At 45.7% G+C, this 56,834-nt stretch carries 59 protein-coding genes and 1 pseudogene (1 of these 60 running past the window's edge); 29 read left to right on the top strand and 31 right to left on the bottom strand.

The window, feature by feature from the left end:
- Nucleotides 1–13, top strand: partial view of a hypothetical protein gene (locus QUA83_RS14320; RefSeq protein ID WP_333293765.1) — the 3' end only. The gene continues 128 nt to the left of window position 1, outside the view; only the last 13 of its 141 coding nucleotides appear in the window; the start codon falls outside the window, past its left edge; the stop codon is at nt 11–13.
- Here the strand turns inward: QUA83_RS14320 and QUA83_RS14315 are convergent.
- Entirely contained in the window at nt 4–195 is a 192-nt protein-coding gene (locus QUA83_RS14315; protein WP_333293764.1) for a hypothetical protein, read from the bottom strand. The genes QUA83_RS14320 and QUA83_RS14315 overlap by 10 nt on opposite strands.
- On the opposite strand from QUA83_RS14315, the gene QUA83_RS14310 reads away from it, so the two are divergent.
- From QUA83_RS14310 to QUA83_RS14300, 3 genes are all read left to right on the top strand, one after another.
- Nucleotides 194–1,099, top strand: coding sequence for a D-hexose-6-phosphate mutarotase (locus QUA83_RS14310; protein WP_333293763.1), 906 nt, complete (start codon nt 194–196; stop codon nt 1,097–1,099). The genes QUA83_RS14315 and QUA83_RS14310 overlap by 2 nt on opposite strands.
- Before the next feature lie 332 nt (nt 1,100–1,431).
- Nucleotides 1,432–2,958 (top strand): phosphomannomutase/phosphoglucomutase, encoded by a 1,527-nt coding sequence (locus QUA83_RS14305; RefSeq protein WP_333293762.1) that lies wholly within the window; start codon nt 1,432–1,434, stop codon nt 2,956–2,958.
- 52 nt (nt 2,959–3,010) lie between these two features.
- Nucleotides 3,011–3,238 carry a hypothetical protein gene (locus QUA83_RS14300; protein ID WP_333293761.1) on the top strand — a complete coding sequence of 76 codons (228 nt, stop codon included), beginning with the start codon at nt 3,011–3,013 and terminating at the stop codon, nt 3,236–3,238.
- Between the two features lie 328 nt (nt 3,239–3,566).
- Here QUA83_RS14300 and QUA83_RS14295 read toward each other — a convergent pair whose 3' ends face one another.
- On the bottom strand, nt 3,567–4,796 hold the full coding sequence (locus QUA83_RS14295; protein ID WP_333293760.1) for a transposase: 1,230 nt from the start codon (nt 4,794–4,796) through the stop codon (nt 3,567–3,569).
- An 80-nt stretch (nt 4,797–4,876) separates the two neighbouring features.
- Here QUA83_RS14295 and tnpA point away from each other — a divergent pair, with 80 nt between their 5' ends.
- The 3 genes from tnpA (at nt 4,877) to QUA83_RS14280 (ending at nt 7,433) form a co-directional block, all read left to right on the top strand.
- Nucleotides 4,877–5,290 (top strand): IS200/IS605 family transposase, encoded by a 414-nt coding sequence (tnpA, locus tag QUA83_RS14290; RefSeq protein WP_333293759.1) that lies wholly within the window; start codon nt 4,877–4,879, stop codon nt 5,288–5,290.
- 456 nt (nt 5,291–5,746) lie between these two features.
- Entirely contained in the window at nt 5,747–6,688 is a 942-nt protein-coding gene (locus tag QUA83_RS14285) for a M23 family metallopeptidase (RefSeq protein ID WP_333293758.1), read from the top strand.
- Nucleotides 6,689–6,896: 208 nt separating this feature from the next.
- On the top strand, nt 6,897–7,433 hold the full coding sequence (locus QUA83_RS14280; protein WP_006631395.1) for a late competence development ComFB family protein: 537 nt from the start codon (nt 6,897–6,899) through the stop codon (nt 7,431–7,433).
- Between the two features lie 300 nt (nt 7,434–7,733).
- On the opposite strand, the gene psb29 is transcribed toward QUA83_RS14280, so the two are convergent.
- Entirely contained in the window at nt 7,734–8,447 is a 714-nt protein-coding gene (gene psb29, locus QUA83_RS14275; RefSeq protein ID WP_333293776.1) for a photosystem II biogenesis protein Psp29, read from the bottom strand.
- A 339-nt stretch (nt 8,448–8,786) separates the two neighbouring features.
- Here psb29 and QUA83_RS14270 point away from each other — a divergent pair, with 339 nt between their 5' ends.
- A complete protein-coding gene (locus tag QUA83_RS14270) occupies nt 8,787–9,407 on the top strand; it encodes a chromophore lyase CpcT/CpeT (RefSeq protein WP_333293757.1) in 621 nt (206 codons plus the stop codon).
- Nucleotides 9,408–9,652: 245 nt separating this feature from the next.
- Here QUA83_RS14270 and QUA83_RS14265 read toward each other — a convergent pair whose 3' ends face one another.
- Nucleotides 9,653–10,015, bottom strand: coding sequence for an STAS domain-containing protein (locus QUA83_RS14265; RefSeq protein ID WP_006631392.1), 363 nt, complete (start codon nt 10,013–10,015; stop codon nt 9,653–9,655).
- A 57-nt stretch (nt 10,016–10,072) separates the two neighbouring features.
- Nucleotides 10,073–11,116, bottom strand: coding sequence for an oxygen-dependent coproporphyrinogen oxidase (hemF, locus tag QUA83_RS14260; RefSeq protein WP_333293756.1), 1,044 nt, complete (start codon nt 11,114–11,116; stop codon nt 10,073–10,075).
- A 281-nt stretch (nt 11,117–11,397) separates the two neighbouring features.
- Between hemF and QUA83_RS14255 the strand changes: the two genes are divergently transcribed.
- From QUA83_RS14255 to QUA83_RS14225, 7 genes are all read left to right on the top strand, one after another.
- Nucleotides 11,398–12,468, top strand: coding sequence for an Mrp/NBP35 family ATP-binding protein (locus QUA83_RS14255; RefSeq protein WP_333057242.1), 1,071 nt, complete (start codon nt 11,398–11,400; stop codon nt 12,466–12,468).
- A 131-nt stretch (nt 12,469–12,599) separates the two neighbouring features.
- Nucleotides 12,600–12,791: an NAD(P)H dehydrogenase subunit NdhS gene (locus QUA83_RS14250; protein WP_006631389.1), complete on the top strand. Its 192-nt coding sequence runs from the start codon at nt 12,600–12,602 to the stop codon at nt 12,789–12,791.
- A gap of 181 nt (nt 12,792–12,972) precedes the next feature.
- Nucleotides 12,973–13,641: an HAS-barrel domain-containing protein gene (locus QUA83_RS14245; protein WP_333293755.1), complete on the top strand. Its 669-nt coding sequence runs from the start codon at nt 12,973–12,975 to the stop codon at nt 13,639–13,641.
- A gap of 203 nt (nt 13,642–13,844) precedes the next feature.
- The gene (locus tag QUA83_RS14240) at nt 13,845–14,261 is read left to right on the top strand and encodes a XisH family protein (RefSeq protein ID WP_333293754.1); all 417 of its coding nucleotides are present in this window, start codon (nt 13,845–13,847) and stop codon (nt 14,259–14,261) included.
- Nucleotides 14,252–14,632, top strand: coding sequence for a XisI protein (locus QUA83_RS14235; protein WP_333293753.1), 381 nt, complete (start codon nt 14,252–14,254; stop codon nt 14,630–14,632). Before QUA83_RS14240 ends, QUA83_RS14235 begins: the two co-directional genes overlap by 10 nt.
- Before the next feature lie 103 nt (nt 14,633–14,735).
- On the top strand, nt 14,736–14,972 hold the full coding sequence (locus QUA83_RS14230; protein ID WP_015175931.1) for a helix-turn-helix domain-containing protein: 237 nt from the start codon (nt 14,736–14,738) through the stop codon (nt 14,970–14,972).
- Between the two features lie 100 nt (nt 14,973–15,072).
- Entirely contained in the window at nt 15,073–15,375 is a 303-nt protein-coding gene (locus tag QUA83_RS14225) for a Rieske (2Fe-2S) protein (protein WP_333150126.1), read from the top strand.
- Nucleotides 15,376–15,579: 204 nt separating this feature from the next.
- On the opposite strand, the gene QUA83_RS14220 is transcribed toward QUA83_RS14225, so the two are convergent.
- A complete protein-coding gene (locus QUA83_RS14220) occupies nt 15,580–18,480 on the bottom strand; it encodes a TIGR02921 family PEP-CTERM protein (RefSeq protein ID WP_333293752.1) in 2,901 nt (966 codons plus the stop codon).
- Nucleotides 18,458–20,026 carry an exosortase O gene (gene xrtO, locus QUA83_RS14215; protein ID WP_333293751.1) on the bottom strand — a complete coding sequence of 523 codons (1,569 nt, stop codon included), beginning with the start codon at nt 20,024–20,026 and terminating at the stop codon, nt 18,458–18,460. The genes QUA83_RS14220 and xrtO overlap by 23 nt, the downstream gene beginning before the upstream one ends.
- Before the next feature lie 127 nt (nt 20,027–20,153).
- On the opposite strand from xrtO, the gene smpB reads away from it, so the two are divergent.
- From smpB to QUA83_RS14200, 3 genes are all read left to right on the top strand, one after another.
- Nucleotides 20,154–20,621: an SsrA-binding protein SmpB gene (gene smpB, locus QUA83_RS14210; RefSeq protein ID WP_006631384.1), complete on the top strand. Its 468-nt coding sequence runs from the start codon at nt 20,154–20,156 to the stop codon at nt 20,619–20,621.
- Between the two features lie 698 nt (nt 20,622–21,319).
- A complete protein-coding gene (locus QUA83_RS14205; protein ID WP_333293750.1) occupies nt 21,320–22,036 on the top strand; it encodes a tetratricopeptide repeat protein in 717 nt (238 codons plus the stop codon).
- Nucleotides 22,033–22,263 carry an Osc7112_2153 family protein gene (locus QUA83_RS14200; protein ID WP_333293749.1) on the top strand — a complete coding sequence of 77 codons (231 nt, stop codon included), beginning with the start codon at nt 22,033–22,035 and terminating at the stop codon, nt 22,261–22,263. Before QUA83_RS14205 ends, QUA83_RS14200 begins: the two co-directional genes overlap by 4 nt.
- 279 nt (nt 22,264–22,542) lie before the next feature.
- On the opposite strand, the gene QUA83_RS14195 is transcribed toward QUA83_RS14200, so the two are convergent.
- The 12 genes from QUA83_RS14195 to QUA83_RS30565 all read right to left on the bottom strand — a co-directional run bounded on the left by QUA83_RS14195 (nt 22,543) and on the right by QUA83_RS30565 (nt 33,547).
- The gene (locus QUA83_RS14195; protein WP_333293748.1) at nt 22,543–24,003 is read right to left on the bottom strand and encodes an IctB family putative bicarbonate transporter; all 1,461 of its coding nucleotides are present in this window, start codon (nt 24,001–24,003) and stop codon (nt 22,543–22,545) included.
- Nucleotides 24,004–24,308: 305 nt separating this feature from the next.
- Complete coding sequence (locus QUA83_RS14190; RefSeq protein ID WP_333293747.1) at nt 24,309–25,193, bottom strand: histidine kinase dimerization/phospho-acceptor domain-containing protein; 885 nt, start codon at nt 25,191–25,193, stop codon at nt 24,309–24,311.
- Nucleotides 25,194–25,350: 157 nt separating this feature from the next.
- Entirely contained in the window at nt 25,351–26,793 is a 1,443-nt protein-coding gene (locus QUA83_RS14185; RefSeq protein ID WP_333293746.1) for a 1-acyl-sn-glycerol-3-phosphate acyltransferase, read from the bottom strand.
- Between the two features lie 455 nt (nt 26,794–27,248).
- Entirely contained in the window at nt 27,249–29,255 is a 2,007-nt protein-coding gene (locus QUA83_RS14180) for a ribonuclease R family protein (RefSeq protein ID WP_333293745.1), read from the bottom strand.
- Between the two features lie 313 nt (nt 29,256–29,568).
- Complete coding sequence (gene rpsR / locus QUA83_RS14175) at nt 29,569–29,784, bottom strand: 30S ribosomal protein S18 (RefSeq protein ID WP_006631377.1); 216 nt, start codon at nt 29,782–29,784, stop codon at nt 29,569–29,571.
- Between the two features lie 115 nt (nt 29,785–29,899).
- On the bottom strand, nt 29,900–30,088 hold the full coding sequence (gene rpmG, locus QUA83_RS14170) for a 50S ribosomal protein L33 (RefSeq protein WP_190658616.1): 189 nt from the start codon (nt 30,086–30,088) through the stop codon (nt 29,900–29,902).
- Nucleotides 30,089–30,126: 38 nt separating this feature from the next.
- Nucleotides 30,127–30,660, bottom strand: a complete 534-nt coding sequence (locus tag QUA83_RS14165; RefSeq protein ID WP_333293744.1) for an RDD family protein — start codon at nt 30,658–30,660, stop codon at nt 30,127–30,129.
- Nucleotides 30,661–30,767: 107 nt separating this feature from the next.
- On the bottom strand, nt 30,768–31,010 hold the full coding sequence (locus QUA83_RS14160; protein ID WP_190658612.1) for a DUF7219 family protein: 243 nt from the start codon (nt 31,008–31,010) through the stop codon (nt 30,768–30,770).
- A 403-nt stretch (nt 31,011–31,413) separates the two neighbouring features.
- Nucleotides 31,414–31,518, bottom strand: a complete 105-nt coding sequence (locus tag QUA83_RS30575) for a DUF4087 domain-containing protein (protein ID WP_445301778.1) — start codon at nt 31,516–31,518, stop codon at nt 31,414–31,416.
- 34 nt (nt 31,519–31,552) lie between these two features.
- Complete coding sequence (locus QUA83_RS14155) at nt 31,553–32,155, bottom strand: hypothetical protein (protein ID WP_333293743.1); 603 nt, start codon at nt 32,153–32,155, stop codon at nt 31,553–31,555.
- 112 nt (nt 32,156–32,267) lie between these two features.
- A complete protein-coding gene (locus QUA83_RS30570; protein ID WP_445301777.1) occupies nt 32,268–32,639 on the bottom strand; it encodes a transposase in 372 nt (123 codons plus the stop codon).
- 86 nt (nt 32,640–32,725) lie between these two features.
- Complete coding sequence (locus tag QUA83_RS30565; RefSeq protein ID WP_445301776.1) at nt 32,726–33,547, bottom strand: transposase; 822 nt, start codon at nt 33,545–33,547, stop codon at nt 32,726–32,728.
- 149 nt (nt 33,548–33,696) lie between these two features.
- Between QUA83_RS30565 and QUA83_RS14145 the strand changes: the two genes are divergently transcribed.
- The gene (locus tag QUA83_RS14145) at nt 33,697–33,831 is read left to right on the top strand and encodes a hypothetical protein (RefSeq protein WP_333293742.1); all 135 of its coding nucleotides are present in this window, start codon (nt 33,697–33,699) and stop codon (nt 33,829–33,831) included.
- Nucleotides 33,832–33,941: 110 nt separating this feature from the next.
- Here QUA83_RS14145 and QUA83_RS14140 read toward each other — a convergent pair.
- A pseudogene (locus tag QUA83_RS14140) lies at nt 33,942–34,221 on the bottom strand (hypothetical protein); the annotation flags it as partial.
- Between the two features lie 160 nt (nt 34,222–34,381).
- Nucleotides 34,382–34,993 carry a hypothetical protein gene (locus QUA83_RS14135; RefSeq protein ID WP_333293741.1) on the bottom strand — a complete coding sequence of 204 codons (612 nt, stop codon included), beginning with the start codon at nt 34,991–34,993 and terminating at the stop codon, nt 34,382–34,384.
- Nucleotides 34,994–35,095: 102 nt separating this feature from the next.
- Here QUA83_RS14135 and QUA83_RS14130 point away from each other — a divergent pair, with 102 nt between their 5' ends.
- Both QUA83_RS14130 and QUA83_RS14125 read left to right on the top strand, forming a co-directional pair.
- Nucleotides 35,096–35,803, top strand: coding sequence for a hypothetical protein (locus tag QUA83_RS14130; protein WP_333293740.1), 708 nt, complete (start codon nt 35,096–35,098; stop codon nt 35,801–35,803).
- Between the two features lie 215 nt (nt 35,804–36,018).
- Nucleotides 36,019–36,921, top strand: a complete 903-nt coding sequence (locus QUA83_RS14125; RefSeq protein WP_333293739.1) for an SGNH/GDSL hydrolase family protein — start codon at nt 36,019–36,021, stop codon at nt 36,919–36,921.
- 109 nt (nt 36,922–37,030) lie between these two features.
- Here the strand turns inward: QUA83_RS14125 and QUA83_RS14120 are convergent, their stop codons facing one another.
- The 3 genes from QUA83_RS14120 to QUA83_RS14110 form a co-directional block, all read right to left on the bottom strand.
- Nucleotides 37,031–37,930, bottom strand: a complete 900-nt coding sequence (locus QUA83_RS14120; protein ID WP_333293738.1) for a DUF4436 family protein — start codon at nt 37,928–37,930, stop codon at nt 37,031–37,033.
- Nucleotides 37,931–38,165: 235 nt separating this feature from the next.
- Nucleotides 38,166–39,680: a carotenoid oxygenase family protein gene (locus QUA83_RS14115; RefSeq protein WP_333293737.1), complete on the bottom strand. Its 1,515-nt coding sequence runs from the start codon at nt 39,678–39,680 to the stop codon at nt 38,166–38,168.
- Nucleotides 39,681–39,798: 118 nt separating this feature from the next.
- Nucleotides 39,799–41,253, bottom strand: coding sequence for a folate/biopterin family MFS transporter (locus QUA83_RS14110; RefSeq protein WP_333293736.1), 1,455 nt, complete (start codon nt 41,251–41,253; stop codon nt 39,799–39,801).
- A gap of 148 nt (nt 41,254–41,401) precedes the next feature.
- Here QUA83_RS14110 and QUA83_RS14105 point away from each other — a divergent pair, with 148 nt between their 5' ends.
- From QUA83_RS14105 to QUA83_RS14085, 5 genes are all read left to right on the top strand, one after another.
- Nucleotides 41,402–41,881, top strand: coding sequence for a hypothetical protein (locus QUA83_RS14105; protein WP_333293735.1), 480 nt, complete (start codon nt 41,402–41,404; stop codon nt 41,879–41,881).
- A 6-nt stretch (nt 41,882–41,887) separates the two neighbouring features.
- The gene (locus tag QUA83_RS14100; RefSeq protein WP_333293734.1) at nt 41,888–42,415 is read left to right on the top strand and encodes a hypothetical protein; all 528 of its coding nucleotides are present in this window, start codon (nt 41,888–41,890) and stop codon (nt 42,413–42,415) included.
- Between the two features lie 2 nt (nt 42,416–42,417).
- Nucleotides 42,418–42,795 (top strand): HEPN domain-containing protein, encoded by a 378-nt coding sequence (locus tag QUA83_RS14095; RefSeq protein WP_333293733.1) that lies wholly within the window; start codon nt 42,418–42,420, stop codon nt 42,793–42,795.
- A gap of 152 nt (nt 42,796–42,947) precedes the next feature.
- Complete coding sequence (locus QUA83_RS14090; RefSeq protein ID WP_333293732.1) at nt 42,948–43,409, top strand: cupin domain-containing protein; 462 nt, start codon at nt 42,948–42,950, stop codon at nt 43,407–43,409.
- A gap of 6 nt (nt 43,410–43,415) precedes the next feature.
- On the top strand, nt 43,416–44,051 hold the full coding sequence (locus QUA83_RS14085; RefSeq protein ID WP_333293731.1) for a class I SAM-dependent methyltransferase: 636 nt from the start codon (nt 43,416–43,418) through the stop codon (nt 44,049–44,051).
- A 128-nt stretch (nt 44,052–44,179) separates the two neighbouring features.
- Here the strand turns inward: QUA83_RS14085 and QUA83_RS14080 are convergent, their stop codons facing one another.
- From QUA83_RS14080 to kdpA, 7 genes are all read right to left on the bottom strand, one after another.
- Nucleotides 44,180–44,653 (bottom strand): hypothetical protein, encoded by a 474-nt coding sequence (locus tag QUA83_RS14080; protein ID WP_333293730.1) that lies wholly within the window; start codon nt 44,651–44,653, stop codon nt 44,180–44,182.
- Nucleotides 44,654–44,890: 237 nt separating this feature from the next.
- Nucleotides 44,891–46,174 carry a sodium:proton antiporter gene (locus QUA83_RS14075; RefSeq protein WP_333293729.1) on the bottom strand — a complete coding sequence of 428 codons (1,284 nt, stop codon included), beginning with the start codon at nt 46,172–46,174 and terminating at the stop codon, nt 44,891–44,893.
- Nucleotides 46,175–46,401: 227 nt separating this feature from the next.
- Complete coding sequence (locus QUA83_RS14070; protein ID WP_333293728.1) at nt 46,402–47,553, bottom strand: universal stress protein; 1,152 nt, start codon at nt 47,551–47,553, stop codon at nt 46,402–46,404.
- Nucleotides 47,554–47,720: 167 nt separating this feature from the next.
- The gene (kdpC, locus tag QUA83_RS14065) at nt 47,721–48,350 is read right to left on the bottom strand and encodes a K(+)-transporting ATPase subunit C (RefSeq protein WP_333293727.1); all 630 of its coding nucleotides are present in this window, start codon (nt 48,348–48,350) and stop codon (nt 47,721–47,723) included.
- A 41-nt stretch (nt 48,351–48,391) separates the two neighbouring features.
- Nucleotides 48,392–48,661: a K(+)-transporting ATPase subunit F gene (kdpF, locus tag QUA83_RS14060; protein WP_333057215.1), complete on the bottom strand. Its 270-nt coding sequence runs from the start codon at nt 48,659–48,661 to the stop codon at nt 48,392–48,394.
- A 157-nt stretch (nt 48,662–48,818) separates the two neighbouring features.
- Nucleotides 48,819–50,912, bottom strand: a complete 2,094-nt coding sequence (kdpB, locus tag QUA83_RS14055) for a potassium-transporting ATPase subunit KdpB (protein WP_333293726.1) — start codon at nt 50,910–50,912, stop codon at nt 48,819–48,821.
- A 79-nt stretch (nt 50,913–50,991) separates the two neighbouring features.
- Nucleotides 50,992–52,752: a potassium-transporting ATPase subunit KdpA gene (gene kdpA / locus QUA83_RS14050; protein WP_333293725.1), complete on the bottom strand. Its 1,761-nt coding sequence runs from the start codon at nt 52,750–52,752 to the stop codon at nt 50,992–50,994.
- 300 nt (nt 52,753–53,052) lie between these two features.
- Here kdpA and QUA83_RS14045 point away from each other — a divergent pair, with 300 nt between their 5' ends.
- From QUA83_RS14045 to QUA83_RS14035, 3 genes are all read left to right on the top strand, one after another.
- Nucleotides 53,053–54,153 carry a HAMP domain-containing sensor histidine kinase gene (locus tag QUA83_RS14045; RefSeq protein WP_333293724.1) on the top strand — a complete coding sequence of 367 codons (1,101 nt, stop codon included), beginning with the start codon at nt 53,053–53,055 and terminating at the stop codon, nt 54,151–54,153.
- A complete protein-coding gene (locus QUA83_RS14040; RefSeq protein ID WP_333293723.1) occupies nt 54,150–54,842 on the top strand; it encodes a response regulator transcription factor in 693 nt (230 codons plus the stop codon). Before QUA83_RS14045 ends, QUA83_RS14040 begins: the two co-directional genes overlap by 4 nt.
- Nucleotides 54,843–55,047: 205 nt before the next feature.
- On the top strand, nt 55,048–56,834 hold a 1,787-nt coding region (locus tag QUA83_RS14035; protein ID WP_333293722.1), incomplete at its 3' end, for a DUF4347 domain-containing protein.

The following is a 56,834-nucleotide window of genomic DNA, read 5'->3' as shown; positions in this document are numbered from 1 at the left end:
TGATTACGAATAACTCAGCAAGGTGTGTCGGTGGGTTCGATCGCACATCGCCTCGCGATCACTTGGCACTCCCAATTCGTTTCTGTGAGAGTATCGTGGTGTCGATCGCACCTTCCCCGTCCAACCCAACAATCTAATCAATCTAGCAACCATAATATCGGATAATTGTAAAGCAATTAACCAAGCTAACAGCATGAGTATTGACCAATTAAACACAGACTACGGCATTGCCGGCCACCTCACCTTCGCCACGGGAAACGGTGGTTTCCCGATGATTCACATCGACAACGGCCAAGCCAAAGCCTTAATTTCTGTGTATTCCGGTCAAGTTCTCTCCTTTCAACCCGCCGCCGAAACCACAGACTTGATGTTCGTCAGCGACAAAGCTTACTACGCCGAAGGGAAAGCCATCAAAGGCGGTATACCCATCTGTTGGCCCTGGTTTGGCCCAGATCCCGAAGCCTTGGGGCGTCCGAGTCATGGGTTTGTGCGGAATCGCCTCTGGAATGTGCTAGAAACCGCCACAACCCCCGACGGCGCCACCAAAGTCACTCTCGGACTCAAGGATAGCGATGAAACTAGAGCAATTTGGCCCCAAGCCTTTGAACTGGCGATCGCAATTACGATCGGCACCAGCCTCACTGTAGAATTAATCACCCGCAATCTAGGCGACAAAGCATTTCCCCTCACCCAAGCTTTCCACACCTATTTCCAAGTCGGCGATATCAACCGCGTGCAGGTTTTAGGTTTAGAAAATAGCCAGTATCTTGATAAAGCGGATGGTGGTGTCGAAAAAACTCAAGTGGGTGCAGTGGTAGTAACAGGTGAAGTCGATCGCATTTATCTCGATGTCACCAAGGAATTAGTCATTGACGATAGCGCCCTAAATCGTCGGATTCGCATTAAATCCTCTGGTAGTAAATCCGTCGTAGTGTGGAATCCCTGGGTGACAATTTCTGAAAATATGGCCGACCTTGATGATGCAGATTATCAGCGTTTACTCTGCGTAGAAACGACCAATGCAGCTACAGATATTGTGGAAGTTCCCCCTCATGGTGAGTTCCGCTTGCAGGCCATTTACAGCGTTGAACACGACTAAGGAATTAGAGCTTAATCTTAGCGGTGATGGGGTCAAAATTCTCAGTCAGCGGTTCAACATTTCAATTGGATATTTTGGGCGTTGCTCAAATCCCAACCACAAGACTGGGATTGTTTCTTTAAATACAACTTAAATGCCGACTAGCTGATTGAATTGAAAAACTCTGTCACCCTAATGACTAATAATACCAAATCCAAAATTTGTCCCCGGTTTATTTCTTAGTCCGCGAAAGACGTTCGGCTAAGCTGAGTCGAACCGTCTAGCCACAGACAAAACTTTGTATGATCGGTTTCAACCGCCGACTCCGATCTTTTTACTTACCATCAATTATTATGCAAAACTTCAACTGGACAAAACTTCAAAATGGATCAGACATTCGCGGTATCGCCCTCGAAGGCGTTCCCAATGAAAAAGTCAACCTAACGCCGGAAATTGCGACAATCTTAGGTAAATCCTTTGTGAGTTGGTTGGTGCAAAAAGTCAAGAAATCAGCGGCAGAATTAACGATCGCGATCGGGCGTGACAGTCGCCTATCTGGGCCAACCTTAATGCAAGCTGTCATGGAGGGAATCGCCTCACTTGGTGCAACAGTGTACGACTTTGACATGGCCTCAACCCCCGCCATGTTTATGAGTACCATTACCCCTGGTTTTGATTGCGACGGCGCGATTATGCTCACTGCTAGCCATTTGCCATTTAATCGCAACGGCTTAAAGTTTTTCACAGCCAAAGGTGGGTTACAAAAACAGGATATTACAGATATCTTAACACTAGCCCAAAACAATAGCTTCCAACCAGCCGCATCGCCCGGTAACATTGCCAAGCATGATTTCATCTCTGTTTATGCTAACCAATTTGTCAAAAATATTCGGGAAGCAGTCAATCACCCAGATAATTTTGAGGAACCACTAACAGGATTAAAAATTGTTGTGGATGCGGGCAATGGTGCTGGCGGGTTTTATGTTGATAAAGTCTTAAAACCTTTAGGTGCAGATACCACGGGCAGTCAGTTTTTAGAACCCGATGGTACTTTCCCCAATCATGTGCCAAATCCCGAAGATAAACAGGCAATGCAGTCAATTTGTCAAGCGGTAATTGAACATCAAGCTGATTTTGGGATTATTTTTGATACCGATGTCGATCGCAGTGCGGCCGTCGATCAAGTTGGCAAGGAACTCAATCGCAATCGCTTAATTGCCTTGATTTCTGCCATTATATTACAAGAACACCCAGGCTCTACCATTGTCACCGATTCTATCACCTCCGATGGCTTGACACAATTCATCGAACAAGATTTAAAAGGAATTCACCATCGCTTTAAACGTGGCTACAAAAATGTGATTGACGAGTCGATTCGCCTCAATGAAGCCGGACAGGAATCATGGCTGGCGATTGAAACCTCTGGACATGGAGCTTTGAAAGAAAATTACTTTCTGGATGATGGCGCTTATTTGGTCAGCAAATTATTGATTGAATTGGCTAAGTCAAAGCTAGCAAATCAATCTTTGCCAGATTTAATTGCGAATTTAAAAGAACCCGAAGAAAGTGCAGAATTTCGGATTAAAATTGGTGTGGATGATTTCAAGGCTCACGGCGATCGGGTTATTGAACAACTGCAACAATTTGTCTCAACGCAAGCAGACTGGAAAATCGTTCCTAATAACTACGAAGGCCTGCGAATTTCCTGCACGTCAGCTAGCGAATCTGGCTGGTTTCTGTTACGCTTATCACTCCATGATCCGGTGATGCCTTTGAATGTTGAGTCTAATGTTAAGGGTGGTGTCGCTCACATAGTGGCTCGGCTTTTAGCCTTTTTCCAAACCACAGAATCCCTTGATTTTTCGGCACTATCGCTCTAACTTTTACTCGTGTCAGACTATTAGTCAACCAAACCCAAGGAGGAATTTAATCATGTGGCTTTTAATCATAAAATGTTCTGCTGCAAGCTGGGATACCCATTCCAAAGCTTTCAAAGCGATCGCTGCCAAATATCCTGCCACACCTCTTTCTTCCAAAAAGATGAAAGGTGATGCTCAACGCATCATGGAGTATCAGCTTGAGGATGTCAATGAGGTAGAGGAATTTATGGAAGAATGCTTGACCTTAAATGGTTTCACCGCTACCTTTGAATCTCTGTAAATTTAGGTAATCAGATTATAGCAATTCTCAATTTTTATCTTCTACCATTTTAGATGTGAGATTGAAAAATTGGGAATTAATACTATTTACTCAAAAGTAGGCTACAATAACTAGAGAGTTTTAGCAAGGTTATCCGAAAATAAACTGCCAAGAAAGAAGTGATTTAACAGCAGAGGAATTAAAAATAATTTTGTTGTAGCGCCGTGAACTATAACTAATAGCAATTGTTAAAAGTTATGTAACAGTAGCTAGGACTGATAAAATATAATCCCATCCGCTTAGACATGAAGAGTGTTTCTGTTGAAACTTGGGTTCTCGTGACATACTCCTACACCAACTGAGTACAGTATGGTGTAGGCTTCTCAGCGACTCCAGCTATTGCTTCGGACATTGACTGAGCTTTAATGACGGGATGACCCACCGCCCTATTCCTGATTACGATAGCTGCATTATGATCGCGGTCAAGACTACACCCACAATGGGGGCAGTCATGCCATCTTTCATGCAGCTTTTTCGGTACTTTTTCGCCGCAACTAGAGCAATCTTGTGAAGTATTGTAGGCACTTACTGGGATTACCAACAAACCAGCATTTACAGCTTTATTTGTTAGAATCGACAGAAAGCTTGACCACCCAGCATCCAACACAGATTTAGCTAATTTTGTACGAGCAAGTCCTTTAACATTCAAGTCTTCAACCGCAACAACATCATATTTTTTCAACAGCTCGTTAGCGGTCTTGAAGTGAAAGTCTTTACGCTTGTCTGCTACTTTCTTGTGACATCTTCCCAGTTGCTTAACTGCTTTCTGTCTTCGGTTGCTGCTTGTCTTGCGACGCGAGACTCGCTTCTGAATTACCCGCAGACGTTTCCCGGCCTTGCGGTAATGTTGAGGAATTGCCACAGTCTCGCCTTCTGATGTTGTCAAAAAATTCTTCAGCCCAACATCAATTCCAGTAATCTTGTTTGAATTAAAATCCGGTTTAACTTCAGGGACTGTTGAATCTTCCAAGCTGAGAGTTACATAATACCCATCAGCTTTTTTGGTAATAGAGACGGTTTTGATATTGAATCCATCAGGTATGGAACGGTGCAAAACAACTTTAACTTTTCCGAGCATCGGCAAGTTGATTAAGTTTTTCTGTAAACAGCCATCTTTAACTTGAGGATAAGTAAACGTGCGATAACGACTGCGTGGTTTAAATCGAGGTCTACCGCTACGCTTTCCACTGCTATCACCTTTTACAAAACGATCAAAAGTTACCTTGACTCGCTTAACTACATCTTGAAGGACTTGAGAGTAAATCTCTGCATACCAAGGGTGAGTTTTTTTGAGTTGAGGTAACGTCTTTTTTTGATCGTAGTATTGTGGGTTGTCGCGCAGTTGAGGTAAGTGGCAAACTAGCGGACACGCATTGATGGGAGAACAGTTTTGCTCGTACCAATTGAATCGATCAGCCAACAAATAATTGTACTGTGCACATAACATTGACAGCCATCTGTCAATTTCAATGGCTTGTAACTTTGTTGGACGTAATCGATACTGGTAAGAAGTTCTCATTCCTTTGTCAATATTAGAGCGTAGTCAGTACATATCAATTAGTGTTACTGTACCAGAACAAGTTATTTAGTGTCAATGGTATGAGTCAAGATTTTATCCATAAAGCCAGAGGGGTTTCCGACCTCAAGTGTCATTTAGTGTTGACCACCAAGTATCGACGGAAAGTTCTGACGGATTTAATGCTGACAAGACTTGAGGAGATTTTTAAGGATCTCATGGAAAAGTGGGAAGGAAGATTGGTAGAATTCAATGGTGAACGCGACCACGTACATTTACTACTTCAGTACACTCCGCAAACTGAGCCAAGCAAACTTATAAACAACCTCAAGACTGTATCTAGTCGGTACTTGCGGAAAGAGTTTGTGACTGAAGTTGAAAAAGTCTACTGGAAGGATGTTTTCTGGACGAATGGATATTTTATTGTCTCCTGTGGTGGCGTGACTGTGGAGCAATTAAAAAAGTATATTGAAGGACAAAATAGACCCGTTGAATAAAGAATTTGCTTGTCTCGTCATCCACCCGCCCACCGCTCAAAACATAGTTTTGAATTGCTTGACGGGTGGAATCCTCACCTGACGCGCCTTTCATCCCACACTAATCGAAGCGATATAGTGTGGGGATTCCCGTCTGTTTAGCTAAATTTGTAATGGAAACGGTAGTGTGAGCGTCTGGCTGAAGCGGGCTTTCCTCCCCGCACTATAGCAATCCTAAATGATTATACTCGTTACCAGGCTCTTCCTGGTAACGCATATCCGGAGGAAGAGCCTCCATAGTCTGGGCCGAGGCAGAGCCTCGCTTACATCGCTTCCCAGGCAGAGCTTGGGAACCAGTTAACCAGTTATTGAAACTGATGCGAGGATTGCTATACAGAAATTTTTATTGCGGATTGCTAGAGTTAGTCTAGATAGTTAAAAATATATCAGCGAGAGAAAGGTTAAGGACTGCTAGTGATGGTAATGACTGTGAATCGAGGCAACGGCGGGCTAAGTGCGGAAATAGTTACGGGTCGGATTTTGCGGTGGGGGCAGTTGAAAGCAAACCAGCTAACCGCTAGTTCGATCGGGGGAATTGTTGCTGGCCTTCTGAGTTTTGCCCTGCCGGTACAAGCTTTGCAGGTAGTTGTGACGCCGACCAATCCCCAACTGGGAGATACGCTGTCAATAATGATTCAGGTTGAGGGTAACGGCGGGGAAACTCCAACAGTTTCTCTACAGCAAAAAAACTACCCCGCGTTTCCCATCGGCAACGGCCGCTTTCGGGCCCTGCTGCCGACGACGCCGCTAGAGAAACCCGGTGCTCGCCAAATCCAAGTCGCAGGTGACGGACAAGTGCAGAACTTGAGTCTCCAAGTGCGCGATCGAAATTTTCCCACTCAATCCATCTGGCTACCGCCTGGGAAAGACGAGGAAGGTACAGATGCTGAATTCGATCGCGTAGACGCATTTAAAGCACTCGTGACACCCGAAAAATTTTGGGACGGCAAATTGTTGCGCCCCAACTCCGGCGAAATTACCACGATTTACGGGGTGCGACGTTATTATAATGGAGTATTTGCTCAGGACTACTACCACCGCGGCGTTGATTACGCGGGTGCTTCCGGTTCCCCTGTAGTGGCACCAGCAGCAGGTCGCGTGTCTCTAGTGGGACGTGAATCGCAAGGCTTCAAAATCCACGGAAACGTGGTTGGTATCGACCACGGTCAGGGCGTAGCAAGTATTTTGATGCACCTCAGCCGGATTGATGTCAAGGAAGGCGATGTCGTGAAAGCCGGTCAAGTAATTGGTACTGTGGGGTCAACAGGGGCTTCTACAGGCCCTCACCTGCATTGGGGACTTTACGTGCATGGGCAGTCCGTCGATCCTGTACCTTGGCGACTTCAGGGAGTTGAGTAGGAGTTTTTACAGGTTTTGACGGATTTATCAGTCAATTATGGGGTAAGTTTGTGGCTAGGGTGTGCAGATAACTGTGATGGGTTATCAGTATTGAGTTAGGATTTGTATAAAATTTCTCAACTCAACTCTCAAAACTCGAATCTCAAGACGCTAACAATCGCGTCTTCACAAAACTTTATTGATGATGCCGTTGAGCGGGGACGCATATATGAGTATTGAAAAAATTGTTGAACAGGCTTTGCAGGATGGCTATTTAACGCCGTCTATGGAAGCTGAGGTGGGACGGATCTGCAATACGGCTTCGGAATTGTCGATCGAAGAGTACATGGCTCTCGATCGTCTGATGGGCTCTTTGTTGACTGGCGAAGTTGTAGTTCTGCCACGCAAACAGTTCATCAACGTGATGGAAGAGTTGGTACTCAGCGATGCGATCGCTAGGGTGGCAGAAATTGAGGCGACGAGCGACCTGAGTCTGGATGTGGGAGATATTGCAGCTTATGCTTTAAATAGGCTGCCACCTCTGTACGCTACGACGGAAGAGGGCGCTCACTTTCAAAGGGCTAGGGCTAAAGAGCAACTTCACGATTTGATTTCCAAAGAAGTCAACGCAGCGATCGCCCGCAACTTGGACAGGCCCGACACCCCAAACCCGACAGCTTTGGGCAAGTCTTCGGGAAACGAAGTTCTTTCACAGCTAAGCACTTGGCTGCAAGCTAACGCCACTAATTTTGAACCCCAGCCTTAGTACCACCCCAACAGCTCTATTTTGATTAAGTAGATCCCGCTCAATTCAGAAAGCGGGATTTTTAGTTTCTGAGCAACCAACATCTGAAGGCACAAGGCCGAAGCCAGAATTCAAGAAAAAAAATTAAAATTTAAGAGTTTTTATTTGTTCTAAAAAATAAAAAACTCCTTCTTCTTCCTTGTTCCTGGCATCCGTTACATCCGTTACATCCGTTGCCGAACTTCCTTGTTCCTGACATCCATTACATCCGTTACATCCGTTATAGAATCCGTTGCCGAACTTCCTTCTTCCTTCAAAAGATTAATTGCTGCTGTCAGAAGACTCAGCAGAAGGGCCAGCGGTAACTTTTGTCTCTCGTTTTTCGCGTTTTTTGCGTTCCGCTTGGATGACATCTTGAAGCACTATTCGCGCTTGGGCCATTTTTTCCAAATTGCTGCGGTACAAATCTAAATCTTTGCTAACTTTGTCTTCTGGGAGGTGTAAGGCCGCACTGACTTTGGCGATCGCGTCGTTTCGCGTTTCTTGGTCTTTTACTAAGTTAGGGTCAGCTTTTTCTAATAGCGAGAACAAACCGATCGCGAACAAGCGGCTGTACTTAAATTGAGGGTTGCTGGCGATCGCCCCTAAAGACGCTTGCAAATCCGCTGTATCTTCAAAGCTGGTCGAGCGATCGAGCCACGAGAGCAACTCTTGCCCCGAAAGTCTATCTGCCAAGCTTTCCAATCGCTCAGCGTCTTGCTTGTAGCGCTCTGGATCGTCTTCTAGGGACTTGCACAAAGCGTTAAAAATGGAAACTCTGTCGGCTTCTGGGGCGTACCCAAGCATGAATCTATCAAAAGCTGTCACTACACCCAAAGCATAAATCGGGTCGTATTGAAAATCGGCATTTGCCGAAAGCAAGTGCATTTCTACCATCAACTCTTCCACCACTCGACGGTAAATTGAGTTGATCGGTCGAGTGTGAATCGTATAGAAACTTCGCTTAGTATCTGAAACAGTACGGTTATTGTTCACCTGAGTCTTATAGATAAATAATTTTGCCGTAGCGGGCGTGCCAGCGCGGCGTGAGTAAAGTCGGGGGAGTCTCTCTGCGATCGGGCTGACAAAAATTGCCAGTTTTTTAAGCGTTGCCGCTGGATTGCGAGACAAAATTTTATCAAAAATATTTTACGCGCGATCGGCAGCAACAATTAATATGTCGCAATAGGAGGGAAAAACCCCAGTATCTTTACAATCATAGCTTAGCTGGGATCGCTCAAAAATCTAATCTTCTGACTTGCCCAGCCTTGATATGGTCTTACATATCACAATAACTTTTTCTTGTCAACCCTACTCGTGAACAATCAAACAAACATGACAATTTCTCCTGAATTAATAGCTTTAGCCCAATACATGGCGGGCGAATTTGACAACCGGGAACAAGCGCTAGCAGAGCCGACGTGGTACGTCCATCTTCGTTTGTGGCAAAGACCACTACCCGTTCCTTTATTTTCCGAACCCAGCATTGCCCTGTTTGCCGAACAAGCCAACATTCTGGAATTAGACAAGCCATACCGCCCCCGCATCGTGCAACTGAGGCACTCACAGATAGCGCCAGGACTGATTGAAGCTCAGTATTATATGTTTAACGACATTACAGCCGTCAAAGGAGCCGGTTGCAACCCCGACTTGCTTGGAAAGCTAACGAAGGAGCAAATCCAACTCCTCCCCGGCTGCACCCTGTCGGTTGCAGTGGAAAATTTAGCCTCAAACAGCTATCGATTTCGGGCATCCTTGCCGGAGGGCACTCGCTGCGGCTTTGCCTACGGGGGGCAAAATTACCAAGTAGACTTGGGATTTGAAGCCGCAGGCGAGGAATTTCTCAGCTACGACAAAGGAATAAGCCCCACGACAGGCAAGGCTATCTGGGGAGCTTTAATGGGCCCTTTTAGATTTGTCAAGCGTCAGGATTTTGCTGCTGAGATATTGGTTTGAAGCAAGAAGCAACAACAAACAAGGAAGAAAAATTTAGCTATCTAGGATAGAAGGCAAGACTTTACCTTGACCTATTCTTCTACTTTAGTGTTTTGGTGAACCTCTCAACCTCTCAAGAAAGGAAGAAAGCATAAGGAAGCTGGCAAGAATTTACCTGCTTCCTGTTCTTGTGCAGGGTTCCGGCGCTTTTTGTGAGCCTCAAGCTTAAATTGCGCTTACACCGCAACCGATGCAAGCGGGAGTGGTCAACTTGCGCGCGGCACCCCCTCTAGAGCTTCTTCTTCCGTTTCAAAGATTTCAAACACAGAATCCATCATGGTGACTTCAAACACCAGTTTGGCTTCGGGATGAACATTGCAAATGCGGAAACTTCCCTTAACTTTATCCGCATCCCGCATACCTGCTACAAGTGAGGTCAGGCCAGAGCTATCGATAAAGTTAACCTGACCAAGATTCACTACAACATGGCGGCTAAGTTTGGAAATACACTCTTGCAACTTGAGGCGGAATTGCCAAGCTGTAGTGATGTCCAACCGTCCTGTCGGTGCTAAGACGATAACTGTTGTACCGTCTTGAAGCGTGTGGGTTTTTTGATCAATATGAATCACTGACCCTTCCCTCAAATTTATTATCTATCGCGGTGGTTACTGTCCCAGTAGTTTAACTCAGGTCGGTGACTGCTGAGGCATCCAATTCGCCCAATCTTGCGGTTTTAAGAACTTGGAGTAGAGTTCGGCTTCGGGAGAGTTGGGTTCTGGCTCGTAACAATATTCCCAGCGTACCAAAGGTGGCAGGGACATTAAAATCGATTCGGTGCGTCCGTTGGTTTGCAAACCAAAGGTCGTGCCTCGATCGTACACCAAGTTAAATTCAACGTAACGGCCGCGGCGGTAAAGTTGGAAATTACGCTCGCGCTCGCCGTATTCTTTCGATCGGTGCTTTTCAATTATGGGGGTGTAAGCCGGCAAAAATGCCCGGCCGCAGTCCTGTACAAAGGCGAACAGCGACTCCCAAGTCCTCGGTTCCGGCACGCCGATGTTGTTGCTGCACTCAGCGGCCTTGCCTTTGACATGATGGTCGCGGTAAAGCGCGCCTTGAGCGCTTTGGTAGTCAAAAAACAGGCCGCCCACGCCGCGGGTTTCTTGGCGGTGGGGGAGGTAGAAATATTCGTCGCACCACAGTTTAAATGTCGGATAATATCCGGGATGGTGGCGATCGCAAGCTGCTTTCAGAGTTTTGTGAAAATGAGCTGCATCCTCAGCCAACGGGTAATAAGGAGTCAAATCCACACCACCGCCAAACCACCAAATCGGGCCTGCCTCAAAATAGCGGTAATTCAAGTGAACCGTAGGCAAGTAGGGATTGCGGGGGTGTAGCACCATCGAAGTACCCGTTGCATAGAAATCGTGACCTGCAGCTTCGGGGTGCTTGGCCAGAATCAAAGCCGGCAAACTTTCGCCCCACACTTGGGAAAAATTGACTCCCCCTTGTTCAAAAACATTGCCTTCGCGCATGACGCGAGAACGTCCGCCCCCGCCTTCGGAGCGTTCCCAAGAGTCCTCCTTAAATTTGCCAACACCATCGACCTGTTCGAGGGATTGACAAATTTCGTCTTGTAGGGTTTTCATAAATTGGCTGACTCTAGCTCTAGAGTCAGCGGGCGGCAAAAACGGGGAAGTGGCGGTTTTAAGTGTGGTAGAAACTGTCATCCGATTTAAGATTTTAGATTTTAGATTTTAGATTGAAGAATTGCGACCACGGATCAATTCGGGGATTGTGACCAAATTGCTTTCGGTCGTAGAAATTCTTGCCGAGGGCATTTGAGTTTGAGATTGACCGTGAGTCCCAAATCCTGTCGTCATGTAATTATGCCACCGTAGGTCTGCAAATGATCGCTATGAAGTTACATTAAAAAATAGCAATAAAAATATACTTAAACCTGCGATCGAAAATTCGCTAACCCAATTGCAGAGCTATGGTGGAGAACACAATGCCCAATACACTCGATGTTAGTTCAGTCTTAGAAATCCTGCGACCCGTGCAAGACCCCGAACTGCAAAAGAGTTTGGTGGAATTGAACATGATTCGTAACATAAAAATTGACGGCGGTGTCGTCAGTTTTACTTTAGTGCTGACAACGCCTGCTTGCCCGCTGCGAGAATTTATTGTCGAAGATTGCCAAAAAGCGGTCAAACAGTTGCCAGGAGTCGAAAAAGTGGCGGTGGAGGTGACAGCCGAGACGCCACAGCAAAAGGGAGTGGTCGATCGCCAAGGCATTGAAGGCGTTAAAAATATTATCGCAATTTCCAGTGGCAAAGGCGGCGTCGGCAAAAGCACGGTGGCGGTAAATGTGGCAGTAGCGCTGGCGCAAACCGGCGCTAAGGTGGGTTTGCTGGATGCGGATATCTATGGGCCAAATGACCCCAATATGTTGGGTCTGGGGGACGCGAAAGTGATGGTTAGGGACGGAAAAAGCGGGGAAAGCCTCGAACCCGCCTTCAACTACGGCGTCAAATTAGTGTCGATGGCGTTTTTAATTGACAAAGACCAACCCGTAATTTGGCGGGGCCCGATGTTGAACGGGATCATTCGGCAGTTCCTCTATCAGGTGAATTGGGGCGATTTAGACTATCTGATTGTCGATATGCCTCCGGGTACTGGAGACGCGCAGTTGACAATGGCGCAAGCGGTGCCGATGGCCGGTGTCGTGATCGTGACGACTCCGCAGACTGTGGCATTGTTGGACTCTCGCAAGGGCTTAAAGATGTTCCAGCAGTTGGGAGTGTCAGTGTTGGGAATTGTGGAAAACATGAGCTATTTTGTGCCGCCGGATATGCCAGACAAGCAATACGATATTTTCGGTTCTGGTGGCGGGGAAAAGACTGCTGCTGAGTTGGGAGTGCCGCTGTTAGGCCGCATTCCGCTGGAAATTCCGTTGCGCGAAGGTGGCGATTCGGGGGTGCCGATCGTGGTGGGGCAACCGGGTTCTGCTTCAGCTAGGGAGTTGCGGGCGATCGCGGGTCGCATTGCCGGTAAAGTTTCCGTAGCAGCCTTAGCCTAACAAACTCTCGTTTCTGGGGTTGGCCTCGCGTCTTCCTGTACACGAACATTTGCCTAGTTCTCAGGCTCTGCTTGGGAACTAGAAACGAGAAAAGGTAAACTATAACCAGCAAACTTAACATTCAAAGAATTATGATTTTTCCAGGTTCGGCAGTTCGAGTTAAAGATAAGGGTGAAATTTACTACGCCTTTCAAGGACAAGTCCAGCGAGTTAGCGACGGAAAGGTCGCGGTACTGTTTGAAGGCGGGAATTGGGACAAGTTGATTACGTTCCGGCTGTCGCAGTTGGAACTTGTGGATGCTACGGCTGGTCGCGTGAAATAGTCAGTAGTCAGCGGTCATTAGTCATTGGTAATTGGTAATGGGTAATTAGTCATTGGTAATTGGTAAAGTACCCAAGACCAGGCTACTAACTGAAGACCCTTGACAACCAGCACAAAACCAATGGCTAATGACTACTAACTAATAACTAATAACTAATAACTAATAACTAATAACTAAAACTATGCGTTTACCTTTACCCCAATTTGCTACAAAAGAGCGCCACCCCGATCGCATTGCTGAGGTAATCGAGACGGCAACTTCGGAGTTTTTGGCTCAATGTTTGGAACCGGAAGACTTAAGTTTTCCCGTGATGCCGCCTTTTGGCAGTTGGGTGAAGGCCGAGGATGAAGAGTCGAAAAATCAAATTTACGGCGTGGTTTATTACGCTACGACTAGCCCGATCGACTCGGTGCACAGAGCTCGCGCTTTGGGTTTGTCGCTGGAAGAGTTGCGGGAAGAACAACCGCAGATTTTTGCGATGCTCAAAACCGAGTTTCGAGTGGCGATTGTCGGGTATGAGGCTGCGCCGGAAAGGTTGAACGGTCACGGCCCATCGAGGGGTAAAATTTATCAGTATTTGCCGCCGCGCCCGCCGCAAATTCACCAGGCGGTTTATCGCTGCGAACCGGATGAGGTGATTGACTTTACCGTGCAGTTGGATTTTTTGAGGACGCTACTGGGGGTGACTAATGCGCCGGTGGATGCGCTGACGGCGGCGGCAATTCGGGAGATTTATCAGTTGCGGATGCGCGATCGATCTTGGTTGGTGGAAGCAGGGAGAAGTTTGAGTGTTTTGCTGAAGGATGATTACGATCGGTTGCGGGTGATTTTGAGTCAGATTCATCCGTAGGGAAAAGCTGAATAGTATGTTTGAGGCCGATAGTCAAATATTGAGGCGATCGCATCAGCCAGACTCTGGTATTTGATGAGCCTTACAATTAAATTGAGAAGGAAGAAACGATCGCACTTCATTCAAAATGCGATCGCCCGTTTGTCTGGCACAGCCGTAAAAGATGATATAATGGGAGCGAGTAACATGATTTATCAAAATCTATGTCTGCTAAGGATATCTTTCATGCCTCTGTATGTTCAGCTTTGGAAAAGGAAGGGTGGACTATTACCCACGATCCTTTGTACCTCAAAGTAGACGAAGATAAGCTTTATGTGGACTTAGGGGCTGAAAATAATTTGTTAGGAGCCGAAAAGTACGGACAGAAGATAGCAGTAGAAATCAAGTGTTTTTTAGGTCTGTCATTGATCAATCAGTTTCACGAGGCTATAGGTCAAGCCTGGAATTATAAAGTGGTTTTGGAAGAGTCAGAACCGGATAGACTTCTTTATTTGGCAATTCCAGAAGATATTTATGAAGAATTTTTTACTCGGCGTTTAGCTCGAATGTCAGTGACGCGGATGCAATTAAACTTGATTGTGTTTAATCCTGCAACAGAGGCGATAGTTATATGGAAATAGAAAAGTATAGAGAGCTAATTCAATCAATCATTGAAAAACACTCTAGCTGCGGTTCGGACGATGGGGAGATAGAAACTGAAATTGCTTGTGACATCAAACGCGATCGCTATTTGATGTTTCATGTGGGATGGCGTGGAGAAAGACGAGTTTATGGTTGCGTTATTCACATCGATATTAAAGAGGACAAGATTTGGATTCAGCGAGATGGAACGGAAGTAGGAATTGCTAATGAGTTAATTGAACTCGGAGTACCCAAGTCGGATATTGTTTTAGGGTACAGGTCTCCCTATATGCGTAAGTTTACGCTGGTTGGCGGCGGACTAGGTGATCGCCCCAGCCAAACTCCGGTATTTGAGGAACCATACAATTAAATTGAGAGGGAAAAAACGATCGCACTTAATCTACAAAGTTTCCCGCACTTTGTGACAATCAGCAACGTTTACAGAATCGTGACTCTCTGACACAATAGGGAGCATGGGAAGAGCAGGTAAAGCCCTCAAAAAAATATTAGAGGCATACGATATCAGTCAATATCAATTGGCGGCAAAGATGGAAATCGATCGCTCAAACGTTAGCCGTTGGGTGAGTGAAGAACGAGATCCATCCGCTGAGGCGGTATTTGCGATTAAGCAAGCGTTGCAGACATTCAATCGGGAGGCGGCTGATGAATTCGTCAGGTTGTACCTGGGAAATGGCGAGGAAAACGGTTAGGTTCTCAGGTGTGGAGAGTGCCCCACCGATCGCCCTTGCTGCATTCAAGGACGATCGCCCATGAAAGCAGCAATATTTTATTTAAAGGGATAAAGATTATATGTGGGTAGAGATAACAGGGCTGAATCAAGTTCCCGAATGGGATATTTTGAAGGTAAAAGTTGAGGGTACTTCGCTGATTTTGAATCGTCAAGGCCTGAATGTCACTTGTTACCGCAATGCTTGCACTCATTTAGAATATCCGATCGACATGGGTAAGGTAAATAACGGTATCATTACCTGTCCGTTTCATAAGTATCAGTACAAGTTAGATAGCGGTAAATGTTTGAATGCACCAGCCGATTCCCTGGAATCTTATCCGGTAAAGATTGAGGGCGATCGCGTTTTTGTCGAGATAGATTAGTCATTAATCTTAGCTAAGTCCGACAGGGGTTTCAACCCCTGTCTCATAGCTCAAGTCGTCTCAAGACGACTGTAGATTAATATTTGATATCAAGTCTCGGTTAAATACCCCCTCACTCTCTTAGTCTGCGGAGGCAGACTTTGTTTTTGTAGTAGCGATTTCAACCGCCGAAACATCGAGGGAGTAGCCAACCCGGATTTACTTTCAACCTACCATTTTCGCGCGTCGCTGGCGGACGAAAATCACCAAAAGCCCGATCGCACCTACCGCCAACAGCAGCCATTCTTCGGGTTCAGGAACCCCCGAAACATTCAGAGGATTATTCGGCTTACTCAACTCCTCCTTACCGGATTCTACCTCTCTGTCAAATCGATCGCTCTTAGCTTCCGCTGCTTTTAGTTGCTCCCTTTGCGCGTCATTAACTAACACAATCATCGAAGAATAAGGAGTCACCACTTTGAAATTTTTAGCTACTGCGTGCATTGCATCCAGTTGCGTCAATTGATTGGAACTTTTCTGCTTGCTAAGTGCAGTTATCAACTGCCGCGCAGCTATCGGTTTAAAGCCTTCATTTCCGGTATCTTTTAACTCTGCGACTGTCGCCGATTTTGCGTTTTTTTCCGATTGCGGCGTTTTGGCATAACTCCAAGCATAGCCGTCAACAACGCTAACTGTAGATGGGCCCGAAGCTGCTGTTGTTGCTAGTCGCTGCATCGCCTCTTTCATATCCGTAGCAACTCCACCGCCGCTATCTTGAATAAGCTTCAAAGTTGCGTCGTCGTAGCCGGGGGGCAAACCTCCCAAATGCACTGTCCATAGCGGTGCAGAGATGGAAAGTTTAGGTTTGCGATCGTCCGATAATTCATAACTGTGGCGATCGCTCACCAAAAATACAGTATCGTAATTTTTATCGCCCCGCAACTGTGCAAACTGTTGCAGCATATCTTTGAGCTGGATTGTACCGTAAAACCTCACCTTTGTCGCATCGAAATTGCGTACATCTTCCACAAACTTAGGTGGCATTCCCGCAGCGCTGGCAACATACAAATCAACAGCATTTTTGCCTGCTGCATTAGCTTTCAACCATTCAAAAGTTTCTTTGACATCCTTATTTTCCGCCGCCATGCTGCGGGAAGTATCGAGAATAACTGCAAATTTCTTGCCTTGCGGTAACGAGTAATTTGCATCAGCCAACGGCTTAGCAGAAATGATATTTCCTCCCGGTAGAACCGCCTGCTGCGCTGTTAGCGGTTGCTGTGCGGCTGCGGGCAAAAAGGGTGGCAGCCAAGTTTCTCTTGCTTCTTTGCCGCTGTATTTTACCTCTTTTCCGGCGATCGTGCGGCGAGTATTTTGGTTCCAAAAAATGTTGCGTTTTTCAGCCAAAACAGGCATAGCCCAACCCTGCGGCTGGCGCATGACTTTGTAAGTAAGCCACAGGTGCATTTCCGTTGGCCCTTCTGTTTGGGTGAATTCTCGTTTAGCTGGGATTGGAAAAGCCCGCAATCGGTATTGTTTCGGGCCAATTTGTTCTAGCAAAGCCGGATCGACTCTTTCTACTACCTGTTGGTTGTAGACTTGCTGGGCGGCACCTCTAGGCGATACCGTAAATACAAAACGTTTGTTTAAATCGCCAGTATCTCCCAGCCAAACTCCTGTAACTGCGGCGCTTTCCGGCAGGGAAAAGTAGTAGAATACTTCTTGCAAGTTCGGCGTTTGATTTTTGTAAACTTCGTAGAGTTGAACGTCAGCCCAGTCGCCGTTTTCTTTGACTGTCACTTCTTGCGACTGCAACCATACTTTTTCCTGATTGACATTCAGCAAACCAGCTTTAGCTTCTTCCCGGTTTGATGTTGACTGCACCGCGTGTTTTACTGCTTCTGAGTCGCCTTTTTGCAGTTCCGTATCGAAGAATTCGCCGTAGAGTTTTTCCGCTTTTTCTACATCAGCACTAGAGCCTTGATACAAAAACGGCGACATTAAAAAATTATAGCTGTTCTGCACAGTTTGAGCCGCTCCGTCAGGTAAACCCAAACTATTTTTGTATATCTCATAAATGTGGTTGTTTTCTCCCACTGTGCTGAGGTAGCGGTAAGGAGACAAATAAGCGTTAACTAAGCCCGATCGAATCATATCAGACTTGGCTAATAAAGTTTGGCGAACCGTGTCATTTGCAGGCGGAGTAGCCAGCATTTTCAGTGCTGCAACTTGTGGCTGCTGCTGCAAAGCCGAGAAAATAGCCAGCCAAGCTGCTATGACTCCAAAACTTCCGATTAGCGCTTTATTTTTCCCGTATTGTGCAGCAAAACTCTGCCAAATTTTCCGCCCGGAATGAATGTAGAGAAAGCCGTACAGCGAAGGAATGACAACGAATAAGCTACAGGTTAAACCAAACAATATAAACGATAGCGGTAGCCAAATTAAAGCCCATGCCCATGCCCCGTCTTTAAACATTTCCAGAAATGGTGAAACCCATGTAAAGGTTAAAAACTGGCTGAGGAAAAACAAGAATCCATAAAGTGTATAGAATGCCACAGGTACAGCGTAATAAAGCAGCAATGTTGCCGCCCAAATGCCAACTACTACCATTAAACTGTGACATCCTAATTGCAGCCACGCACTTCGTTTTTCTCCGAGTAACCTGACAAAACGAGGCTGTTTATTATGAGAATTCTGGGAATCGAAAATATTTTGCACATTTTCTCTTTTACCCAGATATCCGTACAGCATTTCCACTGAAAATGCTGCAATGCACAAAGCAATAGTAGCGATGATCTGAGAACTAGCTGGAGTGAGTTCTCGTAGCAGGAACAAGCGGAGCAAACAAAGTAAAAATAACGGTGCTTCTACGCCGTAAAACCAACGCATTAGCTGTAGGGGTTGCTTGCTAAAACGCCTAGCTCCTATTACAGTACATACAGTGGGTACTGCGATCGTAGCTGCCATCGTCAAAGAAAAATCTAGCGGGATTGTGCCATCGATTGTCGCCTGAATTAATGGCACTCCTATAATCGGCAAAATTCCCAAGTAAACAATTGATAAAAAGGTCAAATTCCAGACCCAAAAAATTGTTTTAAAAATTCCATCAAACACCTGTTTGATTTTCATTTACTTCTCCTTGTAAGCTTTGTTTAACGGTCGTGTATACATTACTCGCAAACTCTTTTACTTCCTGATTTTCTGGTGGTAGCGAACTGTCAAATAAAATGGAAACTAGCACCCAATTGTGATTTTTGTGGGTGAGATCGCTGCCGATACGGGACAAGAAGTTATCTGTAGTTAGCTGTGCAGATTGCAGCCAGTATACTGCTGATAATTGGTTGTTTTTGAGAGACAGCCAGCGCGCAGTTACTGAAGGAGTTAGTTGTTTTTTTTCTATGCCATTGACGGGAATTCCGCTGGCCACAAAACACAACTCGGGGGCGTGATAAGTTTGCCAGGATGTGCTCGCTACTGTGAGCATGGAACCGCGCAAGTTGCCGGCGACAAATCTGATTTTTTGTGTTTGCGTGTCTGGATAGTTGCCAAAGAATTTTTGTTCGCTAGGATTCAGGGGAATCGACTCTGATTTAATGTATTCAGGTAATGTTAAAGGTGCGGCGATCGCCATTTTTGACGTTTCTACATGAGACAGTTGAGCCATTACTGCCAAAAGTGCGACTGCTGCAATTATTCCGGGTTTGGCTAAGGGGTGATTTGGCAGAATTTCTGAGTTGGGTTTTGCAGAAATACCGCTGGTTTTTTTGGGCTGGAATTTCGGTACTCGTTGCAGCATTAACCACGTCACAAAACAAGCACATACTAAACCGACAATTCCCAGAGGAACGTGCATAATTTGTGCTATGTTTGGCTGTTGAAAAACTTCCGAAACCAGGACTAACACGGCAACCCGCGCAGTGTTAGCACATACCAACATTAAGAAATTAGCAGCGCCGACTGCTAGCCATCTTAAGCTCAATTTACGCCCTTCCAGCCAGGTAGCAGCTAGCAAAAATAGCGTTCCGACTAAGAGGGTTTTAATGCCGCTACAAGGCACGTCAACCTGAGCGATGCCGTTTTCCAAAACGATAATATCGTAAGAAGAAATAGCCCCAATTTGCAGCATAGAGAGCAACTGTTCTACTACCTGAGCAGTAAGCACTCGCGCCGGCAAACCTAATCCGCTATTAAACTGACTGTTGAATGGTAAAATACAAGCCAGCAAGCCCGCAACTGGCAAGTTTTTTTGCCAAAAGTTCTGCTCTACCAATAAGCCACACAGCCCGTAAGTTCCGAGGATAAATAGCAGGACAGTAAGTTGTTTGATATCAATTATGTACTGAAGGGCGATCGAGCAAATACCCGCACCCAACATCAACAGCAGCGGATCTCGCCTCAAAACGAAATGGGGTGAAAATCCTGGCGGGCGCTCGGAGTTCCCAATCGATCGCACTACTAATGCTACAATCAGAAAGCCAATTACTATCTTGTACAGTGTAGGTATCTCAACAAACGAGGATAACAGCCACTTAACTGCCGAGATATTGGCCCAAAACCAAGCAAGCGCCAGCAAAAAAGGAGCCAACCAAACTAAATTAAGCCCTGAATTGGGACTGACAGCATCTGGAAGGTCAGAATTGGGAATATTGGTGCGCTGCATGATACCGCTTGACATTCACGTTGGTGACATCTTAGCTCAGCAAAATTAGTAATGTCTAGACCGATTATTTAAGTTTTGTCAAGCTTCGATTTTCTCTACAGAGGAGCTAGCGTTATAATAATTAATTTTATCGGAGGTAAAAATGAGCGAAAAAAGTCCAGGATACAAAATTGTTAGCGATAACCGCCAAGCGCGCCATCTCTATGAAATTATAGAGACATACCAAGTGGGAATCGAGTTGAAGGGAACCGAAGTCAAATCAATTCGGGAAGGAAAAGCCAATTTGCGGGACGGATATGGTTTAGTTCGGAACGGGGAACTGTGGCTGATAAACGTTCACATTTCGCCTTGGAGAAGTGCTAGTAACTATTTTAATCACGAACCCCGCCGCACCCGTAAATTGCTGATGCACAAGCAGGAAATTCGCAAATTAATCGGCAAAGTGGAAGAAAAAGGCTTGACTTTAGTACCGTTAAAAATGTATTTGAAAGGCGGCTGGGTAAAACTTGATATCGGTTTGGGTAAAGGGAAAAAACTGTACGACAAGCGCGAAGATTTGAAGAAACGCGAAGACAAGCGGGATATGGAAAGAGCGATGAAGCAATTTTAGTCCCAGTCATTAGTCATTAGACATCTCCGAAAAAGCAACTAAAACCTTGGGTACTCGAAGGTTGAAAGTTAACTTGTAGAGATGTTTATTAGTCAGGAGTCATTAGTGATTCATCATGGGTGATTGCTGATTAATGATTGGCTATTTTAAATCTAGTTCGGTTAATTACTCATCATAATATTTTTCAAAATCCTCCCTTGAGGATTTTGAGGACTTCCATCGTTACTACAAACTTAATTAAAGTTATTTCACCGGAGTCCGTCTTACAGAAGATTCCAGGTTGATCAACTAAACCCCAGCTCGTTCCATCCCCGTGGGAAACAGCCCAGGGTAAGTCCCTACACTTCATAAACCTGGAATACGCTGTATCTCCTCATACAGTCGCATACTGTCGATCGACTGATCGCTAACTAAGTATTATTACTTAGGCAAGGGTAACAGTTCTACCTTCTTCCTGCTTCCCGCTTATTTTTCCTGAAAATATCCGGATGGCTTGTGGAGTCTCATGAATGATTAACCTATGCTCGAATACATCTGGGTAGTGGGAACATTCCCAAGCATTTGGCTGTGGACTGACAAACTCTTATGAGAAACGGACTCAAACCTGAGTCATTTCGTAAGATTATCAGGCCATTAGGGTGGCAATTAAATCTAGCAAACAAAATATCCCCCAACTCTCAAGTTAAAAAATGCTAAAAATGACACCATTAGCTAATATTTTCAATGCTATGAAAGAGCCAGCAAAAAAGCATCAGAACTCCAAGTGGGGAGCCTTATTGCTGATGCTAGCAGTAGGCTGGGGCGGCTGGCAAATTGGGTTGCCGGAACTGGCCTCTTTTTTTAACAATAGGGCTTTTGAAAACTACAAAGCCAATCGATTCGCTGATACTCAACAAGCATATGAGTTAGCGCTCTGGGTAGATCCAAAAAGCCGAACAGCTCTTTACAATTTAGGATGGCTTTGCGAAGAGGTGCAAGATTTACAATGCGCCCGAGGAAAATATCTGCAAGCTGCAAAACTCGGTCTGCCTGCTGCTTACAGCAATCTGGCTAGGTTATATATAGTTGATCAAAAAAACTATCCGGCTGCCGTTCACTTCCTGTGGCAAGGTTTGAAATTAGCTGAGGACGATCAAGTAAAATATTCTTTACTAAAAAACTTGGGATGGGCTCGCCTGGAACAGGGTCGATATTCAGAGGCATTGCAACATCTGGATGCAGCGATTAAACTTGATAGTGAAGGACCAGCAACTTACTGCTTAAAAGCGCAAGTCCTAGAAAAAATGAAAAATACTAAGGCAGCGCTACCGCAGTGGAAAATTTGTCTAAAGTATGCGGATTCTCAAGAATTCGATGAGGATATATGGATAGGGATGGCACGTCAACGATTAAACGAGGAAAAAACAAATAAATGAAACGCACAGTTTTGTTTTCATCAACCATACTGGCAATTATAACGGTGCTGGAGCTAAGTCAAGCCTCAACAGCACTGCCAACTCCTTCGACTGTTAAAATTACAGTTAATGAATCAGTCGAAACGCCGTTCGACTCCAATCAAGCGAGGAGGCGGCGGTGCAGAGATAGAGATGGTGGAAAATATCCGTGTCCCAGATTCATCATGCCTTCGGAGAGCGAAGAATAAGAGTTATTTTCAATAAATTTTGTAGAGTGTACCATCACCACTTTACAGCAACAGGTATGTAGTATGTAGTAGTATGCAGGGTGCCCCGTCCGCACCTTATAGCATTTGAGATTTGAGATTAATAATTGAAGAATTGGAAATAACTTATGGCGATAATGGTTTGCAGCTTGCATAAAGCTGCATTCTTTTTTCGCACTGGTATAACTCCTAATTATTGCTGTATCCATTATTGCTGGAGTCCGCACTGGGCGGGGAGAAAATCCCCGCCAGCAATTCTATCTACTCGCCCTCCGTCAAAGCTGAATCTTCCTGGTGGTGCGAGTTGCTGTAAAAACTAGCAATAATCGCCACCATCAACCACCACAGCATATTAACTTCGGGCCTGTACCAAACTGTATCGACAAAACCGTGGGCCATCATGCCGGCTAAAGTTGCGATCGCCCCAATCAACCAAAACCCCTGATTCGATTTGAGATTTGGGATTTTAGATTGGGGATTTCTGGATTCTTCCTCTAAATTAGAGATGTTAAATTGTGCATCCCGCAGATTTTTTATCTGCAGCAAACCTTGATTGACGGTAACAGTCATCAGCCACAGGAAACACATTAAACCGATAAAACCGGTTTCCACCGCAATTTCTAGCAGGACGGAATAAGCGCTCAAAGCAGTGAATCTCGGCTTCATATAAAGCGGATAAACTTTATTAAAAGCAGTGTTGCCCGGCCCAATTCCAAGAATTGGCCGATCGCGAATCATGTCAATCACCGCCGTCCAAACATTAATCCGAAAATTGTTACTGCTGTCACCTCTGCCGATAAACATACTCGAAACTCGATCGCGCAGAGGCTCCACTAAAGCCACTCCCAAAATTAAGGCTCCCGCCAAACCTCCTAACCCTAACGGCAGCGCCCAAGTCCGCCAGAACCGAGGCATCAAAGGGCTGTACCAGTACCACAGCAGCACTAAAAATACCACCAGTAGAGCCACAAAACCGATCCAAGCACCCCGGCTATCCGTGTAGCGCAAACACGCGCAATTCACCACCAGCATCGTCAGCGCTAAAATTTTTGTTCCCCATCCTTTCCACACAAAAAGTGCGGCGGCGCTCAATGCAATGGCCGGCAGCAAATAGGAACCAAGCAAGTTAGGATTTCCCAGAAAGCTGTAAACTCGCGTGACATTGGCTTGAGTAGAAGTCGGATCGTTCCAAGTAGCTAATGGCGGCACTTTGTCAATCCACTGCCGCACGCCGTAGAAACTGACAATTAAAGAGACGTTCAAAAATACGGCAATTAACCACGATCGCCAACGGGGCGATCGCAATATCCGAGCCATCAGCGCAAAAAACAGCAAATACAGCGTTAGCTTGCTCCAACCAGTAGCAGCGGCGACTTTGACCGGCGACATCGCCGTTGCGACGGTGGCAATGCCCCAGTACAGCAGTACCAGCAAATGAATCGGCCTCAAGGCGATCGGGCGATCGTCCGAAACAGTCAGCAGCACCCAAAATGCAGCGCTAGCCGCCATCAACACCCCCACCAAAGCATTGTTTACAAACGGCGCCAAACCGAAAGTCAAGGCCAGCAAAACAAAACCCAAGGGTTCTGCCCACTGCATCAGCCAGCTACTCTGCCGCCAACTGCGTAAACAGCCGATCGCCAAATTGAATAAATAACTTCTACTTTGCCACTGAGAGAGCGGCAAATTTGCCAGAGTTAACTGTTGCCAAACTGAATTCATTTTTAGATTGATTATTGGTAATTGGGAATTGGGAATTGGGAATTGGGAATTGAGTCTAAAAGCATCGACAATTGGTAGTAACTCCCATCTTGCACCATCCTCCCTTAAGGCTTTTATTGTCGGCTCCACAAAGAATAAATTTCTTGTGGGGGGCACGGGAGCCCGCGCATAAAAGCCTTATTGAGAATGGTGCAACATCTCAGTATTAATTAACAAATGACTTGTTTCTTCTTCCTTCTTCTTTCCATCCGTTACATCCGTTACATCCGTTAGAAAATCCGTTGCCGAACTTCCTTCTTCCTTCTTTACCCTTCCAACAATTCCGTAGCATTTGTGCAGGGCAGCCAGAGCACGTAGCGATATCCAGATTCCGGGGTTCCTTGAATCGAGAGTTGACCGCCTTGAATTTCCACCAATTGGCAGCAAAGCAGCAGCCCCAAGCGTTCCCTGGCCCCGTAACCAGCTAACACCGGTGCGGTATCCTCTGCATTCTGCGCCACCAAAGCCGCCAACTCTGAAAACGCCAGCGTTAAGCGCTGCGAACCCTGTGTCGGGAGTTGCGGTTCTCCGGGAGAGTCGGTTTCGGAATCCGATGGCGAACCGCTACCAGATCCGGCCTTCAACAAGTAGTCGGTGTAGAGTTTAGCATGGGGCAAACTTTCCCCTAACCAAGGATGAAAAACCCAAACTCCGATGTTGATACCGTCTTCTTTCCGAGAAACGTGGACTCGAATCACGCTGCCTGCCCCAGCAGATTGAATAATGCTAAAAATTAAGTGGTGCAGCATTTGCTGAACCTTCTCTTTATCTACCAACCAGATGCGCGACCCGGGCCCCATCGACAAATTAATTTCTTGCTCTCGTCTACTTGCCACCGACGACAGGATTGTCACAACCTGCTGGCACAGAGTTTCTATATCGACTGCGGTTCGCTTCAAGGTGAAAGCGGAATCATCTAGTTCGGCCAGTTCCAAAATTTCTTCAACTAGCGATCGCAAAGAGCGGCTGCTGTCTTGGATCACGTCAATATATTCTTTTTGCTTGCTCGTTAAGGGGCCATAAATTTCTTGTTTCAACACGCTTGCCATGCCAAGGACAGAAGTGAGCGGCGTGAGCAATTCCTGGGCTAAATTATTTAGCAGTTTTACTTTAATTGAGTTAGTAGACAAATCGATAGGTTTGTTAGTCATCGGTAATTTTTATTGGTTCATTGTCGATCGAGCGTTGGCGGTTCATTAGACCTATTCCAAAAGTCTATAACAATCTGTTTATAATTCACCAAAAAAAAAGGTGCTGAATAAAAATATATATTCCTTCTTCCCTAGAAGCTCTTGTTGATCTGAGTAATTAAGATTTAATCATTGCTTCTAAAGCTGATTGCAAGTCTTGAGTGAGTTCGGCAACTGCTAACCTGCGGCTGGTTTGATATCGATCCCAACGATCGCTCACTGATATGGGTTCGCCCACGGTCATTTGTACCTGCTGTTTGCCCAACTTCGGTCTGCCGAAAGGATTTCCCCCTTTGATGCGAGCCAGTACGTCCCACAGCAGTAAAGTTGTTTCTGCCAAACGTTCTGCTGTCAGTTGTTCTGCGACGTACCTGCCCGTGACGGACACGAAACTTTCTACAAGTCTCATGTGCCACATCCGAAGACTTGCTTCTTCAGCGAGGCGATCGGCTAATCCTCTTTCTAAGGGAGAAAGTGCTGCAATATTTTTGATATCTTCTCGATAAATATAGTCCCAGCCTGCTTGTTCCAGACGGCGGCAGCGGTCTATTAAACTGCCTTTGGGCTTTAAGTTAAAATATTCTTCGGCTACTTGCAAAGCTACGTCTAACAGTCCTTTCAGTCGAGCGATCATTACTTCATTGCTCGAATCGTTGGTCGTTTTTTCTGGGAGCGATAACGATGTTAAAATAGATATTTGTGGCGGTAATGTTTTATGATAAAAACGGCTGTAAAACTCTTCCATCACTGCTAGCAAATGGCTGCCAAGTCGAATCAGGCGCAGGTATTGAAATTTGTGATAGTGGTTTTCGGAATCGGGATTGGCAGTCTCTAAATTAGCGATGTCGGTGCGTTCTAATGGTGGCAGTCCGCAATCAATTTCTAATTGAGTTAAAAGTTTTTCTAGGGGTTGCCAAGGTGGATTGACATAGCGGTATTGAATGCCGATCGGCACAATTAAAACTTTTTCAGTGCGTCCGGCTTTCAGCAAATCTTCAACGCACCAGAAACCCATTTGAGCAATTCCCGGTTCGAGGGGGCTAACTATTTCATTGTGACCGTTGGTAGCGCCTTCTGGGGCGGCGGCGATCGGGAATTGGCTGTTGGCAAATAAATTGCGGGCAGATCGCAATCCGACGCGATCGATTTTACCGCGAACAATCGGAGTGCCACCGAGTTGGGAATACAACCAGCCGACTCCCGCACCGGCCCACAGGGGGATGCCGCGATCGTAGATAAAGTGGGAATGTACCGGGAATTGCAGGGGAATACCTTTGGCGCGCGCTGCTTGGGGAACGAGTTTCCAAATTAGTTGTCCCAAACAGTAGGGATCGTCTGAGTTGGGGTGGCGGAAGGCTAGCAAGAAGCGAACTTTCTGATTTTGAAATTGGTGGAATAGTTCGGCGAGGGTTTCGACGTTTTCGGCTTGAACGTGGCTGATACTCGTCCGAAATCGCAGCCACCAGGGGAATATTTGCTTACAACCTTGCATCACTAGCGGGTTGTAGGCTGGGGGTATGAATTCCAGCGGTGGCTGAACTTGGCTAATTGAATTGGGCATTTTGCGATTTTAAATTTTAGATTTTAGATTACTAGGTTAGGGTAAAAACTTCCAATTTTTACATACAATGCTGAAGTTTTTTTTATTAACCGCAGAGGACGCAGAGGACACGGAGGAAGAGAGGAGATAGCAAAGCATGTCAATTTAATGTCAAAAGTATTACCCGTCTTGGATTGAATATCATGTCGAGTCGATCGACCCCAATATTTTGGTCGGGGCGGGTTTAGGGGGTTTCTGGCTGATATTACAGATTCAGAGGTAAACTAGCCCTGACAATAATTAGGATTATTTTACAGGACTAAATATAAACCGAGCATCTTTTTTACCCGCCTGCCATTGACAATGGGGAGTAGGGGGTATGCGAGGGGGTCAGAAACTCGACTAAAAACGAGATTTATCCTCAGTTTCAGCCTTCAACGCAGATTTTTGCAATCTAAAATCTAAAATCTAAAATCCTATTGCGCGGCTTCAAATATCATTTCTTGGAAGTTAATGACATCCGATCGCGGATCGCAGTGGGTAACTTTGACTTCTAGTCGATCGCCTATTTCGACCGATCGACCAAATCGCATTGCCAATTCTAAACCCAACTCTTCCAATAAAATCAATCCGAGATTGCTGTCTTCTCTCAGCCAGCGCAGCATTAAAGCTTCCCAAACTTCATCGGGGTTGCGCCGCAAATATTCCAATCCCCAATAGCGGTTAGTTTGGCGTTCGACAGTGGATGCTTCTTTAACTGCGGTGCCGAGACACATCACAATATCCTGTATTTCTTCAGCGGAAAAAGGCAGTGGTTCGCCCCGCAGGTGGGCTTTGATTTGGAAGTGAGTCAGCAAGTCGGTATAGCGACGGATCGGGGAAGTAACTTGAGTGTATAATTCCAAACCCAAGCCTGCGTGGCGTCCGGGGGTGAGGCCCATTTCGCTGCGGGGCATACACCGGCGCACGGCGCAAGCGCGGGCGGGGCCTGCGGGCACGGCCAGCAGTTCTTCATCGGGAGGGAGTTCGGGCTGTGGCTGATAGCGGTAGGGTATGGGCAGGCTATGAGTTTGACCGTAGCGGGCGGCTAGTTCGCCTGCTAAAATCATCATTTCGGCTACTAGCATCCGGGCTGTGGAGTCGTCGATGACGTGGATTTTGATGTCGTCGCCGTTGACTTTGATGACGGATTCGGGCATGAAAATGCTGATTGCGCCTTGGGCTTCCCGCCATTTTTGGCGCAGTTTTGCTGCAGAGGCGATCGCTGCTATTTCCGGTTCTGCTTCGATTCCCAACTCCAGCATTTCGTCTACGTCATCGTAGGTCAAGCGGTAGGTGGGTTTTATGGTGCTGATGTGGATGCTGTAATCTTGAGCCGCGCCGATTTCGTCTAAGGTGACGCTGAAGCTGAGGGCGCTGCACTCTTTGCCTTGAATTAAACTCATCGGCCCGGTTGCCAAAGCTGGTGGAAACATGGGGATCATTCCCGTGGGCAGATAAACGGTAGTGGTGCGCTTTCTGGCTTCGAGGTCGAGTTCGTCTCCGGGGGAAAGCAAGCGGGTGGGATCGGCGATATGTATCCAGATCCGCTGCTGGCCGTTTTCGAGGAATTCTAAGCTGAGGCCGTCGTCGATTTCGGTGGTGCTTTCGTCGTCGATCGTGTAAACCTTGAGATGAGTTAAATCGAGACGATTTGTGTCGGAGTCGGTGGGGGGATTTTCTAGGCAGCGTTGGGCCACTTCTAATACCTTTGCGGAGAATTGTAGGGGAATTTGGCTGCGCCGCAAAAACAGGTTTTCGTGGGTACTCCAGAGGCCGAGATCGACTAGGAGGCCAAATGCTGCTTCGGGGTTTTCGGACCGTTGTAAGCTGGCTAAAGTTTCTAAGGCTGGGGTGCGGTGCGTTGCTTCTTCTCCGAGGAGGGCAAAGCGTTCTAGGGCGTCGAGGCGAGTTCGATCGCTATTTTCCCAATCTACATTTTCCCCTGCCAGCCGCTGTTTGACTCGATCCCAAAATCCTTGGGATTCTTGGTGTCGCTGCTGTTCTACTTCTTGCTGGTGTTTGATTTCGGCTACTTGGGCGGCCGATCGCGGTTCGTAGCGATCGCCCTTTTGTTTGAAATACAGTTTGTCTGTTGACAGCAAACAGTAGGCCGCGTAACACTGGGCCGGACTACTCTGAGAAAATAACAGCTTTGCCAGGGATTCGGGATCTGCTGTTTCTCCGTCACCGACTAAAAGTTCCCAAGCGACTTCCAAACTCGACGGATCTGAGTATGCTTCTACTTCTTTGAGAAATTTGGGAATATCGGAGGGTTTGTAAGTTTCTCCGACTACTTCGTAGGTGATTTGTTTGGGCGGTATGCTGTGCGGTTGACCGTTTTCGTCTACCACCACCCAGTTTTTCTTGCCGTCGGGGCGATCGGCAACTGCCAGACGGCGGTCGCCGTGCACTCTAAATTCTACTAACGTTCCCTTCTCCACTTGCCAGCTTTATATTTGAGATTTTGGATTTTTACAGTAGCCACTTATCGAGTTTCGAGCTTGCGATTTTAGATTTTGGATATTGGCAATTTTTCTGGTCAATTGTGAAAGTTAAAATCTAAAAAGTTGTTCTTTATTCTTGCTTTTTTTTTAACTTTTGACTTGTGATTAAGACTTGCGCTGCTGCGACTCTTAACCCTATTTCGCGATTATTTCGCTGCATTCTTGCTGCACTATTAATGACAGAAAGACGTTCTTTTCGCGCAAGTCTTATTCCCAGTCCAAAATCTAAAACCCAAAATCCCAAATCCTGTTAACCTTCTTGGTTTACGAAGGGCATCAAAGCTACAATTCTTGCTCTTTTGATGCTTCTGGTCAGGTCTCGCTGCTGTTTTGCAGTCAAACCGGTAATCCGGCGGGGCAAAATTTTACCGCGTTCTGTGACGTATTTTTTGAGCAAATCGACGTCTTTGTAGTCGATCGGGTCTCCTGGTTTGATGGGCGAAACGCGCCGGCGAAAGTAAGTCATGGTTTGTTGTTTGTTGACTGTTGACTGTTGACTGTTGACTGTTGACTGTTGTCTGTTGTCTGTTGACTGTTGACTGTTGTCTGTTGACCAATAACAACTGACTAATGACTAATCACTACTTGATCTCTTTGTGGGCAGTGTGCTGGTTGCAGTGGGGGCAGAACTTTTTGAGTTCCAGCCGCGCCGTCGTGTTGCGACGGTTCTTGGTGGTGGTGTACCGAGACACGCCTTTTGAGCGTTTGCTTACGTTTGTACGGCACTCAGTACACTCTAGAGTAATTATGATGCGGACGCCTTTAGCCATAATTCTAAATAAATTTCGACTAATTTAAACACAATTTATTATCTTCTCACATTGCTCTGCACTTGGTCAAGCAATCTTCTAACTTTGATGTCGAGGGAGTAGCCGCGGCGGGTTCCGACGACCATCGTCCCCCCGATGCGATCGTGGAAAGCTTGAGGAAACCTTTCGCCGGAGTTGAGGGCAACGCTACAGTCGATCGCTAGGGGCAGCATCAGCAGCAAGACGGCGGCGTTGGTAGATGTGAGCCCAGCTATACCTGCGAAGGCTAAGCCGGCGCACAAGCCCAGCAATGCCTCGCGCTTGCACAGTTCTTGCACTCCCGGAGTCCGTAGCAATCTGGTATCGGCAACTTTCATGTCCAAAGCCCAACGCCCGATACTTTGACCTAGGTTTTTCCTGACGATGGCTACGCGCAGGATCAGCCACAGCAAAACAAAAAATATGGTTTGGACGATCGCATTATTGCCCAGAAGCAAACTGGGCAGCCAAACTGCGATTCCATCAATGCAGAAGGCCGCTGCGCGGCGGCCGACGGATACTTTGGGAAGGAGGGGTACTAAATCGGAACTCATAGGCAAAAAGGTCGATCGCCAACTAGCTACTTTTTGATTTTAAGCTGTGGATTAATCGATCGGCATCAATGGCGCGTAACTCAACTTCCAAGCCAACCGCTAATTATTCAAGCTGAAAATGGATTTTCGCCAATTCCCAACTGCTTTTTCGACTTTTCCACCTGTTCCCACAGTGTTTGGATCTGAGTAAATGCCTGTTCCACAGAGATTTTACCGTTAGATGTCAAGGAACTGATGTAACCCACTCGCTGAGAAAACTCTTGTAAATTCGCATTAAATACCAAATTCTCTGGCTTTACTTCACCGTAATAACGATTTTGAGGATATAAAAAATTTGAATTTGCTACCATTGCTTTAACCTCGCCTGACAACTTTTTTTTCTAGTTCTCTATATTATAAACGGCGATTACCTTATAAAGTTGTGCTGTAAGTAGCAGAAATCATGTGACATTTGGCGAACTTTTTTGTGATGGCAATTACACCCACAGATGAGGGCGACAAAAACCTCAGTAATTTCACCTGTACAACTCACGCAGGCGGGGTCAACAACCAGGTTTCCGCCTTAAGGCTTATAACTTCGGATTTGGCGTCCCAGCCAGGTTTTTGTTAGTCCAGGACTGAGTTATTGAAATAAGTGACAAAATTGCCATTGGTTAGAACAACTTCTTTTCCATCAGAGATGGCAATGGTATCCATTCCTTTAGGTGGAGATTGACCTTGCTGTGAGATAGTCCAAGTGCCATCTCTGTCTTTTTAATACCAATTTCTAGGTGTGGGATTTTGCAACCATCCACACCTAGTTTCTGTAGCCTTAACAGGCAAATATATGACAAAAATAAAGGAGATGATAGCCAGCATAAGCAAGCTTCTTTTCATAACTCTAATCATTTCATCAACTCTTTGGTAAAGTATCACTACAACCAGCTTCTTTAAATTTTTGAAGCAACCGATTTCTATCCGCTGGGGGAAGGGAACTGATTAATTGAGCTATATCGAGTAGCGGTCTAGGCCAAGCGTATTCGTAGATAACAGGTTGATTATTTCTAGTGTCAATAAAAGCGGACCCTAAATAGTTGCCTTGTTGAATGAGAAATGTGAAAGTAGTGGTTTTGATGTATTTTCCAGAGACAGTTCCTTGAGCAAAACCTATCCCGCCGCCATTTGGTGGGGGAACATAATGGTGTATTATACAAACTTTACCTTTAATAGTTGAAGGGTAAATATTTTTAGTTACTTCTAATGCCGTCCATTGACCTAGAAAAGGTGCTACATCAGGATTAACTGGCAACCAAGCTCTAACAAACGCTTTCAATTTCTGAATCTCAGTTTCATTACGGCCATCTCGAATATACAAATCACGATTACCGGGCGACGGCGAAGCCACAAAATTGCGAAACCGATTCATTAATTGCTGCAATTCATTCTCAGTTGGGTATCGTCTAGATTGTTGTGCAATAATTGGTAAACAGGAAGCCAAAATTATTAAATTGACCATCAAGGCTACTACCCGGCATTTTCTCATAAGTAATACTCTCAAGTTCTGTTAACCCTAGTTTACCAGCCAATCAGCACATCTCCTGCTTGCTGATCAATACTCCGGACAGTTTTTAAGCAGCGAGAGTACCATAGGATAGGACTGACGGAAGGTTAGGGTGATTTAAAATTAAATTCGGGTCTAAATCTAACTTATCAATAAAGGTGTAAAGTATATGCCTATTGAATTCAAGGCGTTTATAAGAAGCCATCGAAAACACGAATGGATCGGGAGATGAATGACGATTATAAGCTTCATATTTGGCTAAGTTTAAAGCAGTCAGACTGGCATTAAAATGAAAATCCAGGCGTTGACCACTACAAGATTGGCAATCGGATAAACCTGTAAATTGTTTGGCATCACGAAAAATAAATTCAATTTGAAAACGAGCCCGATAATACTCAAGTATTTGCTCACCTGTCAGATCGAGAGCAGTGCTGAACAATAAAATATTTTTAATTTTACCGTTAGGTTGAACTTCTTGAAGACAAGCTAAACGTATTTGACATTTTAAACAAACACTCCATACTACTAATGAATAAAGCTTAACCCCGGCTTGATTTCTTTGATAAAAGTTAAGTTTTTTAATTTGTTACAGTCTACTTTTCCATCATATTTGCGAGGGGCACCTATTTTGTTTTTTTCACCTGTATAGATGTAATTCAAGTTGGCGTCAGACCGTAATTTACTAATCAAATGTAAATTTGAATCCCGTACAGCATCCCAGAACTTGGCGCGACAATAATAACCGTCAGCTACCAAATAACGTACAGATTCTGGCAATATAAAACGAGTTTTTTTTAAATGTTTGGCATAGTCGTCAACTCTTGTTAATTCAGGCGTTGAGCTTTTAAATGCCTCTTTTGTTGTCTGTTTTTTTGACGTTTTTTTTCCTTTAGTAGTTAGGGGACTTTTGGGTAGTTCTGTAGGAGGACGCCAGGGCGTTTGTTGTACGCTCACACTATAAGATAAATGAGTTTCAACTTCGACAAGAGAAATGACAGAAACTTCTAATCCCTCTTCAGGTCTGCCAGCTACACCATTATAAAAGGTAGCTTTACCTTCAGTCTTTTGGCCACTTTTTTTAATAAATGAACAATCGATTGCAGCAATAATTGTTCGCTCAGAATTCAATGCTTTCTTGATAAAACATTGATGGAATTCACTAAAATTGAATTTTTTCAAAAAATGACGACGATAAGTTTTTTCACTCAATGAACTATAACGGCTCAGATTGGTAAAATTAACTTTGCCATAAACAAGTAATATGGTGGAAAATAAAATTACCATAAACTTTTTTTGGGATTGACTAATCCCTGACATTTGTTGTAAGATAGATTCTAGAATATTCATCGGGCATTTTTTTAAGTTCGTGTGTTTTTTGAGCTTAACGTAAAAAGTGCCTTTTTTTTGATTATCGGTTAAAATCTCAGGGAATTTTTGGCTCTGCTCGCGGAGCGCCGCTGTTCCAAAACTGTCCGAAGTATTGGCTGATAAAACCTATGTATAAACCACCACTCCCACAACTCCAACTCGATCGCCCATCAATCACCTCCGATCGCACTGTGCTAAGTAAAACATACGCGATCGGCAAAAAAGCAGATCGTCACAATTTGGCAAAACTAATGATCCTGTGAGATTATATTACTGCTTGCAAACATCGCTTTTTCTGCTCCTACTTACTTGGGTAGCGAACCTAGGGCGTCGGTTCAGTATTAGGAGTTGACAAAAAAAAGACTTTATGAAATTAGCCAGTCCATGAGTTCGACTTTATGCCTGGTGTAATTGGCCGAACCTTATCCATTCGAGCAATGACATGAAGATTATGGACGACAGCGACTCGCCGTAGATCGAAAAGATTTTTCCGCTGCCCGATATAGCGAGCACGGTTAAGAAAGCCAATGCCCAATATGAGCCAGAGAGTGTTCAACTGTAGTACGTTTTCTTAAGTCTATTCTACCAATAGCAGTGGATTGACGTCCTCGCAACTCTGGCATTAAGGCTTCATCAGGATGAATTGATACACTCTAATCATTTCATCACATCGGGAGCATCTCATATTTGTAAAAACACTTCTTCTGGCTCCTTCCTTCTTCCTTCTGACTCTTTTCTCCTGACTCCTGACTCCTAACTCCTAACTCCTAACTCCAATTTCTAGCTTGGCTGCTTTCATTGAGATGCTCCCCATCACCTCTTTGGTAAAGTATCACTACAACCAGCTTCCTTAAATTGTTGAAGCAACCGATTTCTCTCCGCTGGGGGAAGTGGGGGAAGGTGACTCATTAATTGAGCTGGATCGAGTAGCGGTCTAGGCCAAGCGTATTCGTAGATAAAAGGTTGATTATTTCTAGTGTCAATGAAAGCGGACCCTAAATAGTTGCCTTGTTGAATGAGAAATGAGAAATCAGTGGTTTTGATGTATTTTCCCGAGACAGTTCCTTGAGCAAAACTTATCCCGCTGCCATTTGGTGGGGGAATAAAAGTTTGTATAATACAAACTTTACCTTTAAGAGTTGAAGGGTAAATATTTTGAGTTTCTTCGGGTGCCGTCCATTGACCGATAAAAGGTGCTACATCAGGATTAACTGGCAACCAAGCTCTAACAAACGCTTTCAATTTCTGAATCTCAGTTTCATTACGGCCATCTCGAATATACAAATCACGATTACCGGGCGACGGCGAAGCCACAAAATTGCGAAACCGATTCATTAATTGCTGCAATTCATTCTCAGTTGGGTATCGTCTAGATTGTTGTGCAATAATTGGTAAACAGGAAGCCACAATTATTAAATTGACCATCAAGGCTACTACCCGGCATTTTCTCATAAGTAATACTCTCAAGTTCTGTTAACTCTTAATTTACCAGCAAATCAGCACATCTCCTGCTTGCTGATAAAACCTATGTATAAACCACCACTCCCACAACCCCAACTCGATCGCCCATCAATCACCTCCGATCGCACTTTGCTAAGTAAAACATACGCGAGCGGCAAAAAAACAGAGCGTCACAATTTGGCAAAACTAATGGCCTGTGCGATTATATTACTGCTTGCAAACATCGCTTTTTCTGCTCCTACTTACTTGGGTAGCGAACCTAGTGCTGAGGCTGACAGCGTTAAATTCACTCAAAAGGTTAACATCATCCGGGCTCAAGATAGCACCCAGGTGCCGCTGAGCATTCGGTATAGTGGGACAGAAGCTAGGGGAGGCTTTGTCCTCATGCAACTTACTGCACCCAATCGAGATACAACTCAACCAGCTTACGGTGGCAAGCTTCGTCTCTACGATGTTCATCTTGCCAAAATGTTTGAAACTTCCCATTTTTTGTGCCAGCAGTTTAGAGGCGTTTCCGGTTATGAATGGGTTTATTCAGCAGGTAATGAAAGTATTCACATGGGAAACTTTAGAATTCCCTGTAGTTTAGCTAGCGAAATGGCTTCAACCTACGGCTTAGGAAAGCCAGAACGCACAAGCATTGCCAAAGATACCGAGGGCGGCCCTCCTGAATTAGATGTCTATTCTATTCCGATTTTAGACATCACTGGTTCTAAGGTTCAGCAGTGGATGAATTTTGTGCAAAATTTTAAACCAACTAGCAAGAATATGTAGTGACCTGCAATACTAAACGCTCAAACCTGTAATAAGCGTCATTTCTCAGCGTTCTACTGATAACAACTCGACTGATATCGCCGAACATCTCACGCCCAAGTCCAGGATTGTTGGCAACTATAGCGAAATTGATTGTTCCCTCTCAGCAGACTCAGGCTACAATATACAATTAAAGTAAAGATACGCATCAAATAGGCTCTTTTTCATTCTTCCTTATGTCTGCAAATGCGCGTGAAGCGAAGCTATCCCGTTCCCCGCACGGGTTCCCGAAGGGTAGGGAATCGCCCCGTCCCAAACCGCGGCTGAGGCAAGTTTTAATTAGACTTTCCATCGCCGTAATTGCTGGTATTATCGCCTTCAACCTTCCTCACTCCTTAATTCCAGTGTTTAAAGAATCCGTATCCCAAGCAACGCCAGCACCAGAAATCCAGAACTTGCTCGCCGGCAAGCGCAAAATTGTGATAGTGGGCGACAGCATCACCGAGGCTGGGAAATACCCCGGAGGTTACGTTTGGCTGCTGGAACGCTATCTGAATGCCCTTTATCCCGATCGCAAAATCGAAATCGTCAACGCGGGAATCGGCGGTAACAAATCGACTGATATGCAAGCGCGCTTCCAGAAAGATGCGATCGACCAAAAGCCAGGTTTAGTGATGATTAATGTCGGAGTCAACGACGTTTGGAACGCTTTCATCGACTTCCCAAACAATCAGTTTTATCCGGAAGGCAACTGGCCCGCGGGAGTGCAAGTGGCAGAATATCGGGAGAAAATAACTCAAATGGTGCTGGCCGCAAAAGCCGCAGGAATTCGAGTTGTACTGCTTTCTCCTACTCTGATAGGGGAAAGTATCGACGGCCCAGAAAATCGCAGGTTGCAACAGTATGTTGCCGCGATGCGAGAAATTGCGTTAGATAATCAGTGCTTGTTTATTGATTTGAATACGCCTTTTCGGGAAGTTATCGGCACGTATCAAAAGCACGCGGGCAAAACTCTGAATTTGTTAGCAGCAGATGGAGTACACCCGAATCAGTCCGGGTATCGAATTATGGCTTTTACTATTTTGCGAGGTTTGGGAGTACCCGCAAATAATATTGAGAATTTGGAAGTCAAAAATTGAATCCTTGAATTTTGTTAACAGTTGACGGTTGACTGTTAATTGAAAGTATCCAAGGTAAAACCCCCCTGATTTATCTCTGGGCTAAATTCTTCAAATCTAAAATCTAAAATCATTCCATCGGCGGATGATACCGCTTCAACCAACAGCTACCAATAATAACTAAGGCCACCACAACAATAATTTCTGTCCAAAAAAACGACAGAAAATCACTGGCAGTTCCCACTGGCGGCACTCCCGGTTGAGCATTGCGAATAGCGGGAAAAGCAAATAGCATTACACCCGTCCAACTCAGCATTCCTACTTCCGGCAACTTGCCCGATTTCATCACTTTTAATGCTAGCAAAAGCGCCATAATTGACAGCACCCACATGATGACAATAATCACTAACGCAAAGAATTTCACCGGGAGCGATCGAGTTGCAGAAACATCGATATAAATAAAGATAGATGAATTTTCTTCCATCGGCTTATAACTGATGTCGAAACCGGGAACATCGGCATGGAAATTAAATTCCAGCGGCACGGGATTCAGTTCAAATGGAGCAAATTTTTTACCAATCGAAGGCAGCGGGTCAATCGAAATAGCTACTTTAGCAATGTGGCTGTCAAACGGGTAATTGTTAATTTTTCCTTTGACTAAGTTAAACTTCAATGCAGGGACAATCATCGGTTTACCTTCTTTAAAGGTAATTTCCGAATCCTGTACATTTGCGCCGTTAACTGTCATTAACAAGTCTTGAGCTGGGTAAGTTGGCCCTTTTTTATAAATACCTTTGAGTTCAAACTGCAAGCGGGCTTCTAATTCGTTTTTAATGGGATCTACTGCAATTACCGTCATTTTGACCTCAACCAAGCCTTGGGACGCTACAGCGCTTTCGGGAGATGGATTGTAAGGCTCTTGGGCGTTAGCATTGTGAGAGTAAATAGATAAGATAATTGCAAAAATTACGATGATACTGCAAATTAAAATAAGTATTTTTTTGAGATTAAATTTGTTGACTGTTGGCATTTATTATGGATATTTTATCGTTTGATTTGTTGTTAGTATTTCCCGCAGTCTCCCAGTTTGCCAGTCCGTCAGTCCGTCAGGGGTTTAAACTTGGGTTTCATAGCTAAAATCGGTGAAAACTGACATCTTGCACCATTCTCAATTACTTGTTTAGGAACAGGCAAGATGCCTGTTCCACAAGAGTTCAATTTTCTTTCTTGTGGGGTGGGCATCCTGCCCGCCCATAGTAGCGAAACTACGAACCGATAGGAAGCAGTACATTTGATGTAAAACTGCCGTGCAAGCCGTAGGGAATGTGCTGTTTTAAATGCAAGCGCGCTACAGGGCCTTTGGTAATGTCGCGAGCATCTAAAATCACTAAGGTCGATCGATGATTAGCTGCATCATACATTAAAACCAGCAGCCAGCCGTCATCCTCAGCCGTTGCACCTTCAGGCGAGACGCCTGAACCACGAGGAACAAACACTGGTTCCCCCGCAAAACCACGCGGTGCCGCACTCCAAATTTGCCTTTCACCAGTCACGAAATCCATTTTGAGGATAGCTTGCAAAGGAGCATTTCCTGTGGGAGCATCAGCAGCACCGATGTAAAGATATCGGTAAGGTTGTCCGACATTATTAGGATGCAAAGTTGGAAACTCGCAGCACCGAGTTTCAACAACTTGATGCTGCACGGTTTTGTCTTGCAAATTTAACTTAAAGCGCCACAATTCGCCCGCTGGAATGCTGTCAAAATCAACCTCGCGAAAATCGCCACCCCCTTCTACAGTGGGAAATGATTCGTAGCAAACTGAATCTACAAAAACTTCGCCTCCTTCTTCCCATGCGTTGCAGTGGTGGAAGACAAAACAAGGTTCAGTTTCTAATATCTTTACCTCGTCAGTGCCGTTGCGGGGAATTAAAATTGCTTGCGTTGGCTTGTTTGGCGAAAATTGAATACACTGCGCTGCACTCCGAAATCCTAACACGAAAAGCAGCGGATTGAAGCTGACGGGATTTTGGAAGAATATGCAGTAATTCGGGGTAATTACCATGTCGTGAAGGAAGGCAAAACCCGGTATTGCATGGGCGTGACGCTGCAAAAGTTTGCCGCTTTCGTCGAGTTCGTAAATCGTGATGGTACTCGACAAACCGGGCTTGACGGAAAAGTTTACTAATCTGTCTCCTTTGCCATTTTTCCCTTTTTCAATTCTGGGGTGGGCGGCAAAGGCTTCACCGGGTTCCAAGATGCCGTCTAGGGTATCTAAGCCGAGTGTTTCTAGGGTGCGGGGGTCGAGTCTGTAGGGCTGTGCGGCTTCCCAAAGTGCTAGCAGTTTGTCGCCCCAATAAATGATGTTGGTGTTGGCAATGTTTTTGATTTTGACATCAAAGATGTTGGCTAGCCAACCCCCCGGTTTCTGTGTGCCGAAAACGCCTCGGTGGAGGATTTTTCCGGCTTTTTGTTCGGCGAGATAGCCTTCTGTGTGTATGAATCGGTTGCGGAAATGGGCGCGGCCTTCGGATATGGCGATCGCACAAATCATCCCGTCGCCGTCAAACGGGTGGTGGATGCGCTGGCCGTTGACATCCAATAATCCGGGCCCGTTGCGAAAGAATGTGCCTTGCAAGCCGGGGGGGATTTCGCCTTCTATGTCGTCAATCCAGTAGTCGGATTCGTTGGGTTGGGATTCGTAGCCACGCTGCCAGTCTGTGCGATCGTATGATAGGTTTTGGGCGGCTGTTTGAGGTTGGGAAATCTGTAGTTTTTGCATGGGTGTAATAAGCTTTTCTTGATTTAACCGCAGAGAACACAGAGGGCGCAGAGAGAAGGAAAGTCGGAGAATGAGGCAACACAGTTAAATTCATCCGTGTATCTGTGTGTGCTTGCCTTTATTTGCTGTCTGCGGTGCGGCTTTGTGACCTTACTGTCGGTACTAAGTCGGGAAAGTATTCGGGCATGAAATGCTGTCCGCCTGGTTTGGAACTGCCCGGTTCTGGTTCTAATACGGGAAGAGACTTTTGATTGTGTGGATCGCTGCTTTCTGTACTCTCAGCGGGCAGCCAATTTAAGAACGGTAGTGGCAGAAGTGTGGACAGGTTTGTGATGACAATTAGCAGCCAGAGGTTATCGAAATTGCGATCAGTAATTCCTAGCAAGTGGGTCAAAAGTGCACCGCCTTCATGAGACAAAAGTCCTGCTAAATTTGTGATTGACATCAGCAGCGCAAATAAAGTTGCTTCGACGCCTGGGGGACACAATCTGGCGGAGAGTACGAGCACCGGCATATAAGCAATTTGTCCGATTACTGTCAGGATCAGGCTGTCTCCGATGCTGAACCATTGATCGTCAATTCCTAAAGCTCGGTTGGCATGAGTTACTAATAATAAAGTAGTCATACCCAAAGCAGTCGCAATGACGGTTGACCAGCCAAAAATCACTCGAAATGGAACTGTTTTGAGGAAGCGTTGAAACAGCCAGACGCCGGCGAGGGCGGCAATGCTGGTAACGAGGCGCACTCGGCCGAGAAATTCTGGTTGAAAGCCTAATTCGTTGGTGGTGAAAAAGAAGAAGGCGGAGTCTGAGCTTGGGGTGGCTTGCCAGAGGAAGAGAAAGGCGGTGGGCAGCCAAATTGTTTTTTGGGTAACAGCTTGCCGCAGTTGTTTGAATTGGTCTTTGACTGTTTCAAAGTCGGTTCTTTTGTTGGTTTTTTCTTCGGCAATTAACCAAGCTGTTGCTGATACAATTAGCGGGAAAGATGCGGTGATTAAAAATATAGTATGAGTGCTGAAGTGTTGCAGCAGGGAACCGCTGAGGTAGGCGGTAATTAGTCCGCCGAGGGCTGAAGCGCCCCAAGACAAGGATTGCAGGGAACCTGCGTCGGTAACGGATTCTTTTCTGGCCCTTTCGACTACCAGGGAGTCGGCGATTACGTCGCTGACGGCGAGGGAGAGGGAACTCAGGGCGATCGCGCCTGTAGCTGCCAGCGGTGTGTGTACAATTGTTGCGAGGCTCACCCATGCTGCCGTTCCCAGCAGCCCGGAGAGGACGATGTAAGGGCGTCTGCGGTAGCCGAATATCGGCAAGCCGTCCGACATGAAGCCGAACACGGGTTTGATAATCCAAGGCAGGGCGACGACGCCCAGCATTGCCGAGACTTCGGCGGGACTCATACCTAGTTCGTCTTTGAGAAAGAAGCTGACGGCTAAGCGGGCTAGTCCGAGAATGCCTTGGACGAAGTAAATCAGTAAGATGGCTATGAGTTCGGGGGTTGGCTCATTCCCAAAGAATACTTTTTCTTTTAAAGATTCTTTGAGTTTGCTGACGCCGGAGGGGGAAACGAGCATTTGAGCAATATTTCTTAATGAATCTCAATATTTATAACACATTCTTAATGAGTTCCGGGAACTGTCGGAGGTGGGATGCCGGAATGACGGGGATCTGGCAGGTAATATAAAATTGTGATGAGCTCGAATTAAAGGATTTTTGGTAGCAATGAAAGCAGAAATTAGAATTGTCTTTCTGGCAGCAGCTTGGATTTTAGGAATGGGGGCTAATTTAGCCTCAGCAATACCTGTTGCTAATAAGCAAGGTGATTATCCGGTGCCGCCTGCGAGACAGCGGGGCAATCGGCAGGTAAATTGGGTGGTTGTTGACTCAGATTCTCAAGGGTTGAATTGCCGGATGGCTCAGAGATTTCGCTCAGTTTCTGTAGACGGTTTGGATGCGCCTGATGAGTTGTTTGAAAGAAATAAACACAATGTTTCGCAGTGGCCTGTCGTGACTGCGTTTCGGCGCGGAAAACGATTGCAAGCGGTGACAGGAAATAATGCCAATCAAATTATGATTTCTGACTCTCAGGGCAAACCTTGGCTGCCGATTTCCACGGATAAGGGTAATTGTTTTGTGCGGGCGAACAGCCGTTTTATTAAACCGATTCGGGAAAATCCTACTACTTTGAAACCTTTAGAATAAGGGAGAATGGAAACAGGAAAAAAATCGTTAGGTCATACAATTTATATGAAAAGCGCGAGCAATTCTCAAATCCTGACAATCCAACTGTCTCCTGAAGACAGCGAAAGGCTTTTGGCAGAAGCAAAACGCCGCCGAGTTGATGCTGAAAGCCTAGCATCTATGCTGCTGCACGATAGCTTAACCGAGCTGAATCCTGTTTCTTTGACCGATATTGAATCCCTGGAAAAATTGTACAGTTGGCGGGGAAAAACAGAAATATTGGAGTTTTTGGAAAAATATCATTTTTTAATTCCCGTATTGCTGGAAGCACCAGACAAAATTTACCATTATTTCCCCGCTAAAAAGCTGTATCTTGAAGTTGAGGCAGACTCTGAATTGATTGACTCCGCACAGCTATTTCTCGATATTATTATTGATGGTGATACGGATGAAATCATAGACGAGGCACTTGACAAAGAAGAAAGATTGTCAGAGGATTGGTATTTACCTCTGCCGTATGAGGTACGAAGAGTTTTTAGTTGTGGCGTGCGCTAATAATGACTTTTGACTGGTCGCAGTATCTGAATCTAGCAAAAGAATTTCTAGGTCAACCGACTCCTCCTGCAAATCAAGAAGCCAAAATGCGAGCGGCTATCAGTCGGGCATATTATGCAGCTTTTATCAGTGCTAGAAATTACTTGCAGAAAACAGAAAGGCATTCTATTCCGAAAACGGCAGATGCTCACAAGTATGTTGTGCAGCAGTTCAAACAGAGTTCGGACGCCGATAGTCAAAATATAGGAAGGAACTTGGAAAAGTTGAGGAGGGATCGAAACCAAGCAGATTATAACAATAGTGTACCCGAACTGTTCAAGATTAGCAAAATAGCTGTCAAGCGATCGCAGCGGGTAATCTCTCAGTTAAGCAACTTATAAATGGTCAAGTTTTAAGCCCTAGCGAGTCACTGTTTCGACAATTATTTTCTTAATTTCAGCGGGTGTCAAATTTGGATTTGCCTACTTGGTCTACAATCTAAAGTTGATAGGTAATGTGGGCAAGATGTCCCTATTCTATTTAAGACTGTTATATGATTATCGATCCTAAAAACGTGCCGGAAATTACGGGTTCCAAGTACCCTCGGCAATTCCAATCTGCTGTTGCGGGAAGAGTAAAAAAACGCTTGGGCGATGCTGCCGGATTGCAGAATTTTGGGGTAAATTTGGTGAGGCTGGCACCGGGAAGTTGTTCTGCTCTCAGGCACTGGCATACCCGTCAAGATGAGTTAATCTATGTTCTGGAAGGGGAAGTTACTCTGATTACAAATTCGGGAGAGCAAGTGCTGAAACCGGGTATGGCGGCGGGTTTTCCGGCGGGTGATGCAGACGGGCATCATTTAGTCAACCGCTCGAATGCAGATGTTGTTTATCTGGAAATTGGCGATCGCTCTTCGGGAGATAGTGCCGAATATCCCGATGATGATTTAATGGCGAAAGCTAACGGGAATAGTTGGATTTTTACGCACAAAAATGGCGATATTTATGAGGATTAAAAAATTATGAGTCAAGTCAATCTTTGGACTTCGGCGGAACACGCTTTGTGGTATCTTGCTAAAGCTGATGGTATTCCTCACCGCACTGAAGGTGAAGCGGTTTTGTTGGAGGAAGTGCCGAAAAATGTGAAGCGAATTCTGGATGTGGGCACGGGAGACGGGCGGTTGCTGGGTCTGCTTAAGTGCGATCGACCGAATGTTGAATGTGTGGCGATCGACTTTTCGCCGACAATGCTGGAAAAAGCCAGAATTCGCTTTGCTGATGACCAGAATGTCACGGTAATCGAGCACAATTTAGATGAATCGCTACCGGATTTGGGCAAGTTTGATGCGGTTGTTTCTAGTTTTGCGATTCATCATGTAGCAGACGATCGCAAACGTTCGCTTTACACTGAGATTTTCGAGCTTTTGGAACCGGGAGGCATTTTTTGCAATTTGGAACACGTAGCGTCGGCAACTCCCGCTTTACATGATAAATTTCGAGAGGCAATTGGTATTAGCGATTCGCCCGACGATCCGTCTAATAAATTGCTGGATGTAGAAACGCAACTGCGCTGGTTTAGAGAAATTGGTTTTACCGATGCAGACTGTTATTGGAAGTGGCGGGAACTTGCTTTATTAGTTGGGGTGAAACCTGTTTAGCTGCGGGTAAGGACTGCATTGTCGTGTCCTTCTAAAACTGGAAATAGTCACAATTAGTAAGGTGCGTCAGATTTTTCCACCCTCCATAATCGTTCTAGAACTTCACCTGACGCACCCTACAGCCGCAGTTAAAGGGCTGTTTTAAGAGTTATTAACCAAACGATCGAATTAACAACAAACAAAAAGGTATAAAAAATATAGATTGATGGGGCGCAGATAGCTCTCCATAAAGAAGGCATTTTAATTGTTTTTAACGAACCGAGCGGGTGAACAAGACCTTCCGGTATAGAACGGGTACTAAAACTTTCATCTAAGGCGCTTTCCTTATTCAAAAATTCGGTAACTGCATGGGCTCTTAGCATGTAATAAAGTTGCACCCTCCAGTAGGTAGCTTCTAAAAACCAGAAACCAAAAATTATAACGTATCCTAGGGGAACCAACGCATCTATTTTGCTTGTAAAAAACCAACCAATCAACGCTACCCAAATGGTAATTGCCGTAGTTTTTAATTGCATCATAATTGTTGTGAAGTTAGCTATTTTTTTCTCTAGTTCCTCTGCTCCTTTTTGCAGCATTGCTAGCTGAAATTCAAATCGATCCATGTTTGATTCGGCGAACGTTTATATTACAGTTATCCAAAAATTATAATCTTATTTTATTTCGGTGTCGTTATAGAACTTCGCCTGACGCACCCTACAAGTCAATGTTAGATTATATAGTAAGGTGCGTCAGCTCCCGAAAGTTGCGATCGCCCTTAGAGAACTTCGCCTGACGCACCCTACAAGTCGTGTTGTGTGACCGTTGCGTCCACGACTATTAATGTCACGCACCTTACTGAATTAAATTAAATCTGGTACATCAGGTTTGATTCGGCGCTCATACCAGTTCATTAGCGGGGTGGAGCTGATGCCGTGCAAAATCACAGAAAGTACGATCGTTGTAAAGGTAATCCAGGCAATTTTCTCGGCGGTTTCGCCTTTCAAACCGTCACCGAAAGCATAGGTAAGATAATAGATAGAACCGACACCACGAATGCCGAACCAACCGTAAAGCCAGCGGTTGGCGGGATGCAAAGGACTGCCGATCGTACTAATCCAAGCTCCCACAGGCCGGATTAAAAAAATTAACAATCCACCTACTAAGAGGGAGTATCCTCCATAGGCCAACATAGGCTCTAAACGCAAAAGCGAACCTAATAGTAAAATAGTTGCTACTTCCATTAACTTTTCGATGCGCTCGGTAAAGTGCAGTTGGGAAAGCGGCTTTTCTAAGTTGCGGTAACTCCGCTGCACGACAATTCCTGCTACAAAAACTGCGAGAAATCCGTAGCCGTTGACTACTTCTGTGAGGGAATATGTGAGCAGAATTGTGCAGAGAGCAATGAAATCTTCCATTAATTGATCGGCCGGTCGATAGTGTTGGAGTTGGCGATCGATCCAGGTGACGGCTTTAGCTACTAAAATTCCCATAACGATACCTGCGGCGATCGCCCAAATTAAGTCAACTGCTACCCACTGCGAAAACCAGTTCTGCCAGTTGTTATCTTTTAGCGCATAAATGCCGAAATAAACAAATGGAAAAGCTAAAGCATCGTTTAAACCACCTTCCGATGTTAAACCAAAACGTAATTCATCGCGATCGTCTAGATTAGCTAACTGAACTTCTGAGGCCAAAACTGGATCGGTGGGAGCGAGAATTGCTCCCAGTAAAATCGCCGGACCCCAATCTAATTTCACAAACCAATGACCGAGAGCAGCAACAGCAAAAATCGAAATTGGCATTAAAAAACCGATCAGCCGGACTGTGGAATTCCAAGCCCAAAATTGCAGCGGGCGATTCATTTTTAAGCCGCAACTGAACAGAGAAACAATAACTACAAATTCTGTAAGTCTTTCTATAAATTTAGCTTCGGGACGCAGGTCAATCAGCTTGGCGCCGTAGGGTCCCAATCCGATACCGACAACTAGATAAATTAAGGCATAAGATACAGGCAATCGCGAAATCCATCCGGAACCCAAAGTTACGGTCAGCAGGAGGATGCCAATAACTAGCAAGTTGAGAATGTAAATATCCACCATAGCGATCGCACTTTTAATCAGGTTTACCAAGTGCGATTTTGACACGTAAAAGCTTCTGGCGCATCCACCGTCCGCTAGATTCAGCTATCCTCCGAAAGTTGCAATTGTTATACCAAATTCTTTATGCTTCTAGCCTGCTCCGCTGGTCTTTGTCCTTGTGTCCCGTAAACTCCGTAACTTACAATCGCCCGGAATTGTTTATTTCACTTATCTAGCTAATAAATAATAAATTAATAACTAATGGCAGATGACTAATGACTCAGGACTCATACCTAATTAGAAAGCCCACTTTTTTCAGTAGCGATGATGTGCAAATCTACGTGTTTGAGCGATCGCACTAACTGTTGAGTCAAAGAACCCCGCAGCAGCAATTTCCAGCGCGATTGCTGGCTTTCGCCGATCACAATTTGAGTAATGCGATACTGTTTAGCTACCTCCGCAATCGCTTTGGCTATATTAGTGCCGTTTACCCGCAAAAATTGCCCCTTAAATTCTTGACAGAGTTTCTCACAAGTTTCAACGTGCAAGCTTTCTGCTTTTGTTAAAAATCGGTCTGGATCGTTGACAAACACAGCATAAAATGGGGCATTCATATAGCTAGCAATCCTCGCGCCCCGCCGCAGCAGTTGCAAGGAGTTGGGATAAGTCGAGATGCACACTAAAACTCGTTCGTGAATGTTGCAAGATTGACCTTTTAAAGTTGCTGCATCGTCTTCCACATTGTCTGCGACTTCTCGCAGGGCGAGTTCTCGCAAAGCGATTAAATGACGGCGCTGGAAAAAGTTTTCTAAAGATTGTTCAATTTTTTCGGGAGCATAAATTTTGCCTTCAAGCAACCTTTCTTCTAAAGTTTCCGGCGTGACATCGACAACGACTATTTCGTCAGCATCTTCGAGGACGCGATCGGGCACTCGCTCTCGCACTACAACTCCGGTAATTCGAGCTACTAAATCGTTGAGACTTTCTATGTGCTGAATGTTGAGGGTGGAGAAAACATCTATCCCAGCATTGAGAATTTCTTCGACATCTTGATATCGTTTTTCTCGTAGAGAACCCGGAATGTTTGTATGAGCGAGTTCGTCTATTAATGCTAATTGAGGACGGCGTTCTATGACAGCATCCGTATCCATTTCGGTGAGCATTTTTTCGCCGCGCCGCATTGGTTTTTTGGACACTATTTCCAATCCTTCTGCTTTAGCTGCTGTCTCTTTCCGGCCGTGAGTTTCTAACAGTCCAATTACCACATCAATGCCTTCCGATTTCAGCCTGTGTCCTTCTTCCAGCATTCGGAACGTTTTGCCGACACCGGGGGCCATGCCGATAAATATTTTGTGCTTTCCCCGGCGGGGGGTGCGATCGTAAGTGCGGTTAGGTTGGGCGTAAACCGCGTCTGGATTGTTAGTAAGTTCGCTAGAGTGAATCATAGCTGAGTAGTGAGTAGTGAGTAGTGAGTTGTCACTTGTCAGTTGTCAGTTGGCGGTTGTCAGTTGTCAGTTGTCAGTTGTCAGTTAGCGATTGTCAGTTGCTACAAGTAACAAATAACAAATAACAAATAACTAATGACTAATGACTAATGACTACTGACTGTCAACTATTGTAAACCGTCGAGAGCCAAATTCAGTTTGAGGACGTTAACTCCCGGTTCGCCGAAAATGCCGAGAAATCTGCCATCTGTATTTTTGGCTACCAACATTTCTACTTGATTGATATTTAGCGATCGCACCGTTGCTATCCGCTGAATTTGCGATCGAGCTGCCTCTACGCTAATGTGCGGATCGAGGCTAGAACCAGAGGTGTAGACTAAATCAGCAGTTGGTTTGATACCAGCTTTGTTGAGGCGATCTAATTCAACTTGCACCCCTTGAAAACCCTCTTTTTGATTACCTCGCTTCAGCAAATCTGAGTTACTGGGAGCCAGGTTGCTAGCACCAGAAACGCCTGTTCTTTGACTAACATTTTCTCCTTTTGTCGGATCGTAATTTTCTGTCGCAAAGCTGCTGTAATTGCTGGTGCTGGGACGACCCCAAAAATATCTTTCTGAGGAGAAAGGCTGACCGATTAAAGCAGAGCCAACTACAACTCCTTGGTTGGTAATTAAGCTGCCGTTTGCCTGGGAGTTGAAGGCAATTTGGCCGATTACTAGCAAGATTAAAGGGTAAATAATGGCTGTAATTCCCCACAAAACCAGGGTAAGGCGAATGGCTCTAATTATTTCTCTCATAAATTACCTCGATCGGTTATTTGCTAAGGGTTAATTATTGACTAAAATCTTTCCGGCTGAAATATGACTACGAACAAGTAAATAGAAAGGGCGATAATCACCAAACCTAGGAGACTTAAACCCCAGACAGCTTTTCGGGTCAAATCTTCACCCGCAGCAGCGTATACAGCGGGGGCAACTATAGCATTGAAACACATTACTAGAAATAGCTGCACCGGGATTGGGTGGCGCTGCCAAAGCCTTTGAGCTAACTCAATAATTTCTTGGAAATCTCTGGGAAAAATATCATTCAGCAAATCATTCCGTTTCATGAATTCTCCTTATTTTGGGAATAAATATCTGTCTTTCTATTGAATAATTGTTTGGGAAAAATCGAGGCAGAGCCTCTGGATATGCGTTCCCCGGCAGAGCCGGGGAACGAGATTAATCCGTGTATCCGTCTCAAAATCCTTGTCATGCTTTCCCGATCTATGCTAGCCCAACGGCGGTAATCAAAACATCAATAATTTTGATGGCAATAAACGGCGCGACTGCCCCGCCCAATCCGTAGATTAAAATGTTCCGCTGCAACAGTTGGTTGGCGCTCAAAGGTCGAAATTTTACCCCGGTTAATGCTAGGGGAATCAAAGCGGGAATAATCAAAGCATTGTAAACTAATGCCGACAAAACCGCAGATTTACCGCTGGCTAAACCCATGACGTTTAATGCGCCTACGGGGGCAAACATGGCGGGAATAATTGCAAAATATTTAGCTATATCGTTGGCTAGGGAAAATGTGGTCAGCGCGCCGCGAGTAATCAGCAATTGTTTGCCAATTGTCACTAAGTCAATTAGTTTGGTAGGGTCAGAATCTAAGTCCACCATGTTTGCAGCTTCCTTCGCGGCTTGGGTTCCAGAATTCATCGCCAAGCCTACGTTTGCTTGTGCTAGTGCGGGTGCGTCGTTGGTTCCGTCTCCTGTCATTGCGACTAATTTGCCCTCGGCTTGTTGTTTGCGAATTACGTCGATTTTGTCCTCGGGAGTTGCTTCGGCAATGAAGTCGTCAACGCCTGCTTCATCGGCAATTACTGATGCTGTAATCCGGTTATCTCCGGTGAGCATAATGGTGCGAATTCCCATTTTTCGCAGTTGGTCAAATCGATCGCGAATTCCGGGTTTGATGACATCTTTTAAATAGATAATGCCGTAGGTGTCGCTGCCTTGACACACAGCTAAAGGTGTGCCTCCAAGCCGGGAAACTCGCTCGTAAGCTGCATCGAGATCCTGCCCGAAATTGCCACCCCGCGATCGCACAAAACCCTTCACCGCATCCACCGCGCCCTTGCGAACCTCCGTCCCATCGGGCAAATCCGTGCCAGACATCCGCGTTTTTGCCGAAAAATCCAGCCCGGTTGCGTTAGCGCGATCGAAATTCACCGTTGCGCCCAAATTTTGAGCCAAACGGACGATCGACTTTCCCTCTGGAGTATCGTCAAATACACTCGCAGCAAGGGCTACACTCGCAACCTCCTCCAGCGAGTGACCGTTTACCGGAATGAACTCCTCGGCTAAACGGTTCCCCAGCGTGATCGTCCCCGTTTTGTCCAAAATCAGCGTATTCACGTCGCCGCAAGCCTCCACGGCGCGTCCAGAGGTCGCTATCACGTTAAACTGAGCGACGCGATCCATGCCCGCAATGCCGATCGCGCTCAGCAAACCGCCAATGGTTGTTGGAATCAGCGCCACCAGCAGCGAAATCAGCGTCACCACGCCCACAGGGGTTTTCACGTAATTTCCCACGGGCGGAATCGTCGCAACCACAATCAAAAACACCAGAGTCAGCACCGCCAGCAGCACCGTCAGCGCGATCTCGTTCGGCGTTTTCGATCGTTCGGCGCCCTCCACCAGCGCGATCATCCTGTCCAAAAACCCCTTACCGGGGTCGGCCATCACCCGCAGCGTCAGTTCGTCGGAAAGGATGCGCGTGCCGCCGGTAACGGAACTGGCGATGTCCGAACCCGGTTCCTTGAGCACCGGTGCGGATTCGCCAGTGATCGCAGATTCATCCACCGAGGCGACACCTGCGATCACTTCGCCGTCGGCAGGAATGACATCGCCTGCGATCACTTTAATTTGGTCGCCGCGTCTCAGAGATGTCGAACTAACTTCTTGAATTGAACCGTCTGGTAGGAGTTTGCGGGCTGTTGTGTCGGCTTTGGTCGATCGCAGTGCATCTGCTTGCGCTTTCCCCCGCCCTTCTGCTATCGCTTCGGCAAAATTAGCAAATACCAAAGTAAAGAACAAAATAAACGTGACTAAACCGTTAAAAACTCTCTGATTTTCACCGGGAACCGGGCCGAACAGCGTCGGGTCGATCGTTAATAATGCAGTCACAATTGTGCCAACCCACACCACAAACATCACCGGATTTTTCAGCATCACCCGCGGGTTTAGCTTGACAAAAGCTTGTTTAAAAGCTCTTTGATAAAGACCTTTTGTATTTGCTTTTGGCGTGTGCTTGCGAGATTCGCGAGAGCCTCTAGCAGGTTTTTTTGGGGAATCAGGGGTATGGGAAGAAGTCATATCGATTTGGGATTTTTAATGAACCACAGAGAACACAGAGAACACAGAGAAAGAGAAGAGTGAGGTTGATAATTTTTAGCTACTGAGGTGGAGGAGTTGGTGTTGCTAAAGGTGTTGTGGGTGCAGTTATCGGTGTGGGTTCAAATTTGCCGTTGCTAATTTCATATCCTTCGGCAATTGGCCCTAAAGCCAAAACTGGGAAAAATGTCAGCGCGCCCAGAATTATAATTACTCCTGCGGTGACGCTGGTGAACAAAACTGAATCTGTTCTGAGAGTGCCCGTTGTTTCGGGAACCAGTTGTTTGTTCGTCATGCTGTCAGCTAACAGCAGCAGGGCAATAATTGGAACGTAGCGCCCCAACATCAGGCTAAAACAGGTGCTTAAATTCCACCAAAGTCCCGTAGGCGCGGGTTGAGAGTCGGCCAATCCTTCCAAGCCAGAACCGTTGTTAGCGGCTGCCGAAGCGTATTCGTACATCACCTGGGAAATGCCGTGAAATCCGGGGTTGCTGATGCCGCTCAAACTGTCGGTAAATGCGAGAGAAATGGCACCGGGGATTAAAACGGCGATCGGGTGAATTAACAAAACAACGCTGGCTAAAACTATTTCCCGTTTCTCAATTTTGCGCCCCAAAAACTCTGGCGTTCTCCCCACCATCAATCCGGTGAGAAATACGCTCAAAATTGAGTAAATAAATAAGTAAGCAGTTCCCGTTCCCTGTCCGCCCCAAACGATTTGTAAAAACAAATTAAACAGAGTGGCAAAACCACCGAGAGGCATTAAAGAATCGTGCATTCCGTTGACGGCGCCGCACATTGTGCCAGTGGTAGTCACCGCCCAAAGTGCAGTTTCTGCCCAGCCAAACCTAACTTCTTTGCCTTCTAAATTTGGTTGTTGCGTGCCCAATAAATTATTAATTTGAGGGTTGCCGCCGTACTCGCCAAACGCTGCAATGCCAATCAAGAAAAAATAGATGGCAAACACCATCCAAAAAATCAGCCATCCCTGCTTTTTGTTGTTGGCAAATCTGCCGTAGGTGTGAATCATAGCTGCTGGTAGAGAAACCATTGCTAGTGTTTCCAGCAGGTTGGTAAAAGGGTTTGGATTTTCAAAGGGATGAGCCGAGTTAATGGCAAAAAAACCGCCGCCATTTTCTCCGAGTTGTTTGATGCTTTCAAAGTGAGCTACTGGGCCGCGAGCAATTATTTGCGTGCCGCCTTCTAAGGTACGGGCTACTGCCGGCCCGGCTAGGGTTTCTGGCACTCCAGAAATTAGCAAAAGTAAGGCAATTATTAAAGAAAGTGGTAGCAGAATTCTGGTAATGGATTGAATTAAATCGATGTAAAAGTTGCCCAATGGACGGCCGGTTAATCCCCGGATAAAAGCAATTCCTACTGCCAAACCAGTTGCTGCTGAGGTAAACATTAAAAATCCCAGGGTTAACTGGGATAAATAAGTGAATGTTGTCTCCCCAGAGTAATGCTGTTGGTCGGTATTTGTGAGGAATGAAATAGTTGTGTGCAGCGCAGTATCCCAGGTTGGGGCAGTTAAGCCGGTGGCATTTAAAGGCAGCACTCCTTGAAGCATGAAAATTAGGAAAACAAATATGCCCATTGCTGCATTGCTGTACAGTAGCGATCGGGCATATTGCCAACCTGTCATCGAATCTATAGACCGGATATTGCTGGCTTTATAGATGAGTTGTTCTAGAGGTTTAATAGCGGGGTCGAGAATGGTTGGTTCTCCCATGTACACCCGCGCCATGTAATTACCAAAAATAGGGGCGGTCGCTACTACAATGATTAGCGTTAATGCGATTTGAATTAATCCTTCAAGCATAACTGAGCCAATACTTCCTTAAAAGTGCAATCTGCTTTTAAAAATCAATATACTTGCCGTTAGGATTTTTGATAATCAGCCCGCAGGTATAAGTTTCCGTTTACCCGTTATGCTTAGCTGCTATATATTTTCACTAACTGACAAATGTTTAAATATTTAGCAGTATCTATGCTTGCAGATATAGATGTTATCTAAACGCTTGTTTTTGCGTCACATGAGACAAAATTTGGCAAAGAAAAAACGCAGGGATAAGGCAGAGAGTAGAGTGTAAATATAAAATATAAAATGGATGGATAAAGGATGTTAAACAGCTTATTGAAAATCACAGACAACCAGGCAATTCAAGAGAAGTATTTGCGGGGGAGGTGGTCGATCGCAAGTTTATTTGCGATCGTTGTAGTGCTGGAATTTACTACGCCGTCGGAGTATCTGTTTGGGTATTTGTACACAGGGCCGATTTTACTGGCAAATTCGCGCTTGAGTCGGTTGGGTAAGTTACAAATTACGCTGGTAGCAGTAGCTTTGACGCTGTTAAATTTGTTTGTTCCTTACGGAGAAACGATCGCCCTAGCGACAGTTGCAAATAGATCGATCGCAGTCATGGCTTTAGGGGTGACGGGATATTTGAGCGATCGCAACCAGCAGTACCAAGAGACGATCGCGATCGCTAAAGCTGAGTTGCAGTCGCAGCAGCAGCTAGCAAGCATCCGAGAAGATTTTGTCTCTACTTTGAGTCACGACTTAAAAACGCCGATGCTGGGGGCGATTGAAACAATTAAAGCTTTTGGGTCAGCAAAATTTGGGAATGTCACCGCCAGTCAGCAAAAAGTTCTCGAAACAATGGCGCGATCGCACAAAATGTCACTACAATTAGTAGAAACGCTGCTGGATGTTTACCGCAATGATGCCGAAGGTTTAAAACTGCAACTTGCGCCCGTAAATTTAGTAGCTTTGGCAGAAGAAGTAATCGCAACACTCATAGATTTATCGGCGGCGCGTCGGGTTTACATTAATATGAGTTACGGAGAGTCAGATTTCCGTCGCTCTTTGTGGGTAAATGGCGATGCGGTGCAACTCCAGCGCGTTTTTGCTAATTTGCTAACAAACGGCATTAACCATTCTCCTCGCGGTGGAAAAGTAGAAATTGTTATGGAATCTTATGCGAGTTATCAGGTGGTGAAAGTTATCGATAGCGGGTTGGGAATTACTGCCGATGAACTGCCCCACTTGTTCGAGCGTTTTTATCAAGGACACAGCGATAGGCAAGCCAAAGGATCGGGATTAGGATTATACTTATCTCGCCAAATTGTTGACGCCCACGGCGGTATAATTTGGGCAGAAAATAAATTGCCACACGGTGCTTTATTTGGATTCCGACTCCCTGCTATCCCACAGAAATGAAACCAGCTTATCCGTTGCGAATTCTCCTAGTTGAAGACGACGAACTGTTTCGGTTGGGGCTGCAAACCAGGTTGCAGCAAGAAAGTTGCTTGCAAGTAATTGCCGAGGCAGAAGATGGCGAAACGGCAGTAGAATTGACTCAGGAACACTTGCCAGATGTGGTAGTTCTCGATGTCGGTTTGCCGGGAATTGGCGGTATTGAAGCGTGTCGCCAAATTAAAGATCGACATCCAGAAATTCCCGTTTTAATTTTAACATCTCATTCGCAAAAATCCTTAATTGAAAGATTAATAGCAGCGGGAGCTCAGGGCTATTGCCTCAAGGGAATTGCGGCGGAAACTTTAGTGTTGGCAATTCGATCGGTAGCGGCGGGCGCTTCTTGGTGGGATCAGGCGGCAACTGCGGAAATTCGGGCGGTTTTTGCTAATCCTGAACCTGTGAAAGTAGGGTCAAAATCAGAAGTTTTGGAAAATCCGCTGACGAAGCGAGAACAGGAAATCTTGGCTTTAGTTGCGGGGGGGAAAAGTAATCAGGAAATTGCACAAATATTGTACATTGCTCCGGGGACTGTGCGGGTTCACGTACACGCGATTTTGCAAAAGTTAGAAGTGCGCGATCGCACTCAAGCAGCAGTGCTCGCTATTCAGAAAGGATTGGTTGCTGAAGAACTTTTGGCGATCGAACCTTGATAGGGCTGGTTCTGTACCAGAATTGTCGCTTTTTTAAAGGATTTATTGGCTAAATCCGCCTGTATCAAGATGCGTCTGTTGCAGGCTCACGGGAAATTAGTATCATTCGTCTTGATTGTTAATTTTACTGATGACATTTAATTTTTGAACTTGCTAAGCTAGATATGCCTTAATTTTCCTACCGTCATCTAACCAAAGGTGTATTGTGCCAAATTTTATCAGTTCAGTTTTTAGTTCGATCGCCTTTATCGACTCTGCCCTTCCCGATGGCCAAACTCTCCACAACGGTATCGCAGCGGGGACAGAAGTAATTACCCTGGATGCCGCGCGGGATGGAGTAGCACAAATTACTGAGGCGCTAGCGACTCGCAGCAATATTAAAAGTATTCATATCATCTGCCACGGCCGCCCCGCGAGTTTACTGCTAGGCGCGATCGATCTAAACTTGACAAATTTAAAAACTTATGCTAATCAATTGCAGCGTTGGTGGCGATCGCTGGCAGACAGTGGAGAGATTTTGCTGTACGGGTGCGATGTAGCGGCGGGCGAAAAGGGCGCTAACTTTGTGCAGCAACTGAGTCAGCTAACTAAGGCAAAAATTGCTGCTTCTAGATCGCCGATCGGCAGTGCAGCTATGGGCGGAGATTGGGAATTAGATTATACAACGGGAGCGGTGTCATCTGGGTTGGCGATCGACCCAGCCACAAGAGCCGCTTACCAATTTGTGTTCGGTTTTACCCTCTATGACGGCACAAGTAACTTTGGGCTTTCTTCTGCAACACCGGGCATAGGGACACCGGGCGGTACTCAATTAGCTTACGGGCAGATACCTCTACCTTTTCTGCCTCCCCCAGATGGTTCTGGTGTTCCTCCTGCTGCTGGTGCGTTCTCGCCCAACACGACGGGCCTTAATACTGCTAGGGTGACTGCCGCGAATAACAATACAGGCTACGCGGGCTATAGCAACTACAAGTACACCCCTACTCCCGCGCCAGGAACATTTAATCTAGTTAACCCAAGTTTCCCCGCACTCAACCTCACCGACGGTTACAGCGTTTCTTTTCGAGTTGCAGTCAACGTTGAAAACAGTAATAGTGACAATCGGGCGGGTTTCAGCATCATCGCCATTAGCAGCGATGCTCAAAATGGCATTGAACTGGGTTTCACCAACCGCAACCTCGCCCCCAACGGAGGCATTTTTGCTCAAACCGGTGGTACACCAACATCAGCTCCCACCTTTACTCGCGGGGAAAGTTCACCTTTTAACATCAGCGAGACTACAGACTATAAACTCGTCGTTCAAGGCAGCACTTACAGCCTGTTTGCCGGCGCCACAGCATTGCTGACAAATCAGCCGCTGCAGAACTATACGGCATTTAATCCGGCAACCAGTCAGCCGGCTTTACCCTTTACTCCCTACAACAAGGCAAACTTCCTATTCTTCGGCGACGACACCGATCAAGCAAGTTCCACTTTTACTCTGGGCCCCATCTCGGTTAATAACTTCCCGGTGGCAAATCCTGACACCTATACTGTCCTGCACGACCAAATTATCAACGGACTTCCATCCGTCTTAATCAACGACACCGACGCCAACAGCGACCCGCTAACTGCCACTTTAGTCACAGGCCCGACTAACGGTACGATCGCGTTTAATCCCCTCGGTGACTTCACTTATACTCCTCAAGCTGGCTTTGTAGGGACTGATACCTTCACTTACAGCGTTAGCGACGGGGCTGCGACTGTCCCCGCGACGGTGAGTATCAACGTTACCAACAGTCTGCCAATAGTAAATCCCGACACCTACAGCGTCCTGCACGACAAAGTGCTCAGCGTAGCAGTTCCAGGAGTTTTAGGCAACGACTCCGACATCGACTTAGATCGGTTGGTTCCCGTCGTAGTTACAGGCCCAAGCAACGGTACGATCGCGTTTAATCCCCTCGGTGACTTCACTTATACTCCTCAAGCTGGCTTTGTAGGGACTGATACCTT

This window comes from Microcoleus sp. K1-B1, assembly GCF_036704705.1.
Taxonomy (GTDB): Bacteria; Cyanobacteriota; Cyanobacteriia; order Cyanobacteriales; family Microcoleaceae; genus Microcoleus.
This window is presented reverse-complemented; position numbering and strand designations above follow the sequence as displayed.

Excerpts from the sequence above, each read along its gene's own strand:
- QUA83_RS14310 (WP_333293763.1), top strand. The coding sequence starts at position 194 with ATGAGTATTGACCAATTAAACACAGACTACGGCATTGCCGGCCACCTC.
- QUA83_RS14315 (WP_333293764.1), bottom strand. The coding sequence starts at position 195 with ATGCTGTTAGCTTGGTTAATTGCTTTACAATTATCCGATATTATGGTT.
- QUA83_RS14305 (WP_333293762.1), top strand. The coding sequence starts at position 1,432 with ATGCAAAACTTCAACTGGACAAAACTTCAAAATGGATCAGACATTCGC.
- QUA83_RS14300 (WP_333293761.1), top strand. The coding sequence starts at position 3,011 with ATGTGGCTTTTAATCATAAAATGTTCTGCTGCAAGCTGGGATACCCAT.
- QUA83_RS14295 (WP_333293760.1), bottom strand. The coding sequence starts at position 4,796 with ATGAGAACTTCTTACCAGTATCGATTACGTCCAACAAAGTTACAAGCC.
- tnpA (WP_333293759.1), top strand. The coding sequence starts at position 4,877 with ATGAGTCAAGATTTTATCCATAAAGCCAGAGGGGTTTCCGACCTCAAG.
- QUA83_RS14285 (WP_333293758.1), top strand. The coding sequence starts at position 5,747 with ATGGTAATGACTGTGAATCGAGGCAACGGCGGGCTAAGTGCGGAAATA.
- QUA83_RS14280 (WP_006631395.1), top strand. The coding sequence starts at position 6,897 with ATGAGTATTGAAAAAATTGTTGAACAGGCTTTGCAGGATGGCTATTTA.
- QUA83_RS14270 (WP_333293757.1), top strand. The coding sequence starts at position 8,787 with ATGACAATTTCTCCTGAATTAATAGCTTTAGCCCAATACATGGCGGGC.
- hemF (WP_333293756.1), bottom strand. The coding sequence starts at position 11,116 with ATGACAGTTTCTACCACACTTAAAACCGCCACTTCCCCGTTTTTGCCG.
- QUA83_RS14255 (WP_333057242.1), top strand. The coding sequence starts at position 11,398 with ATGCCCAATACACTCGATGTTAGTTCAGTCTTAGAAATCCTGCGACCC.
- QUA83_RS14250 (WP_006631389.1), top strand. The coding sequence starts at position 12,600 with ATGATTTTTCCAGGTTCGGCAGTTCGAGTTAAAGATAAGGGTGAAATT.
- QUA83_RS14245 (WP_333293755.1), top strand. The coding sequence starts at position 12,973 with ATGCGTTTACCTTTACCCCAATTTGCTACAAAAGAGCGCCACCCCGAT.
- QUA83_RS14240 (WP_333293754.1), top strand. The coding sequence starts at position 13,845 with ATGTCTGCTAAGGATATCTTTCATGCCTCTGTATGTTCAGCTTTGGAA.
- QUA83_RS14235 (WP_333293753.1), top strand. The coding sequence starts at position 14,252 with ATGGAAATAGAAAAGTATAGAGAGCTAATTCAATCAATCATTGAAAAA.
- QUA83_RS14230 (WP_015175931.1), top strand. The coding sequence starts at position 14,736 with ATGGGAAGAGCAGGTAAAGCCCTCAAAAAAATATTAGAGGCATACGAT.
- QUA83_RS14225 (WP_333150126.1), top strand. The coding sequence starts at position 15,073 with ATGTGGGTAGAGATAACAGGGCTGAATCAAGTTCCCGAATGGGATATT.
- QUA83_RS14220 (WP_333293752.1), bottom strand. The coding sequence starts at position 18,480 with ATGAAAATCAAACAGGTGTTTGATGGAATTTTTAAAACAATTTTTTGG.
- xrtO (WP_333293751.1), bottom strand. The coding sequence starts at position 20,026 with ATGTCAAGCGGTATCATGCAGCGCACCAATATTCCCAATTCTGACCTT.
- smpB (WP_006631384.1), top strand. The coding sequence starts at position 20,154 with ATGAGCGAAAAAAGTCCAGGATACAAAATTGTTAGCGATAACCGCCAA.
- QUA83_RS14205 (WP_333293750.1), top strand. The coding sequence starts at position 21,320 with ATGACACCATTAGCTAATATTTTCAATGCTATGAAAGAGCCAGCAAAA.
- QUA83_RS14200 (WP_333293749.1), top strand. The coding sequence starts at position 22,033 with ATGAAACGCACAGTTTTGTTTTCATCAACCATACTGGCAATTATAACG.
- QUA83_RS14195 (WP_333293748.1), bottom strand. The coding sequence starts at position 24,003 with ATGAATTCAGTTTGGCAACAGTTAACTCTGGCAAATTTGCCGCTCTCT.
- QUA83_RS14190 (WP_333293747.1), bottom strand. The coding sequence starts at position 25,193 with ATGACTAACAAACCTATCGATTTGTCTACTAACTCAATTAAAGTAAAA.
- QUA83_RS14185 (WP_333293746.1), bottom strand. The coding sequence starts at position 26,793 with ATGCCCAATTCAATTAGCCAAGTTCAGCCACCGCTGGAATTCATACCC.
- rpsR (WP_006631377.1), bottom strand. The coding sequence starts at position 29,784 with ATGACTTACTTTCGCCGGCGCGTTTCGCCCATCAAACCAGGAGACCCG.
- rpmG (WP_190658616.1), bottom strand. The coding sequence starts at position 30,088 with ATGGCTAAAGGCGTCCGCATCATAATTACTCTAGAGTGTACTGAGTGC.
- QUA83_RS14165 (WP_333293744.1), bottom strand. The coding sequence starts at position 30,660 with ATGAGTTCCGATTTAGTACCCCTCCTTCCCAAAGTATCCGTCGGCCGC.
- QUA83_RS14160 (WP_190658612.1), bottom strand. The coding sequence starts at position 31,010 with ATGGTAGCAAATTCAAATTTTTTATATCCTCAAAATCGTTATTACGGT.
- QUA83_RS30575 (WP_445301778.1), bottom strand. The coding sequence starts at position 31,518 with ATGCTGGCTATCATCTCCTTTATTTTTGTCATATATTTGCCTGTTAAG.
- QUA83_RS14155 (WP_333293743.1), bottom strand. The coding sequence starts at position 32,155 with ATGGTCAATTTAATAATTTTGGCTTCCTGTTTACCAATTATTGCACAA.
- QUA83_RS30565 (WP_445301776.1), bottom strand. The coding sequence starts at position 33,547 with ATGAATATTCTAGAATCTATCTTACAACAAATGTCAGGGATTAGTCAA.
- QUA83_RS14145 (WP_333293742.1), top strand. The coding sequence starts at position 33,697 with ATGTATAAACCACCACTCCCACAACTCCAACTCGATCGCCCATCAATC.
- QUA83_RS14135 (WP_333293741.1), bottom strand. The coding sequence starts at position 34,993 with ATGGTCAATTTAATAATTGTGGCTTCCTGTTTACCAATTATTGCACAA.
- QUA83_RS14130 (WP_333293740.1), top strand. The coding sequence starts at position 35,096 with ATGTATAAACCACCACTCCCACAACCCCAACTCGATCGCCCATCAATC.
- QUA83_RS14125 (WP_333293739.1), top strand. The coding sequence starts at position 36,019 with ATGTCTGCAAATGCGCGTGAAGCGAAGCTATCCCGTTCCCCGCACGGG.
- QUA83_RS14120 (WP_333293738.1), bottom strand. The coding sequence starts at position 37,930 with ATGCCAACAGTCAACAAATTTAATCTCAAAAAAATACTTATTTTAATT.
- QUA83_RS14115 (WP_333293737.1), bottom strand. The coding sequence starts at position 39,680 with ATGCAAAAACTACAGATTTCCCAACCTCAAACAGCCGCCCAAAACCTA.
- QUA83_RS14110 (WP_333293736.1), bottom strand. The coding sequence starts at position 41,253 with ATGCTCGTTTCCCCCTCCGGCGTCAGCAAACTCAAAGAATCTTTAAAA.
- QUA83_RS14105 (WP_333293735.1), top strand. The coding sequence starts at position 41,402 with ATGAAAGCAGAAATTAGAATTGTCTTTCTGGCAGCAGCTTGGATTTTA.
- QUA83_RS14100 (WP_333293734.1), top strand. The coding sequence starts at position 41,888 with ATGGAAACAGGAAAAAAATCGTTAGGTCATACAATTTATATGAAAAGC.
- QUA83_RS14095 (WP_333293733.1), top strand. The coding sequence starts at position 42,418 with ATGACTTTTGACTGGTCGCAGTATCTGAATCTAGCAAAAGAATTTCTA.
- QUA83_RS14090 (WP_333293732.1), top strand. The coding sequence starts at position 42,948 with ATGATTATCGATCCTAAAAACGTGCCGGAAATTACGGGTTCCAAGTAC.
- QUA83_RS14085 (WP_333293731.1), top strand. The coding sequence starts at position 43,416 with ATGAGTCAAGTCAATCTTTGGACTTCGGCGGAACACGCTTTGTGGTAT.
- QUA83_RS14080 (WP_333293730.1), bottom strand. The coding sequence starts at position 44,653 with ATGGATCGATTTGAATTTCAGCTAGCAATGCTGCAAAAAGGAGCAGAG.
- QUA83_RS14070 (WP_333293728.1), bottom strand. The coding sequence starts at position 47,553 with ATGATTCACTCTAGCGAACTTACTAACAATCCAGACGCGGTTTACGCC.
- kdpC (WP_333293727.1), bottom strand. The coding sequence starts at position 48,350 with ATGAGAGAAATAATTAGAGCCATTCGCCTTACCCTGGTTTTGTGGGGA.
- kdpF (WP_333057215.1), bottom strand. The coding sequence starts at position 48,661 with ATGAAACGGAATGATTTGCTGAATGATATTTTTCCCAGAGATTTCCAA.
- kdpB (WP_333293726.1), bottom strand. The coding sequence starts at position 50,912 with ATGACTTCTTCCCATACCCCTGATTCCCCAAAAAAACCTGCTAGAGGC.
- kdpA (WP_333293725.1), bottom strand. The coding sequence starts at position 52,752 with ATGCTTGAAGGATTAATTCAAATCGCATTAACGCTAATCATTGTAGTA.
- QUA83_RS14045 (WP_333293724.1), top strand. The coding sequence starts at position 53,053 with ATGTTAAACAGCTTATTGAAAATCACAGACAACCAGGCAATTCAAGAG.
- QUA83_RS14040 (WP_333293723.1), top strand. The coding sequence starts at position 54,150 with ATGAAACCAGCTTATCCGTTGCGAATTCTCCTAGTTGAAGACGACGAA.